The organism is Enterococcus sp. 7E2_DIV0204 (assembly GCF_002140855.1).
Lineage (GTDB): Bacteria > Bacillota > Bacilli > Lactobacillales > Enterococcaceae > Enterococcus_L > Enterococcus_L lemimoniae.
The window spans coordinates 2,696,636-2,754,306 of the sequence record NZ_NGKY01000001.1; the positions used below are offsets into that span (position 1 = coordinate 2,696,636).

45 protein-coding genes, 2 pseudogenes and 3 riboswitches (1 of these 50 cut by a window edge) are annotated in these 57,671 nt (G+C 35.4%); of the genes and pseudogenes, 39 read left to right on the forward strand and 8 right to left on the reverse strand.

The genetic code is table 11. The features are described 5' to 3' along the window. Window positions 1-249 precede the first annotated feature (249 nt). Window positions 250-627 carry a hypothetical protein gene (locus A5819_RS12570; RefSeq protein WP_139843547.1) on the forward strand — a complete coding sequence of 126 codons (378 nt, stop codon included), beginning with the start codon at window positions 250-252 and terminating at the stop codon, window positions 625-627. Between the two features lie 292 nt (window positions 628-919). Further along, complete coding sequence (locus A5819_RS12575; protein WP_086353060.1) at window positions 920-1,414, forward strand: hypothetical protein; 495 nt, start codon at window positions 920-922, stop codon at window positions 1,412-1,414. Window positions 1,415-2,007: 593 nt separating this feature from the next. Here the strand turns inward: A5819_RS12575 and A5819_RS12580 are convergent. Continuing rightward, on the reverse strand, window positions 2,008-2,319 hold the full coding sequence (locus A5819_RS12580) for a hypothetical protein (RefSeq protein ID WP_086353061.1): 312 nt from the start codon (window positions 2,317-2,319) through the stop codon (window positions 2,008-2,010). Window positions 2,320-2,426: 107 nt separating this feature from the next. Between A5819_RS12580 and A5819_RS12585 the strand changes: the two genes are divergently transcribed. The 6 genes from A5819_RS12585 (at window position 2,427) to A5819_RS12610 (ending at window position 13,572) form a co-directional block, all read left to right on the forward strand. After that, window positions 2,427-2,645, forward strand: a complete 219-nt coding sequence (locus A5819_RS12585) for a helix-turn-helix domain-containing protein (protein ID WP_025868579.1) — start codon at window positions 2,427-2,429, stop codon at window positions 2,643-2,645. A gap of 200 nt (window positions 2,646-2,845) precedes the next feature. Next, window positions 2,846-4,696 (forward strand): DUF262 domain-containing protein, encoded by a 1,851-nt coding sequence (locus A5819_RS12590; protein ID WP_086279115.1) that lies wholly within the window; start codon window positions 2,846-2,848, stop codon window positions 4,694-4,696. A gap of 164 nt (window positions 4,697-4,860) precedes the next feature. Further along, entirely contained in the window at window positions 4,861-6,456 is a 1,596-nt protein-coding gene (locus tag A5819_RS12595; protein WP_086279116.1) for a type I restriction-modification system subunit M, read from the forward strand. After that, window positions 6,446-7,639 carry a restriction endonuclease subunit S gene (locus A5819_RS12600; RefSeq protein WP_086279117.1) on the forward strand — a complete coding sequence of 398 codons (1,194 nt, stop codon included), beginning with the start codon at window positions 6,446-6,448 and terminating at the stop codon, window positions 7,637-7,639. The genes A5819_RS12595 and A5819_RS12600 overlap by 11 nt, the downstream gene beginning before the upstream one ends. An 11-nt stretch (window positions 7,640-7,650) precedes the next feature. Then, entirely contained in the window at window positions 7,651-10,818 is a 3,168-nt protein-coding gene (locus A5819_RS12605) for a type I restriction endonuclease subunit R (protein ID WP_086279118.1), read from the forward strand. A gap of 12 nt (window positions 10,819-10,830) precedes the next feature. Next, window positions 10,831-13,572 carry an AbiH family protein gene (locus tag A5819_RS12610; protein ID WP_086279119.1) on the forward strand — a complete coding sequence of 914 codons (2,742 nt, stop codon included), beginning with the start codon at window positions 10,831-10,833 and terminating at the stop codon, window positions 13,570-13,572. A gap of 226 nt (window positions 13,573-13,798) precedes the next feature. On the opposite strand, the gene A5819_RS12615 is transcribed toward A5819_RS12610, so the two are convergent. Continuing rightward, window positions 13,799-14,065 carry a hypothetical protein gene (locus tag A5819_RS12615; protein ID WP_086279120.1) on the reverse strand — a complete coding sequence of 89 codons (267 nt, stop codon included), beginning with the start codon at window positions 14,063-14,065 and terminating at the stop codon, window positions 13,799-13,801. 833 nt (window positions 14,066-14,898) lie between these two features. On the opposite strand from A5819_RS12615, the gene A5819_RS12620 reads away from it, so the two are divergent. The 8 genes from A5819_RS12620 (at window position 14,899) to A5819_RS12650 (ending at window position 24,215) form a co-directional block, all read left to right on the forward strand. Further along, entirely contained in the window at window positions 14,899-15,087 is a 189-nt protein-coding gene (locus tag A5819_RS12620) for a hypothetical protein (protein ID WP_086279121.1), read from the forward strand. 402 nt (window positions 15,088-15,489) lie between these two features. Then, window positions 15,490-16,965, forward strand: a complete 1,476-nt coding sequence (locus A5819_RS12625; protein WP_086279689.1) for a TIGR02677 family protein — start codon at window positions 15,490-15,492, stop codon at window positions 16,963-16,965. Then, window positions 16,962-18,086, forward strand: a complete 1,125-nt coding sequence (locus A5819_RS12630) for a TIGR02678 family protein (protein ID WP_086279122.1) — start codon at window positions 16,962-16,964, stop codon at window positions 18,084-18,086. The genes A5819_RS12625 and A5819_RS12630 overlap by 4 nt, the downstream gene beginning before the upstream one ends. Continuing rightward, the gene (locus A5819_RS19870) at window positions 18,076-19,116 is read left to right on the forward strand and encodes a hypothetical protein (RefSeq protein ID WP_254907269.1); all 1,041 of its coding nucleotides are present in this window, start codon (window positions 18,076-18,078) and stop codon (window positions 19,114-19,116) included. The genes A5819_RS12630 and A5819_RS19870 overlap by 11 nt, the downstream gene beginning before the upstream one ends. Before the next feature lie 45 nt (window positions 19,117-19,161). Then, window positions 19,162-22,152 (forward strand): SbcC/MukB-like Walker B domain-containing protein, encoded by a 2,991-nt coding sequence (locus A5819_RS12635; protein ID WP_254907270.1) that lies wholly within the window; start codon window positions 19,162-19,164, stop codon window positions 22,150-22,152. Further along, entirely contained in the window at window positions 22,145-23,404 is a 1,260-nt protein-coding gene (locus tag A5819_RS12640) for a DUF2399 domain-containing protein (RefSeq protein ID WP_162288312.1), read from the forward strand. The genes A5819_RS12635 and A5819_RS12640 overlap by 8 nt, the downstream gene beginning before the upstream one ends. 73 nt (window positions 23,405-23,477) lie before the next feature. Further along, window positions 23,478-23,894 carry an ATP-binding cassette domain-containing protein gene (locus A5819_RS12645; RefSeq protein ID WP_086353062.1) on the forward strand — a complete coding sequence of 139 codons (417 nt, stop codon included), beginning with the start codon at window positions 23,478-23,480 and terminating at the stop codon, window positions 23,892-23,894. Window positions 23,895-23,915: 21 nt separating this feature from the next. Next, window positions 23,916-24,215: a hypothetical protein gene (locus A5819_RS12650; protein WP_086279125.1), complete on the forward strand. Its 300-nt coding sequence runs from the start codon at window positions 23,916-23,918 to the stop codon at window positions 24,213-24,215. Here the strand turns inward: A5819_RS12650 and A5819_RS12655 are convergent. Together A5819_RS12655 and A5819_RS12660 are read right to left on the reverse strand one after the other, a co-directional pair. Next, entirely contained in the window at window positions 24,135-24,380 is a 246-nt protein-coding gene (locus A5819_RS12655; RefSeq protein ID WP_086279126.1) for a transposase, read from the reverse strand. The two genes, A5819_RS12650 and A5819_RS12655, sit on opposite strands and share 81 nt — an antisense overlap. Then, window positions 24,377-24,565, reverse strand: a complete 189-nt coding sequence (locus A5819_RS12660) for a transposase (protein ID WP_139843302.1) — start codon at window positions 24,563-24,565, stop codon at window positions 24,377-24,379. Before A5819_RS12660 ends, A5819_RS12655 begins: the two co-directional genes overlap by 4 nt. A gap of 454 nt (window positions 24,566-25,019) precedes the next feature. Beyond that, window positions 25,020-25,189, forward strand: a riboswitch (M-box (ykoK) riboswitch). Window positions 25,190-25,341: 152 nt separating this feature from the next. On the opposite strand from A5819_RS12660, the gene A5819_RS12670 reads away from it, so the two are divergent. The 3 genes from A5819_RS12670 (at window position 25,342) to mgtA (ending at window position 29,349) form a co-directional block, all read left to right on the forward strand. Continuing rightward, window positions 25,342-26,016: an MgtC/SapB family protein gene (locus A5819_RS12670; protein ID WP_086279690.1), complete on the forward strand. Its 675-nt coding sequence runs from the start codon at window positions 25,342-25,344 to the stop codon at window positions 26,014-26,016. Between the two features lie 4 nt (window positions 26,017-26,020). Beyond that, on the forward strand, window positions 26,021-26,494 hold the full coding sequence (locus A5819_RS12675) for a GNAT family N-acetyltransferase (protein WP_086279128.1): 474 nt from the start codon (window positions 26,021-26,023) through the stop codon (window positions 26,492-26,494). A gap of 200 nt (window positions 26,495-26,694) precedes the next feature. Continuing rightward, entirely contained in the window at window positions 26,695-29,349 is a 2,655-nt protein-coding gene (mgtA, locus tag A5819_RS12680; RefSeq protein ID WP_086279129.1) for a magnesium-translocating P-type ATPase, read from the forward strand. 664 nt (window positions 29,350-30,013) lie between these two features. On the opposite strand, the gene A5819_RS12685 is transcribed toward mgtA, so the two are convergent. Next, a complete protein-coding gene (locus A5819_RS12685; RefSeq protein WP_086279130.1) occupies window positions 30,014-30,778 on the reverse strand; it encodes a MurR/RpiR family transcriptional regulator in 765 nt (254 codons plus the stop codon). A gap of 309 nt (window positions 30,779-31,087) precedes the next feature. Here A5819_RS12685 and A5819_RS12690 point away from each other — a divergent pair, with 309 nt between their 5' ends. The 11 genes from A5819_RS12690 to A5819_RS12745 all read left to right on the forward strand — a co-directional run bounded on the left by A5819_RS12690 (window position 31,088) and on the right by A5819_RS12745 (window position 46,361). Further along, on the forward strand, window positions 31,088-32,506 hold the full coding sequence (locus A5819_RS12690; RefSeq protein ID WP_086279131.1) for a PTS transporter subunit EIIC: 1,419 nt from the start codon (window positions 31,088-31,090) through the stop codon (window positions 32,504-32,506). A 14-nt stretch (window positions 32,507-32,520) separates the two neighbouring features. Continuing rightward, on the forward strand, window positions 32,521-34,017 hold the full coding sequence (locus tag A5819_RS12695) for a sulfatase (RefSeq protein WP_086279132.1): 1,497 nt from the start codon (window positions 32,521-32,523) through the stop codon (window positions 34,015-34,017). A 100-nt stretch (window positions 34,018-34,117) separates the two neighbouring features. After that, the gene (locus A5819_RS12700; RefSeq protein ID WP_086279133.1) at window positions 34,118-34,957 is read left to right on the forward strand and encodes a formylglycine-generating enzyme family protein; all 840 of its coding nucleotides are present in this window, start codon (window positions 34,118-34,120) and stop codon (window positions 34,955-34,957) included. Between the two features lie 29 nt (window positions 34,958-34,986). Continuing rightward, window positions 34,987-36,093 carry an SPASM domain-containing protein gene (locus A5819_RS12705; RefSeq protein WP_086279134.1) on the forward strand — a complete coding sequence of 369 codons (1,107 nt, stop codon included), beginning with the start codon at window positions 34,987-34,989 and terminating at the stop codon, window positions 36,091-36,093. A 185-nt stretch (window positions 36,094-36,278) separates the two neighbouring features. Beyond that, on the forward strand, window positions 36,279-37,271 hold the full coding sequence (locus A5819_RS12710; RefSeq protein WP_086279135.1) for an alpha/beta hydrolase: 993 nt from the start codon (window positions 36,279-36,281) through the stop codon (window positions 37,269-37,271). Window positions 37,272-37,701: 430 nt separating this feature from the next. Next, window positions 37,702-38,100, forward strand: coding sequence for an Lrp/AsnC family transcriptional regulator (locus tag A5819_RS12715; protein WP_086279136.1), 399 nt, complete (start codon window positions 37,702-37,704; stop codon window positions 38,098-38,100). Between the two features lie 236 nt (window positions 38,101-38,336). Further along, window positions 38,337-38,783 (forward strand): MarR family winged helix-turn-helix transcriptional regulator, encoded by a 447-nt coding sequence (locus tag A5819_RS12720; RefSeq protein WP_086279137.1) that lies wholly within the window; start codon window positions 38,337-38,339, stop codon window positions 38,781-38,783. Beyond that, window positions 38,783-41,164, forward strand: a complete 2,382-nt coding sequence (locus A5819_RS12725) for an ABC transporter ATP-binding protein (RefSeq protein ID WP_086279138.1) — start codon at window positions 38,783-38,785, stop codon at window positions 41,162-41,164. The genes A5819_RS12720 and A5819_RS12725 overlap by 1 nt, the downstream gene beginning before the upstream one ends. A 15-nt stretch (window positions 41,165-41,179) precedes the next feature. Beyond that, window positions 41,180-43,021 (forward strand): ABC transporter ATP-binding protein, encoded by a 1,842-nt coding sequence (locus tag A5819_RS12730; protein WP_086279139.1) that lies wholly within the window; start codon window positions 41,180-41,182, stop codon window positions 43,019-43,021. A gap of 270 nt (window positions 43,022-43,291) precedes the next feature. Further along, window positions 43,292-43,459, forward strand: a riboswitch (M-box (ykoK) riboswitch). 255 nt (window positions 43,460-43,714) lie between these two features. Next, window positions 43,715-45,295 (forward strand): phosphatase PAP2/LCP family protein, encoded by a 1,581-nt coding sequence (locus tag A5819_RS12740; protein WP_086279140.1) that lies wholly within the window; start codon window positions 43,715-43,717, stop codon window positions 45,293-45,295. A 94-nt stretch (window positions 45,296-45,389) separates the two neighbouring features. Continuing rightward, window positions 45,390-46,361, forward strand: a complete 972-nt coding sequence (locus tag A5819_RS12745) for a diaminopimelate dehydrogenase (protein ID WP_086279141.1) — start codon at window positions 45,390-45,392, stop codon at window positions 46,359-46,361. A gap of 236 nt (window positions 46,362-46,597) precedes the next feature. Here A5819_RS12745 and nrdI read toward each other — a convergent pair whose 3' ends face one another. Beyond that, a complete protein-coding gene (gene nrdI / locus A5819_RS12750) occupies window positions 46,598-47,050 on the reverse strand; it encodes a class Ib ribonucleoside-diphosphate reductase assembly flavoprotein NrdI (RefSeq protein WP_086279142.1) in 453 nt (150 codons plus the stop codon). 220 nt (window positions 47,051-47,270) lie between these two features. Between nrdI and A5819_RS12755 the strand changes: the two are divergent. Then, a pseudogene (locus A5819_RS12755) lies at window positions 47,271-47,730 on the forward strand (phage tail protein). A gap of 252 nt (window positions 47,731-47,982) precedes the next feature. On the opposite strand, the gene A5819_RS12760 reads toward A5819_RS12755, so the two are convergent. Next, entirely contained in the window at window positions 47,983-49,074 is a 1,092-nt protein-coding gene (locus tag A5819_RS12760; RefSeq protein WP_086279143.1) for a hypothetical protein, read from the reverse strand. Between the two features lie 150 nt (window positions 49,075-49,224). Further along, a riboswitch (TPP riboswitch) is annotated at window positions 49,225-49,323 on the forward strand. A gap of 53 nt (window positions 49,324-49,376) precedes the next feature. On the opposite strand from A5819_RS12760, the gene thiT reads away from it, so the two are divergent. From thiT to A5819_RS12790, 7 genes are all read left to right on the forward strand, one after another. Beyond that, window positions 49,377-49,979 carry an energy-coupled thiamine transporter ThiT gene (gene thiT / locus A5819_RS12765; RefSeq protein ID WP_086279144.1) on the forward strand — a complete coding sequence of 201 codons (603 nt, stop codon included), beginning with the start codon at window positions 49,377-49,379 and terminating at the stop codon, window positions 49,977-49,979. Between the two features lie 122 nt (window positions 49,980-50,101). Further along, window positions 50,102-50,641 (forward strand): sigma-70 family RNA polymerase sigma factor, encoded by a 540-nt coding sequence (locus A5819_RS12770; protein ID WP_086279145.1) that lies wholly within the window; start codon window positions 50,102-50,104, stop codon window positions 50,639-50,641. Further along, window positions 50,634-51,560 (forward strand): hypothetical protein, encoded by a 927-nt coding sequence (locus A5819_RS12775; RefSeq protein WP_086279146.1) that lies wholly within the window; start codon window positions 50,634-50,636, stop codon window positions 51,558-51,560. The genes A5819_RS12770 and A5819_RS12775 overlap by 8 nt, the downstream gene beginning before the upstream one ends. 37 nt (window positions 51,561-51,597) lie before the next feature. Further along, on the forward strand, window positions 51,598-52,269 hold the full coding sequence (locus tag A5819_RS12780; protein ID WP_086279147.1) for a hypothetical protein: 672 nt from the start codon (window positions 51,598-51,600) through the stop codon (window positions 52,267-52,269). 247 nt (window positions 52,270-52,516) lie between these two features. Next, window positions 52,517-52,945: an MFS transporter gene (locus A5819_RS20120; RefSeq protein ID WP_369596908.1), complete on the forward strand. Its 429-nt coding sequence runs from the start codon at window positions 52,517-52,519 to the stop codon at window positions 52,943-52,945. Beyond that, entirely contained in the window at window positions 52,843-53,805 is a 963-nt protein-coding gene (locus A5819_RS12785; protein ID WP_369596909.1) for an MFS transporter, read from the forward strand. The genes A5819_RS20120 and A5819_RS12785 overlap by 103 nt, the downstream gene beginning before the upstream one ends. A 99-nt stretch (window positions 53,806-53,904) precedes the next feature. Beyond that, entirely contained in the window at window positions 53,905-55,461 is a 1,557-nt protein-coding gene (locus A5819_RS12790; protein WP_086279148.1) for a hypothetical protein, read from the forward strand. 78 nt (window positions 55,462-55,539) lie between these two features. Here the strand turns inward: A5819_RS12790 and A5819_RS12795 are convergent. Further along, window positions 55,540-55,937: pseudogene (locus A5819_RS12795) on the reverse strand (VOC family protein). A gap of 236 nt (window positions 55,938-56,173) precedes the next feature. Here A5819_RS12795 and A5819_RS12800 point away from each other — a divergent pair. After that, on the forward strand, window positions 56,174-57,671 hold the 5' portion of the coding sequence (locus A5819_RS12800) for a zinc ribbon domain-containing protein (protein ID WP_086279149.1). The gene runs 41 nt beyond the window's last position; 1,498 of the gene's 1,539 nt are visible here — the first part of the coding sequence; its start codon is at window positions 56,174-56,176; the stop codon falls past the right edge of the window.

Here is a 57,671-nt window from a genome sequence, read left to right on the forward strand (position 1 = left end):
ATTTTATATTTAATTTCAGCTTATGTAGAATCTTTAATATTTCAATTTGTAATAGGTAATAATATTTGGAAAATTTCATCTTTCATAAGAAGACTGCTTGTGGTCGTCTTACTATCATTTTTTAGTTTTTTATTTTTGCTTCAACTGATAATACAGATTCTTTAATATGTAATTTTAATTTAACATCTTCACGTAGTATCAGCGGGATTGAAGTAAGAGACCGCTTAGATGAAAAGGAGAATGGTAGGTATGAATAATGTACATGATTATATAATAAAAAGTTATACTGTAAACTTCGAAGAAAAAAAGATAACTTTTGAAGTAAGCAATGATATAAAGGAAAAACAAGTAGTATTTCATAATATTTTTACTTATAAATTTTATGATGAAATGCCATATAGTGTGATTTTAGATTTAGAGGAAAGATCACTTGATGATTTTTTCTCAGAAAATGAAGGGTTATTACAGGAAGGAGAAAAAAAGGCGTGGCTCATAATGTATGATTCCTTCGAAGAACTGGAAAATGAAATCAGAAATACAAATGTAGCTTATCAAGTTTTATATTCTTCATATGGAATGAATGGATGGGTTTTAGCAGAGCGAGTAGAGATTATCAATGTTATGTAACTGTTTAATAACAGGTCTGACACTAAAAATAGAACAGGATTTAAGTGGTAAAAACCAGAAATCTTATATTGGCAAGGATTCTGGTTTTATACTATATTGCTAAGTATTCAAATTTGTATTAGATACGTTAATAAGAGTAGAAAAGTATGACATCAATCAACGGAGGTTTGCGCTTGTTGGTGTTGTGGTATAAGGTGCTTAGATTATTTCTAGTTGATTCGAAATGATAGCAGACGTTTGAAGGTATTTTATTTATTTCTAATTGTTGATATAATTTTTTTGAGGTGATTTAATGGAAGTCGGTACGCTGTTAATTTCTTTAATGACTCTAGGAGTTGCGATATACAACGCTTTGTATTCGGTATATGATAAGAAAAAGCATAGAGGTATTCAAACAAGCTATTCTGAAAATAGAAAACAATTTGAACAACTTATACAGATTGTATCTGATGTTGTGACAATGATTAGGTTGTACCCACGTTCAAATAGTAAGTATGAACAAATTGAGTATGAAGCAAAGTTATTATCTAAAAAGCCGCTTTTCTATTCAAATTTAAATTACAAAAATAAACATGCTGATGCACTAAGAAAACAGTTCAACACAATGATAACAATATTGCTAGATGGAACTATGGTGGATGCGGAAATTGGTTTAAGAGAATTGATGGAAACTAATCCTGACGGGTTTCATGCATTAACAAAACAAGATTCATATATTTTAATCCTATATAAGATTTTAGATGATTACACTGAGGAATACAGAAAGATGAATGAAAAGTTAGTTTGAGTTAAAGAAGCATCTTTTATGTATAGTACCCATGTTAATAAGAATTATTGAATATGAGATTATGTATATTGGCATGGTAGCTCTTGTCAGTGGTTATTTAAATGGAAGTGTCTGTTAGATAATACTTTATATAAGCTAGAAACACTTTTATATTAGTGTTTCTAGCTTTTTCTATTTGCTGAAAAAAACATTTTGATGTACTGGACGAAGAGAATAAGCTAATTCAAGTCAAAATGAAGCAACAGAAAACGAAAAATAGAAGTGCATTTTTAATGGAAAGAAGCATTGACGATTATATTGTTATAATTGATTGACATGTGAAAAAACGCATCTTTTTGATTGATAAAATCAATCCTATTGGAAAAAACTGCTCTAATCAAATCTTTCATAATGAAATTACTGTACTTAAAAAATAAGTTGCAGATTTTTTAGCAATACAAAAATCTATTCTAGAGAAATAGAGGAAATGTTGCATCATATAACATTATAAAAGAAGCCAACAGTCACAATGTTTTCCTAAAGTCACTGTTGACTTCTCTTATTTGGCATGTGCTTTTGTTAGTATACGGAAACTCACAAAATAGCAATTAAAATCATTTCGAGCATTTGACCTTTTCTTTTTTCATTAATTGGTTCAGTTGTGTTTCTAATCGGTCAATACAGGTTGAGAAATCATCCATAAATGAACCAAAAATTTGAGATATGGAGTAGTAATCTCTGGCAATTTTTTTCTTGTCTAGTGGTAGTTTTCGGTTTGCAAAGTGTTTATTGACTATTTCTAATATTTCTGTCCATGATTCAAGCTGTTCGAGGGTGTCTTTCATCGCATACATGTCTTGGTAGGACACTTGTTTGATTGGTTGCTTGTTATTTGTTGTTAAAGCAGTTGCTTTATTCTCTATCATAATTTGTTAATCCTTTCTATAATTGTTTGTATATCAATAATATCTGTATTGCAGATAAATGTCAATATCTTTATTACAGATATTTATAATGGAGTTGGGTGATGAAGATGAAATATGTAAACATTAGATCGATAAGAGAAGATAATGATATAACACAACAAGAAATGGCAAAATTGTTGAATGTGTCACAAAATACTTATTCTCAATATGAAACTGGAAAAATAGAGTGGACAGCTAGTACTCTAATTAAAATAGCCGATTATTTTGATGTGAGTATTGATTATCTGCTTGATAGAACGAAGAATAAAAGCGTGTATAAAAAATAAATTTTCTCTTATAAGCAAAACAGCGGCTCTGGATGACTGTCTTCCTTTTCTTTATTAAACAGGACAAATGGATAAAAATCGTAACACTAGTTTGATAAAATCTATGCACGAAATAAAATGAGCAACGACTTGTTGTGTATGATATACTGGTCATTGAGAAGAGAACAGGATTAAATTTACTATATTGGAGAGAACTGTATATGGCGACAACTATTGAAGTAAACAAACAAAGTGTAAAGCAGTTGCTTGAATCTGGAAAAAAACAAAGATTTGTTATCCCAGAGTATCAAAGATCCTACGCTTGGACAGATGAACAAATTCAAGTACTATTTGACGATTTGGTAGAATTCACAGAAGAAAATTTGGACTATGGGAAAGATGGTACTGGACACACTAAAAGTAAGTATGAAAGTACATACTTTTTAGGAACGATCGTATCTTATGAAAATGATCGAAATGAACAAGAAATCATTGACGGCCAACAACGAATCACGTCGCTGTTTCTTTTGTTACGTGCGCTTTATACTAAATTGAAAAGTATGGCTGAAACACCAGAAGTTAACAATTTTAAGACACAGATTGAAGCTTGCCTTTGGGAGCAGGATGAACTGACTGCAAAAGTGAATTATGAAGAAATATTGATTACTTCAAAAGTAATGGGCGATGCAGGAAATGAGGTTTTTTCATCCATTTTGATGACGGGAAAAACAGAAAAACAGGCAAAAGACAACTATTCGTTAAACTATGAGTTGTTTTTAGAGCTGATTGAAAAGTATGCTACAGCACAGCCTGAGCTGCTGTTTCGATTTATGCATAATACATTAAATAAAGCCATTTTATTACCTATTACGGCGGATTCCCAAGACACAGCCTTAACCATTTTTTCAACCTTAAATGATCGTGGGCTGGCACTTTCGGATGCAGATATTTTTAAAGCAAAAATCTATAATCATCTAGATCAAAACGGTAAAGAAGAATTTATTGAATTTTGGCAGCAGTTAGATGAAGAAGCCAGCCATGCAAACGAGAGCATTCAAAAATTGTTCTATTATTATATGTTTTATCTAAGAGCACTTGATAATGACCGGAACACAACAACGCCGGGAATTCGAAAATACTATTCAAAAAATAATTTCGAGCGTTTATATAAAGAAGATGTCATGAAGAACCTGAACACGATTTTAAATTTATGGCTTGTCATCAATAATCGAATCGAGCTTGAAGATGAAGACTGGTCTAAAAATATCGAGATTAATCAGGTACTAGATGGGTTGACCTCATATCCAAATGAATTTTGGAAATATCCTGTTGTGATTTATTATTTGCGTTATCATGACAAGGAAAATTTTGAATTCGCGTTTTTACAATTTTTGAAACGTTTATTTGCTGTTCTTTCGGCACGCTATATTATTACGCCAACAATTAATGCAGTGAAACGAAGTATTCTAAATTTAAATGCTGAAATTATCCAATCAGCAACCCCTAAATTTGACTTTAATGAAATCGATGAAAAGGAATTGAAGGATAAAATCAAAACGGCTCATCGCAATACTGTCCGAATGATGTTGAAAATACTTGCCTATCAACACCAAAAGACGCTGCTTCCGGAAAAATGGGAAATTGAGCATATTTTACCTCAAAAATGGCAGTCAAGTTATTTTCCGCCAAATTCCGATACAGAAGTCAAAGAGCTTGTGGAACACTTGGGCAATAAAATTCCCTTTGAAAAAAAATTAAATGTGATTGCAAGTAATGGCTACTTTATGAAAAAGAAGGAGAGCTACCAGAAATCGGATGTTCAAATTGTCCTTGATCTTTCAACAGAACATATAGACTGGGGCTTAGACGAAATTCGTGAACGAGACATTCGAATTTCTGATGAGTTATTTGAGTTGTTAAATGATTGGGGCTTGAATCAAGTCGATGAGTGTGAAACGCAGGTTCAGCTAATGGAGCTTCCGGTTGAGCGGTTAGCAGATTATCAGCAATTTATTCAACTATTTAAGCGAGAAGATAACAACGAAACACGTCAAATGTTTTTAGAAATTTAGTCTGACAAGATTGTCTGAAAAATCAATTTATTTTCTAGTGAGGACTATTTAATAAATTGATTTTTTTCGCAGTTAGCAGAAACAGCCATGGCAATCTGTCCCACTTTTTTAATAGAAAAATGGTACAATAAATAAGGTGAAAAGAAAAGTAGGAGCGTGTAATCATGGGAGTAGAATTAAATCAGCGTTTATTTAGTGCAGCGGATAGTCTTCGCAGTAAAATGGATGCCTCAGAATATAAAAATTATTTGTTAGGCCTAATCTTTTACAAATATCTATCAGATAACTTACTGGATAAGCTTGTTGATTTGTCTGGTGAAGCGAGGACAGAATACGATACAATCGAAAAACAAACCGCTCTTTATAGGGAACTGTTATCAGATGAGGAGACAAAAGACGATTTAATTGCAACGTTAGTAGACACTTTAGGCTATGATATAGAGCCAGACTATTTATTCAACATTTTAGCTAAGCAAGCCAAACAGAACACTTTCCAATTAAAGGATTTGCGAGATGGCTTCCTTCAGTTATCAACGAAGTACGATCAATTTAATGGGTTATTTGATGATGTAGATTTAGAATCCAAAAAATTAGGTTCAGATGATCAGCAGCGAAATATTACGATCACCGAAGTCTTAAAAAAGCTGAATGATATTGATGTTCTTGGCCATGAAGGGGATGTTATTGGAGATGCCTATGAATTCCTAATCGGTGAATTTGCCTCAGAAGCAGGCAAAAAAGCAGGTGAATTCTATACTCCGCATATGGTTTCTGATATGATGGCGCAAATTGTGGCGCTGGGACAGGAAGAGAAAAATTTATTTAGCGTATTTGACCCGACCATGGGCTCAGGCTCGTTAATGTTAAATGTACGCCACTATTTAAACAACCCAGAAACAGTTAAATATCATGGACAAGAGTTGAATACCACCACCTATAATTTAGCAAAAATGAACTTAATTTTACATGGTGTGGATAAAGAAGATATGCGTTTGCGTAATGGTGATACACTAAATAAAGATTGGCCATCAGATGAGCCCTATACCTTTGATTCTGTGGTGATGAATCCACCTTATTCAGCCAAATGGTCAGCAGATGATACTTTTTTAGACGATTCTCGTTTTAACCGTTATGGCAAATTAGCACCAAAATCAAAAGCAGATTTTGCATTTCTGTTACACGGCTACTATCATTTGAAAGACACCGGGACGATGGCGATTGTTTTGCCTCATGGTGTCTTATTCCGTGGTGCAGCGGAAGGCGTTATTCGTAAAAAGTTGCTAGAAGATGGTAGTATTTATGCAGTCATTGGCATGCCGGCGAATCTTTTCTTTGGCACATCGATTCCAACAACCGTGATTGTTTTGAAAAAAAATCGAAAAACTAGAGATGTGTTGTTTATTGATGCTAGTAACAATTTCATCAATGGAAAAAATCAAAACAAACTCTCAAAAGAAAATATAGACTGCATTATCGCTGCGTATAAAGAGCGTAAAACAATCAAGAAATATGCGTATTTAGCAAGCTTTGAAGATATTGAAAATAGCGAGTATAACTTAAATATTCCAAAATATGTGAATACGCTTGAAGAGGAAGAGCCTGTTGACATGGTAAGCGTGGGACAGGAAATGAAAAAAATTCGCGAAGAAAAACAACAGCTTGAAACAAGCCTATTTGAAATAATTTCCTCTTTACAAGTGAAACCAGAAGACCAAGACTGGCTCAAAGGTGCGTTAGAGGTGTTTAAACATGAAGAATAAAAAACAACCGGAGATTCGCCTTCAGGGATTTGAGGGAGATTGGGATCAGCTAGAATTGGGAGAAATTTCAGATAAGGTAACTGAAAAGAATAAAAATAATGAATTTACTGAAACGTTTACTAATTCTGCGAAATTTGGAATTATGAGTCAAAGGGATTATTTTGATAAGGATATATCTAATGAAAAAAATTTAAATGGATATTATGTTGTTAGAGAAGATGATTTTGTATACAATCCAAGAATCTCAAACTTTGCACCTGTTGGACCAATAAATCGGAATAAATTAGGAAGAACAGGAGTGATGTCACCACTTTACTATGTTTTTAGAATTCATAGTATTGATAAAATTTATTTGGAATATTTTTTTTATACTACTGCATGGCATAATTTTATGAAATTGAATGGCGATTCTGGTGCAAGATCAGATCGTTTTGCTATTAAAGACTCGGTTTTTAAATCAATGCCTATTCCTTATCCTAGTAAATTAGAGCAACAGAAAATCGGATCTTTCTTCAAACAATTAGACGATGCAATTACTCTTCATCAGCAAAAACTTATGAATCTCAAACAAACCAAACAAGGCTTTTTACAAAAAATGTTTCCAAAAGAGGGCGAAAAAGTACCAGAAATTCGCTTTCCAGGATTTACTGAAGCTTGGGAACCGTGTGAATTAGGAAAAATTGTTAAAATTACTATGGGACAATCACCAAACGGTAAAAACTATACTCAAAATTCAGATGATTATGTTCTTGTTCAAGGTAATGCGGACATGAAAAATGGTCGAGTTGTTCCACGAGTTTGGACAACTCAAGTGACAAAACAAGCGGAAAAAGGTGATTTGATTCTGAGTGTGCGAGCTCCTGTTGGAGATATTGGAAAAACTGATTATGATGTGGTTTTAGGTCGTGGAGTAGCTGGAATAAAAGGAAATGAATTCATTTTTCAATTACTTGTGAAGATGAAACAAAATGGATACTGGAGTAAATTAAGTACAGGATCGACATTTGAAAGTATTAACTCGAATGACATTAAGGAAGCAAGCATTTTAGCTCCAAAGGAAAAGGAACAAAAAAAAATTGGAGACTTTTTCAGGTCTCTCGACGAAACTATCACCCTTCATCAACGTGAATTAGACTTACTACAAGAAACTAAAAAAGCTTTTCTTCAAAAAATGTTTATCTAGGAGGTGACAAGTTGGCTAACATCAATCATCGTGAAGAAGCTGAAATCGAAAGCCATTTGATTAAAGTCTTAGGTGAGGGATATAATCAATGGACGTATCGCCCTGAATTAAAATCAGAAGCGGATCTTTGGCAGAATCTTCGAGATAAAATCACACAGAATAATCTTGCTGAAATCGGGGAACATCCGTTAACAGATAAGGAATTCGATGCAATCAAAACAGCATTATTACAAAAAACAAAAACGCCATTTGAGGCTGCTAAATGGTTGAAAGGCGAAAATGGTATTGCACGACTCACCATTGATCGTGAAGAGATTTCCCTTGGCTCTATGTCTCTCATCCTCTACTCAAATCAAGATGTTGGAGGCGGTATTTCAACGTATGAAGTGGTGCATCAAATTGCCAAGCAGCGTAGTAGTGCAGAAGAAAGAGACCGTCGATTCGATGTCACCTTGTTAATTTGCGGCTTGCCAATTGTTCAAATTGAATTAAAACAGGTTACGGCGAAAGATGGCGTTTATCAAGCGTTTCATCAAATTAAAAAATACGCAGAAGAAGGCGTGTTTCGCCAGAACATTTTTTCAACGCTCCAATTATTTGTCGTCTCCAATGAACAGACAACGCGTTATTTTGCCAATGCCCTGCCGAAAGAGCTGCACCGTAAATTTCTGTTCAGTTGGCGTACGAAGGACAATAAAAAAGTAGAGAATCTCTATGAGTTTTGTAAACAAGTTTTAAATATTCCAGATGCCCATCGCCTGATTGCCAACTATACGATTGTTAGTGAAGATCAAGATGATAAAACCTTGATGGTGTTACATCCGTACCAAATTCATGCAATTGAATCGCTCTTTGTAGCAGCCAACAAGCATCAATCTGGGTATGTTTGGCATGCGACAGGTTCAGGGAAAACCTTAACAAGCTTTGTTTCTACTAAATTACTAGCTCGAAAATCAGGCATTGATCGTACGATTATGCTCGTCGACAGAAAGGATTTGGATAGTCAAACAACAAGTGAATTCACGAAGTTTGCGTCTGAATTTAACACAGGGATATCCTCTGGAGAGGCGAAAGCCAATAGTTTGATTGTTGGAACAGATAATCATAAGGATTTAAGTAATACCTTGCTTGCAGATGCAAACTCGAATGTCATCATTGTTACAACGCGTCAAAAATTAGATGCTGCTTTGAAGTATGCGAAGAAGCAGGAAGCCAAAAAAGGAACAAACCGTTTTGAAAAACTCATGGGCCAACACATTGTTTTTATTGTAGATGAATGCCACCGAGCATTAAGTGCGGAAAATATGGAAAAAATTAAAGAATTTTTCCCTAATTCTACTTGGTTTGGCTTTACTGGAACCCCTATTTTTGAAGTGAATAAAAAGCAAGTAAAAGGGCAACTTGCACGAACAACCTACGATCAATACGGAGAAAACCTACACACATACACAATTAAAAATGCACTAGAAGACGGGTCGGTATTAGGCTTTCAAGTGGAGCATGAGAATACGATTGAACCAGTGTCGCTGGACAATCAAATTTATCGACAATTACAAGCCGTGGAAAAATATGCAGACTATAGTTCTGAACAAATCAATCAACTAATCGATCAAATGGATGGACTAACAAAAGAACAGTATATTGAAAATACGACCTATGAAGACGATGCCCATATTGATAAAGTGATCCGGAAAATATTTCGCCCGGATAATGCCTATACGAAGTTTGATTTTAAGGGTGGTCGTCCAAGTAAGTCCGCTATTTTAACCACAAGCTCAATTGAAATGGCCAAACGTTATTACAAAGCTATAAAAAAATTGACCCAAGACACAAATTGGCTGAAAACAGAATTTCCAAATCACCCAATTCGTGAAGGTCGAACCATGGAAGATCCTGATTTTCCTCGAATTGCCATTACGTATTCATTAGATGAAAACGATGATAATGCAAAGCAAAAACAAGATGAGATGAAAGAGATGATTCAAGAGTATAATCGTTATTACCGCACAGCATGGTCAATTTCGGATATTGAACGCTATAATGGTGATATTAATAATCGATTAGCCCGTAAAAAAGCAGAATTCAAACAATTTGGCCATCAGATTGATTTGGTCATTGTGGTTGACCGCTTATTGACTGGGTTTGATGCACCGACGATTCAAACGTTGTTTGTTGATCGTCATTTAGAATATGCTGGATTAATTCAAGCCTTTTCTCGGACCAATCGCACCTATCCAGAGAAATCCAAAGGGTTGGTTGTGACATTCCGTAAACCTTATACAATGGAACAAAATGTTAAAGCAGCGACGAAACTATATTCTGAAGCAAAAGAAGAATCAGGCTTGATTTATCCAACCTATAAAGAATCAAAAAAACGGTTCAAAAAAGCCTATCAACACATGGAAGAATTTACCCGTCTACATGGTGAGATAGATGAACATGACACAATCGAAACACGAATAGAGTATGTTCAAGCATTTCAAGCGTTAAATCATGCGTATGATGCATTGGTTACTTATGATGAGTATAACAATGATATGGAGAAATCATCCGTATTGCCAAACCAAGTGAGCCTTCTTGAAGAACAAATTGGGCTTTACCAAACGATAAAGGGTTCTTTGATGGAAACTGAACCCAATGAAAAAGGAATAGATGATAAAGCTGATTTTTCAGGGATTGCGTTTTATAGTGATAATGCGATTAAGTTGTATGATATTGACTCTACGTATATCGATCAGCTGTTGGGAACATATGCAGCGAATAATCCAGATATACGAGAAGAAATTGAAAAAGCCTTACAAAAGTTAAATAAAACAGAGCCTGTAAAAGAAGTCTATCGTGGGATTTTGAATGGGATTGATACTGGAGAAGTGAATCAAGAGGAAGACATTTTTGCCATTAAACGTGCGTTCTTTACGAAAGTTAGAGATCAAGCTATTGCCAACTTCTCGAAAGAATGGTTTGTTTCTGAAGCTGAACTCCATTCATCAGCGATTCAATATGTTTTTGGAGAAGAACCAATCCCTAATATGCGTGGAATTATTGAAAGTAAAGAATATGATGCATACAAAGTAATTCATCCAGAAGTCAAACCGTTTCAATACCCGCAAGCCATGAAACGTGCATGGCGATTTATGTTAGATGAACAAATTGTACCGCTGGATGATGAGTTGAGGTAGGTGGAAAATAAGATGGAAGAGTTGGGTATAGAGGAAACCATTCCAAAAAAAGAACATAAAATTGTTGTGGTTGGCAATGGTTTGGATATAAATTTAGGGCTAAAGACTTCCTATCAACATTTTATTGACTATATCAAAGATCGACATCATTTCTCAGAGGATTTAGAACTTTATGAGTATAATCGGTTATTTTTGAGAAAGTATGAAGATTTTAATTTGAATTGGTCTGATTTTGAAAGCTTGTATGAAGAAACGGTCAGGAAGGTAAATAATCGTGCACAGCATGAAGACTTACAGGATTCTTTTGAAATTACGGGGATCAATGACGCAATTACAGCACTGGAAAAAGACTTCTATGACTATGTTTCTGATGAATATCAAAAATGGCTGCAACAAAATACTGTACCGCAATATGGTTCAGAATTTAAAAAGTTTTCCAAAAAAGTTAATCCTTTTATTCAAAAACTAATGAAAGATGAGGATGCCTTTTTCATTAATTTTAACTACACAGATACCTTAGAGGATTTGTGTGAAGATATTATTTACGATGGCAGTGAAGACAAAATACAGCAGTCAACGAAGCAAGTCAGACAGGCAAAAGAGAGAATTGCACACATTCATGGAAGTATTGAAGATGAAAATATTCTTTTTGGCGGTGGCTTTGCAGATAGAGAAGATACAAGAAGAATTCATTATTCCAAATCACTATTGAATGATAAATTATTTAGAATTAAAGAAAATGATAAGCTAAATACAACGCGTAAAAATATTATGGATGAATTAGAAAAAAAGAAAGAAAACTTTGATCTTTATATTATTGGACATTCATTACAAGGAAGCGATTTTCCCTTCTTGAGTAAAATGTTACTTGACGCAAAAAGAGTGTTTATTTTTTATTATGAAGCAGATTATTCGACGAAAATGGAAGAACTGATTAGGGAATTAGGTTCTTCTATTGTTGAAAAAATTGTTTTGGTTCCGTTTTTAGAAATTTTATTAGAAAATCAATTAGTTATTGATAGTTATGTTGCTTATGAGACAATCGAACCTTTTTTAAAGAATAAATTTCCTAAGCAAGAAATACTAGAAGATTTGTCCTTAACAGCACGTCATTTTATATTTAAACATATTACGGAGTTAACTATTACATCTGAAAATGTAGAGACTGTCCTTAACTTGATAGAAAAACTTCAAGAAAACAGAATCCCTATTCGGATTAAAAAAGTGTGTTTTTCAGGTACATTAAAGGAAGAGTATCTAAATAGGATAAAAAATTCTAAAGCATTTATGAATTTACTGTCCTTTATTGAGAAAGCATATTTCAAAAATACTGGTATTGATATAGAATTTTTAGAGAATCTGTTCCAAGATGCGGATAATATGACTTATATGAGCATAGATCATTGTACATTGTTGAATAATGGGCTGACAGAGTTAGATATTTCAGTATGTGAGTCATTAGTAAGATTGGAGATTATTGATTCTACGTTTAATCCTGAAAACAAAAATGAAAACTTTATTTTTAACTCTGCCAAATTAGTGAATAATATTGAAAAGCTTGTGATTGAAAAAAATACGAATATTTTTATAGAAAATTCTATTTTGGAAAATGCTAAAAATCTACTTGAAGTTTCCATTGTTTTTTCAGATACAGATACTTATAATATCGAAGCTCATTTAGAAAATGTAGAAATTTTACGAATTGACTGTTCTACGACAAATTTTCCAACAGTCACTGTTGGAAATCATATTAAGGAAATTACGATTACGGGTTATCCAGATGATCGTTTACAGTTTTCTTCATTAATGAAAAGCGACGAAAACTCACTAGGATTTCCTCAGTTCCAATTGTTGCAACTCAATAGCCCAGATAACATTCGATCATTTGCCGAATTAGAAATTGATGTTCTATTGGATGTATTTTCGACAAATATAAAGCTGATTATTGATGAAGAAAGCATTTCAATTATGGAGTATTATAAAAAGTATAAAAGTGTTGCGGTTGATCCATTTTTAATCACAACGAAAGAAATTATGGAAAAAACTTTTACCAGCATTCTTAAGCCGGAAGAAACGTTGTCCCAAGAAATCGTTACTGACTTTGAAGAATGGTATGATGAACTATCAACGAAGTTAAATCATGCTCAAGAGGGTAAAGAACCCATTTTAACACTGATTCGAGAGAAATTGAGTCATTCAAAATCTCCAAATAAAGAGATTCAAAAGACGACTAATGAAGATGCACCTAAAAGTGATTTTGATTCATTAGAAAATAATGAACAACCTATTGACTATACAAAAACAGAAAAACTACTATTTGACTATGCAGAAGCTAAAATTAATTCTGAAGCGTTTACGATTTTCTTGCGAGACGAAAATAAGAGTCAGGTGGTCATCGATATTTACAAACAAATTCTTGATTTAATTGAACATCAGGAATTGACAGAAGCTGAAATTTTCCAACTAAAAGAGCAGCAATTTAAACGTATAAGAGCAGAAATATTTAATCAATTTTCTGAAAAATGGTTTGTTTCAAATGAAGATTTAATGCTTTCAGCAGTACAATATAAAAAGGGAATGGAGCCTATACCTGCCATTGGTTCTATTATTGATAGTCGAGATTTTAATAAGTATAAAAAAATACATCCTGATGCGAAGAAATTTAAGTATCCACAACAAATGAAACAAGCTTGGCAGAAAGTATTAGAGGAACAAATAGTACCGTTAAATGAAGAGCTTACCTATTTGATGTAGGTATCTTATTGTTATTATTAGTGGGAAGAATACTTTTTTTGTTTCAGATTTAAAAGAACTTTTTTAAAATTATACTATAAAATTATGTATAATTAGATAGCTTGTCTTTAAATTATTTCTAGTCTATAAAAATGAACAGATGAAAACAAGTCCTTAATTGAAGTTTAAAAACTAAAACAGGGCTTGTTTTCTTTTTGATAGAGATGTTCATAAAAAGTGCGTATATTTATACTTTCCCTCTCTGCATCATCCTCGCTACAATCTCCTCACTATCCTTCAAAACCCCCTCAAAATCCCCAGAAAAAACCTGATACAGCTGCTGACAAGCATAATACCGCATCCGCATATCCTTCTTATTCCTCGTAACTTTCCCATCAAAAAACTCATCCAAATAAACCAACGACTTCTGCCAAGACCGAAGCTTGATCAACTCACTCCGCACATCCAAAATATCCTGATAAGGGACCGCCTTCAAATTTTGTTCTTTACTCATCACTACACATCCATTCCTATTTTTTTGAAAAACAAACAGGAAAATAAAAAACGATCAGACCTATCTGTGCCTCATCGTGTGCAATAGTTCGTCAAAGAACGCATGAAATCGCCAGAAAAATGAAAGAATCCGCTAATACCCCTAGTCAAATCAATCAAAATTAAGTACAATAAAACATGCGAGTACTTAGGTACGCGCTATCGGCAACTCGGATAAGCAGTCGTTGCTGTTTATTCGGGGCCTTGCAACGTGATGCCAGTCAGGTTGTAAGGTGCCGTTTTTTATTTTTCTATTTTTAACTTCGTACATTGTTACTTTAGAAAAAATCAACCATAGAATAGAAACAAAAAAGGCATTGGCGCAATGTCCAATACCTGAATAAGTCAATAGTACCTTGAAGAAACCTAGCAGTCTTTTCAAGTTGCCGCTCAAAAATAGACACAACAAAAAAGCTAGTGTTTCATTTACTATTGGCATACTTGTGCGGACAGTCGTTGCTGTTTTCAAGACCATTTCCGTTCGGTGCCAGCCAAACAAAAAGGTGCCAAAGATTAAATTGTCATAAAGTTGAGTGATGTTCTGAATCAGGACTTACTCAGCTTTTTCATTTCCATTCTATACACTAAGTATAAATAAATCGACAGAGAGAATCAAGACGAACAGAGAAAAAAAACAACCGAAAATTCGGTTTTGTTATAGGATACAATTAATCTTTAAATAATCCTGAAGCTTGAAAAACTAGGTTAGTGTGAAATAATAGGAATCATTTCCTTAAAGTTCACTCAAAATCTAGTATAATAGTAGTTAACTACGAATCAAAGGATGTGCTTGCTATGTCATTAAATATAGATAAATCAAAATTAACAATCATGGGTGTACAATTTAATTCCCAAAAAGACTTTAAAAGCGTCTGGTACGTTTTGAGCACAAATATGATAGAAGGCTGGGAGCCTGAAAAGCACGATGTAGAAGAGATGAAACAATACATTATCAGAAAAAAAGAGCAACTTCATGGAGGTTAGAATCGCTTAAATCATGGCGCTTCTGCCTTTTTGTTTTGATATCAAACAAAAAAGATATTGCTATATAAAGGAAAAATCGTCCACATTCCTCTTACTATTCTATCAATTAATCCAAAACAAATGGTACGATTTAAGTTTTTTTAACAAAACTAAACGGAATTTATTTTTTATATTGTCTGAAAATAAAGACAAAATGGTGTTATAATCAACTTGAGGTTGATAATGGATTGAATAAATAGTAGTTTACTGTAGCAATAGATATTGAGAAGTAGAGCAAGTCACTTTCAAGTAATTTAAACCGAAAGAAGAGACGAAGATATTTTTATTGTTACCAATCAGGTGTCTGATTATTCTAAATCAAATGGTTGCTTAATTAATATGTTTTTAGGAGGTTTTTAAGTGATGAAGAAAATAATGCCAGCCAATTATTTGACAGTAGAAAATTTTGAGCGTTATAGACGAATTATGGGGCGTTTTTATCAACGTCATCGGCAAATGCAAGGCTCCTTATATCGACCAGAAGTGATAGAAATGATGCAGCAGGACTATTCAGAAGATTATGGCGAATTAGAAGTTGATCAGGATTTGGAAAATTTAGTTTCGTGGGGAAATTTAGAGAAGCAGCAAGAGATGATCCAACCTCGATCTATTGAAGAGTGGCGTAACAAAAATTTCCGTTATCAAATCACTGAAGCGGGTGTACTAGTGGAAGAAATGGTCTATCAAATAACACATTCTAAGCAAGTTTCAAAAGGGGCGCTAGATGAAGGGGACTTCCGTAGATTATTACAATTACTAACGGATTTAATTAATCATGCTGGAGATCCAGTAGAATTATGGTTGGACATTCGTGCCGAGTTTGGGCAGATTCGTAAAAAAACAGCAAATTACATCCGCTATATTACAAGTCCGGAAGTGGATAGTCGAATGAAAACAGAAGCTTTTCTCATTTATAAAGATAATTTCATGAACTATTTACGGGAGTTTATTGTTAGTGTGCAAAATCTTTATTTTCGGTTTCAAGAAGTGATTCAAAAATTTTCAACGATTAACCAGCAGGAGTTAATTGCAGGTTTATATTTAAAAGAACAAGAAGTTCCTATTTTTGATGGCATTACTGAATCTGAGGTAGCTGATCAGGTAGTTGGGGAAATGAATGCACTTCATGATTGGTTTATAGGTGGTGGGCAACGACCTAGTGAATATGATAACTTGATGGAGCAAACCAATCAAATGATCGCCAAGATCACAAACTTGATTTATTATTTTGGACAGGAAATTAGACAATATCAAAGTCGGAAAAAGGATTATCTCCATCTAGCAAGTTGGTTTTCCAAAGTAGAGGAGTTGTCAGAAGCACAGAAAATGTATGCTGGAATTTTTGGTTTAGAGCATTCTCGTCATTTTTATGTGACTGAAGGTACCGATGCAACAAGCAATCGGGAAAATAGTTGGACATTAACGCCAGGAACTCTTTTTCTTAATAAAAGAGGACATGGAGCGCGTCAGGAACGGAAGGCTTCCAGTTTCAAAATGAATGTGACCGCTCAGTTTGAAGCACAAGAGCAGTATCGTCAGAAGGTTTTAGCGCAGCGTGAACGGATTGATAGCTATTTCAAGGAGGGCTTACTTGATTTTTCAACGCTTGATCGATTAGATGCTGGAGCTCGTCAGATGTTTTTAAAATGGATCAGTAGTGCAATTTCAATGCAAGTACCTAATCATCAGCAGATAGAAAAAATAGTACAGCAGACAATCGTGACTGAATTAGACTTTGAAGTTACGATTAATATCGATTTAAGTCAAAGTATTGAAGTAGCATGTGTTGATGGTCAGCTAACTATGCCTTATGTCGTGATGGAAAGGGTGGTAGGATGAAACCAGAAGAGTTTGGACTGGCAGTAAAATTGTTAGTTGAAAATTTTTGGATTATTCGAGAAGATCAACCTGAAAACTACAACTTTTTACGTCGTCATCAGCAGTATATTCAACGAGAATTTCGGCAACGTTTTGGGTTAAATGTTACGATACGTCCTCAATATATACAGGTGCTAAAACGTCCATTTCAATTAGAAGCATGGATGGGCAATCATGAATTCATCATGCCTATGGATTTTTCTTTATTTTGTTGTGGTATGGCTTATGTAGAGGAACTGGAAACAGATGCGCCTTTTATGATGCATGAGCTTGTACAGGGAATTCAACTCATGATTCCTGAAGCCTTGATGATAGATTGGACAAATTATAATCATCGTAAAAGTTTAGTGCGAGCTGTAAAAAAAATGGAGCAATTACGGTTAATTAAGAGAATTGAAGGAGAAGTGTCAGATTTTGAGCAAAGGGAAGACAATACAGAGATTTTATTTATGACGACACCAATGGCTCGTGCTTTCCTAGCAAGAGCACCACAGTCTTATACACAGTATGAGTCCTTTAATGAATTTAAAGCAGACTTAGAGGATAGTCGCCGCAGTCTCGAACGGAATCAAGTGATTTATCAACGATTGTTAATGACACCTCAAATTAAGCGAACGGCCCAAAATGAGGACATTTTTGCTTTAATGAGAAATTATTACCGCTATACGCAGGAATATGTTGAGAGTAATACGCCTTTTCATTTTGAACTGTATCGAGATTATGCAGCTTTTACATTGGAACAGCGAGATAATTGGCAGGAATTGTTCCCTAGTCGACAAGTAGTGGATGAGGTTTTAATACAATTAGCCACGATATTACGGCAAGAGGAATTCATTCCAACAGCTTACGGTGAAATCTACCTAACTGAGGAACAATGGAGTGGGCTTTTGAAGGAGCTGCAAGAAAATTATTGCAGCTTTTGGTCAAAGGAGTTCAAAGAGAAGTCTTTAAGTCAGCTATCTGACACTCTATTTCATCGAGGCATTTCATGGGGGATGTTTGAGTGCATAGAGGATAAGATAATTATCCAACCGGCTTTCGGTCGTTTGGTGGCGGAAATGAGGAAAGAAAATGACGAATAGATGGGTAATGAATCGAGTTGGCTTGTTAAATTTTTGGTATTATACAAAAGAAACGTTTGAATTAGCAGAAGGTCGAATGCTTCTTAGAGGGACAAATGGATCGGGAAAGTCATTGACGATGCAAAGCTTATTTCCAGTGCTATTTGATGGAGACACCAGTGCCTATCGCTTGGATTCCTTTGGTTCCAGAGATCGAAAAATGGAAGATTATTTGTTAGGTGAAAAAGGTGTGTCTCAACGAGATGAAGGGATAGGCTATCTATTTTTAGAAGTAAAACGGGAAGCTCGAGAGGAATATTTGACCGTTGGAATTGGGATGCATGCGAATCGAGGCGGAACGCTCAAAAAATGGTTTTTTGCTATTGAAAATAATCAGCGAGTAGGCAAAGATTTTGAGCTTTATGAAGAACTTCATCGAGAGGAATTGACCCCTTTAACCAAAGCGAAATTAAAGAATCGTTTAGCAGGAAAAGGGCGTATTTTTGATACACAAAGAGAGTATAGATCATTTGTCAATCAGCGGATTTTTGGGTTCGATCACTTAGATCAGTTTGACGAATTGATTACATTGCTATTACAGCTGCGTTCTCCAAAGCTATCTAAGGATTTTCGTCCATCTGTGATTTATGGCATTTTGCGTAATTCCTTACCGAAAATGAAAGAAGACGAATTATTGACATTGTCGAAAACGATTGAACAACTCGATCTTCATCGAGAACGTTTGAAGGATTTAACTCGTGAAATGAAAGAATTGAATTCTTTTGCTAAAAATTATCACAATTGGCATGATGAGTTAGTCTCTCAAATTGCTGGAAAGTGGTACCAGCTTTTTTATGATATGAAACAATTAGAGAAACAAGTTGCTGAACTTAAACAACAATTGGAAAATCATAACATAGATTTATTGGAAAACAGGAAGAATTTTGAGAGAAATGAGCAGGAAGTAGAGGCCCTGACAGCCACTATCTCACAATTAAGTCAGCACGAAGGAATGAATTTAGTCCATCAGGGGTTAGAACTCAACAAGTGACTTACTCAAACATCAAAGGATTTAGCTGATACAAAAGAGCAATTAGTGAAAAAGCAGCAGATAGTGAAAGAGCAACAAATGGAATTGGAAAATCGAAAATATTTACAGGAGGAGCTTTGCAATGATTTAGAAGAACTCATTCAAGATAACCAGCAATATCTTTCTTATTTGCGTTTCGAGGAGTTAGATAGTTCCTATTCAGAAAAGTTACGTACAACTATTACAACCTTTGAACGAAAATATTGGTTAGAACAAGTTCGTCAAAAACAAAGTCATTTCCGTGAACTATTGCAGATGTTATCGAAATTGGTACATTTGGAGAATCAGAAGGTGGATCTGGAACGCTTGGTTGGGAATGTGCAGCAAGAACTGGATGAGTTGCAACGAGATCTTCGGCATTGGCAACAAACACGACTCGCTGAGCTAGAAAAGTGGAAATTAGCGATTGATGCCTGGTTGACTAGGTCTTCCTTTCAATTATCAAAGAATCAATACCATAAGTTGCTTTATTGCATTGATAATCTGTTGGAAACAGAAGAACGTGAGGAAGTTGTTCTATCTCCTTTGACAGTTTCTTATCAGGAGACCTTGAAAAAGGAGCAATTAGCATTAGTACCTTTGGAGGCTCGTTTAGAAGAAAATCAAACTAAAATTGCGGATATTCAACTGGAAATTGAAGAATGGCAGGGACAGAAAGCGCCTAAACCATATCAGCATGAAGGGAGGAAAAGCAATCGAAAGAGCTGGAGTGATAAAGCTAAGTATGTTTTGTTTTATGAAGGAGTAGACTTTCAAGCAAATGTGACAGAAGAAGAACGAAATCGCATCGAAGGAGCTTTATTCACGTCTGGTATTTTGGATAGTGTCATTAGTGAGGAAATGTTGCAATTGGCAGATGATTGGATGATTAAATCCAACCCGCAGTTAATGTCTTCTACTTTAGCGAGCGTTTTAACTGTAAATTCAGATTTGCCTCTTGAGTTGCAGAGTCAGGTTGCAAATGTGCTAGATAGTATCTTTTACAATGAGATGAACCCAATGATAGACTTACCAATAATACATCAAGATGGCCGTTTTCAGATTGCCAACCTTAGTGGTGAAATGCCTGTTGATTATCAGGCTTCCTTTATAGGTGTTGCCAGTCAGGAACGCTATCGTCAGGAGCAAATCAAGAGACTGAAAACAGACATTCTGCAATTAGAAGAAGCAAATCAGGAGCTTTCTACTCAAATTAGAGAACAAAAGCAGAAGCTTCAATCAATTGAAGAAGCTTATCAAGAGCGTCCAAGAGGAACAGAAGTGTATCAAACATATATGGAAACAAAAATTTTGGCGCTAGCATTAACAGCTAAGGAAAAGGAATTAACAATTAAAAATGCTGAATTAAGTACCTTGCAGCAGCAACTTTTAATGATAAAGACGCACATAACGGAGAAAGCAGCTGGAGATCAACTAAATCAAAAAGAGGAAACGTATGAAGAGGCGTTACAATATGCACTAAACTATGAACAGAACCTTCATGAGGCGTTCAGTAAATCATCAGAACTCGATCGGCAACAGGAAATGCTAGAGACCATTGCTTCCCATGTTAGTAACTATCAAGAAGAAGAGCTTAGTTTGTTGGATAAAGTGAGTGTGTTAATAGGTGAAATAACTAAATTGGAACGACTGCTTAAAGAGAATGAAGCACAGCAGCAAATCATTAATGTTGCAGAACCCACTGCTAAATTGATGGCAGCAACAGAGGAACAACGGCAGTGCCAACAAGAAATCAAACAGTTGAATCAAGAACAAATTAAGTTAGAAAAGGCCAGAACAAAAATTACAGGAGATATAGAGCATGAGGACCTTCAATTGGTTCTATTAATCAAGTTAGAAAGTAATTGGCGAGCGTTATTTGAAAAAGAGCTGCAAAGATTCAACCTACCAAGCACTGATTTGTTAATGATTGCTAAGGAGCAGGGGAAAGAGTTAAATGTTAAAGAATTGAAAAGGCTAGAAGATCGTTTTTCTAATCAGTTTGGTTTTATCGCAGATCAATTACAGAGTTATCGACCTGAATTGGTGAATGTTAGTGGTGTGGATTTGTCAGCGGAAGAAGAACAAGGGCTGGGTGAATTTGCTTCCTTTAATCATAACAAGGAACCAAGATTTTTAGAAGATGGACAATTGACTACAACTAGTGAGTTATTGGAGCGATTGAAAGATCAGCGTTTAACATTACAAGAGTTATTGAAGAAGGATGATGAGCAACTCTTCAAAAAGGTTATTTTGGAATCTGTGGGGAAAGTCCTTCGGATCCGTATTCAGCAAGCCCAGCAATGGGTAGCGCAAATGAACGAGTTGCTACAAGAACAAAAAAACTCTTCAGGATTGTCTTTAAGTATTAGCTGGAAAGGAGTCTCTGCTAATTCTGAGCATGATCTTAGTACCAATCAACTTGTTCGCCTATTAGAAAAACCAACGGAACTCTTGTCAGACGATGATCGAGAGGTAGTTTCTCGCCATTTTCAGGAAAAAGTTCGTTTAGCTCAAGAACAATTACACAATGAACCAGATGATCGAAGTACTTTATTCCAAGCAATTGCAAGTGTGTTAGATTATCGAGATTGGTTTGAATTTGAGCTGAAATATAAGCGGGCAAATGAAGGCTATCAGCCTCAACCATTAACGGATCGTCGTTTTAATCAATTCTCTGGAGGAGAAAAAGCGATAGCAATGTATTTACCGTTATTTGCTGCAACTTATTCTCGTTATGAAGATGCCGGAGAGCAATGTCCGCGAGTCATTACATTGGATGAAGCTTTTGCTGGAATTGATGATCAAAATATTGCAGAGCTGTTTAAAGCCTGTGAGCAGCTTAATTTTAACTATGTGATGAATTCACAGGCACTTTTTGGGGATTACCCTACTGTTTCTAAATTAGCGATTTATGAATTGTTACGACCACAGAATGTCAATTTTGTTACAACAATCCGCTATTATTGGGATGGGCAAAAGAAGCATTTGCTAACAGGAGGTGAGGAACTTGTCTGATCCTAAAGAATACTTTAAACAGCCTGTTTTTCATGTGTTAGGTAAGGAATTATGGCGTCGGTACTGGTTGAATGGAGCATTTGGAAATAGTGTTGGCTTGTCTCTTTTTAGCAAAGTTGACACGGATCCATTGCGATCTTTTCTTGGCATGACAGTCCTTTCTTGGGATCAAAAGAAACGAATTCGGATTGTAGATTTAGAGCAAGCTTTTGTAGAAAGTATCTTAGAATGGACATTATCAGATTTTGTTGTTTTTATTATGAAGAAACCATTAGCTTTAAAAGCAACGTTCGAACAGTCAGAAGCACTTGCTTTTGAACATTTTAAAGCGGCTGTAAAAGCTATTGATGCTAGCTTTACCTCATTACTAACAGAGCGTCAACTGAAAGAGTGGTGGAAGAAGAAACTGCCGAATTTGCTTATCTTTAATCAAGTATCAAACGCTATAAAAAGCTTGCCTAAAAATGATTTTTTACGCTTGCCAGTATTTGCTTATAAAGTTACAGGGTTGCCACATGCATTTGATGAAAATAATGATGGCGGAGTGTTATTTTTACAAATGCTGACAGCAATGTCAACTCAACTGCCAGAGAATCAAATTGAGCTGGAAAAAGCGGAGCAACGTCATGGTTTACTAAATGAATTTTACTTATTGAAGGATGACATTATGAACTATGCAGCTATCCGAGGATTGACTGCACAAGATGCAAAAAATAAAGAAAATCAAATGTGGCGACAGGCTTGTATTGAAGGAATTAGTTGGAATGTTCCTTTAAAAGAAATTTTACGAATGACGACGATTTATCCTTATATTGGGGAGAAGGTTTTGGTAGTAGAGAACTCTGGTATTTACTCGATTTTAGTGGAATTACTACCAGAGGTGCCAATTCTTTGCTCTAGTGGTCAATTCACCTTTGCTATTTGGCAGCTATTGCGTAAATTAGCAGCTACTGGAACTGTTATCTATTATAGCGGTGATATTGATCCTGAAGGTTTAGGAATGGCTCAAAAATTGAAAAACACTTTTGGTTCTCAATTAAAATTTTTAGGAATGAACCAACAAAATTTTACATTAGCAAAATCTGACTTGACTCTGAGTAACAGCCGGTTAAAGAAACTAGATAGTCTTAAGGAACATCAATTAACAATGTTAGGAAAGTTGATTCATGAAGAACAAAAAGTTGCCTATCAAGAGGGCTTCTTACAAGAATTGATAAAAGAAATTATTTGTGAATTTAAGGATGTGGCATAGTGGTGGCTAGGGTCAAGGATATAAAATATTTTAATCATTTTTCTTTACATCTTTCTTTTACTTATGGAATGTAATGATATATTTCATCGGTTTGAATAAAGTTGAAAAAAGATCTTTAAGAGAACAATTATCTGTTGCAACACAAACCTCATATATTTTTCAAAATTCACTTGAAGAAAATGTCTTTTTAAGTGATGGAAATAATAATATATATATGAAAATGAAGCAAATTTTAAGTATTGATGATAAGTTAACTCAAAAAAATATTAGAGTTTTATCTGGAGGTGAAAGACAAAAAATAAATTTAATGAGAGCTTTTGTTAGAGATAAGAAAATAATGATTCTAGATGAACCATTCTCAGGATTGGATCAACAGTCAACTGAAAACTTACTTGAATATTTAGCTGCTACAAAAAACAATAAAATTTATTTTGTCGTGACTCATGATAATTATTTTGATCAATTGGCAAATAAAATAATTCAACTTTAGAGATCGAAGGAGGTGGTAGAGTTGTTCATGTTAGTTGTTATTGGACTTTTATTAATAATCGTTGGTATTCAACTTAGAAGAGGCAAATGGTATGGAATAGTTGCTGCGAATACTTTTAAAGATAAGCCGATTGAAGTCCAAAAAAAAGGTGCAATAGGAGCTTCATCTATTGCTTTTCTTGTAGGTAGCTTTTTAATAATCGTTTATATTTTAATGTTTTTTGGTATTCAAACGAGATTTTTAATCATTCCAGTAGTTGTAATAGTGATAGTATATTCTATGTTTGCAATATACAAATATCTTAAACACTTCATTCAATAAAAATCGCCAGTTACTTTTTAATTTATTAGCTAAATCGTGCTTATTTTCCTGTCTTAATCGTGTAACCTTTTTGATGCGAAAGGTATTAAAGGCTCGATTCAGGTGTTGAATAAAATGAAATCGATCAATGACAAGCTTGGCCTGAGGAAAGACGCGTGGAATCAATTAGTGTTCATATCCGTCACTAGACATTGTACGTTATCTCGATTTGGACATTTCTGAAAGTAATGAACCAAGTGATTCAATTTTCTGGAGGGAAGAATATCAAGCAACTGTCCTGTTTTCCCGTTGGCACAAATGAAACTCATCTTGTCTTCAAGTGATATATGGGAGCGAAATTCATCCACCATCAGCACAAAAGGCAAATAGGGTTGTTTTCTTGTAGGTAGATAAACTTCTGTACTTTTAAGGACACGAATGACCGTCGTAATAGAGATATGACACAGAGAAGCAATTAGCTTAAGTGAAATTTTTAGATTTTGTGTGGTAACTTAATCCTATCAGAGAACGATATGCTTTTTTAGATAAAAATGAACATGAGACTGAGAAAAGTATTTCTACTTTCATCAGTCCCATTTATTATAGAGCCAAAGTTTGAGTGACGTTCTGAATCAGGACTTTCTCAGCTTTTTTATTTGATAACCTAAATATAAAAAATGATAAAGTAATACTGATTAATTCTTCCCTAACTTTTACCGATATCAAAAGACATATTGAGACCTAAATAAACAACAATTTCCCACCCACCACCAAAATCCTACTTGACAATAATTTCTTCTTCTGTTAACTTGTTAATGAATATAAAATATGATTTGTTAGGTGAGGCTCCTATACAAACATAGGCTACTGCCCAAAAATGTCGAGAGACGCCAATGGGTAGAACAGGAATTGTCGAATACAAGGCTTTTCATAAGGTAGCTAAGATGTTTGTCTTTACGTTGTATAGTGCCAAAACTCAACGACTAGATCAATGTCTTAATTTGTCATGCTTTTTTTTGGTGAATGTAGAGTGACTTTTCGCGGAGTTTTTGTGCGAAAAGTCACTTTTTTTGCGTCTAAGAAAATCGGATTTTATGTTCAATAATCGTCAAGGGGGAATGTATATGAATTTTTATTGATGTTATCAATGAGCTTGTTAGCAGGTAGTTTAATTGGTATTGAACGGCAATGGCGAAAAAAATTAGCCGGCGTACGTACAATGAGCTTGGTTTCACTTGGCGCTATGCTTTTTGTGTCCATATCTACCATGATCACAACGGATACAAGTCCAACAAGGATTGCTGCTCAAGTTGTTAGTGGCATTGGCTTTTTGGCAGGAGGAATTATTTTACGAGATGGGTTTAGTGTGACCGGGCTAAATACGGCTGCGACTCTCTGGTGTACGGCAGCAGTGGGTGCAATGATCGGCGCCGGTTTTATTAAAGAAGGTTTTTTAGCTGCCATCGTTATCATGCTGGTGAATAGTGTGATTCGTTTTGCTTCGCAACGATTTGATCAAATGACGGAGAGTTATCGACCAGAAGAGCAAGTGAAAATGAAAAATTCATTTTTGATTGTCACTGGAAAATCAACTGCGGAACTCGCATTACGAACAGAAATGATGACACAGCTAGACCGCTACTATTTATCCTTTTGTCATTTTTTGTGTCTGGATCTTGCAGGAAATAATGTCCAGTTACAGGTAGAAATCGAACCAAATTCGAATCGTGAATTGGCCATGAAAGAGATCATTACACAGTTATCAAAAAACAAAGAGGTATTGGAAGTGTATCAATTATCAAAGGAGGAAGAATCATGGTAAAACAGTGTTCACTTTAATCAGATGGGATAGTCCTATTTATCGGGAAACATTAGCCTTACGCAATCAAGTATTAAAAGCAAGCGCAGGCAAACCCTTTCTAACGAAATCTGTTGTAGAAGAAAAACACGATATTCACTTAGTCATCAAAAAAGAGGATCGTGTGGTTGGCACTCTTCTTTTGCATCCTTGTGATTCAAACTGTATCCAAATAAAACAAGTTGCACTAAGTCCAGATTTTCAAGGTCAAGGGTTGGGAAAGAAATTAATCGTTTATGCTGAGCAAGTTGCTCGAAATTTAAACTATGCCACTATTTTTTTGACGGGTCGAAAGCAGGCCTGGGGATTTTATGAAAAACTAGGCTATGTTAGTTTGATGGAAGCCTATCAAGAAGACGAGTTACTTTTAAAAGTATTTAAAAAAAGTATGGTAGACATAAGACATTTTACAAATCAGAGGGAGTTGAAAACAAATGGATGACAGTAGTTCGAGGCAACAGGGGTTACAGGAAAGAGTTGTACTAAAAAGGAGTCGATTATTATTATCTATTTGTTTTTAGTGCCCTTTTTTCTCCAAGCCCCTGCAAATAGGGAGCAATGTAAAAACACTAGGAAAAATGGTTATGCGTTTAGGTATTGGCGCAGGATCATGGTGGATTTTTTGGGAGAGAAGGAAACAAAATGGAAAGAAAAAAAAGAGCAATTCAAGAGATAGATTATGGCTTAATGGCTAGAAAAACAGTTGAAAGTATTTTTGAAACATTTCAAACATCAAAAAAAGGACTATCTGAAGTTCAAGCAGTTATGGCTCGAGATGAATATGGAGACAATACTATTTCCTACGGGAAAAAAACACCTTTATTCATAGAAATCTTAAAAGCGTATATTACACCGTTTACCCTTGTTTTAATTGGTTTAGGAATTATGTCTTTTATTACAGATGTGGTTATCGCTGCACCGGAAGATCGTGACTATTTTGGTAGTGGTATTATCTTCACTATGGTCTTGATCAGTGGGACGATGACTCTCATTCAATCTGTGCGCTCAAATCAAGCGGCAGAAAAATTGAAATCACTGGTTAAAGTCACTGCAGCGGTAAAACGGAAAAATAAATATGATGAAATTCCTATGGAAGATATTGTGTGTGGAGATATTGTCAGATTGTCAGCAGGAGATATGATTCCAGCGGATATTCGTTTGATTGCAACTAAAGATTTATTTATTTCTCAGTCTGCACTGACGGGGGAAAGTTATCCTGTTGAAAAACGGGCAGAGGCAATCATTACTAAAGATAGCAATCAAACGAGTTATGAGAATCTTGTGTTTATGGGCAGCAACGTTATAAGCGGAAGTGCTGAAGGCGTGGTCATTGCCACTGGAAATCATACACTGTTTGGAGATGTGGCCAAATCATTATCTACTAAACCGGTACAAACAAGTTTTGAATTAGGCATTCGCAAAACGTCATTTTTATTTATCAAATTTATGGCATTGATGGCGCCAACGGTTATTGTAATCAATGGTTTTACAAAAGGGGATTGGATGGAAGCCTTCTTGTTCGGCTTATCCGTGGCCGTTGGGTTGACACCAGAAATGTTACCGATGATCGTTACGACCAACTTAGTCAAAGGTGCAACAGGTATGGCTAAAAAAGGAACGGTGATTAAAAACTTAAATGCGATTCAAAATTTTGGTGCGATCGACGTCCTATGCACGGATAAAACAGGCACGCTAACACAAGATAAAATTATACTGGAATATCATTTGGATCTGGCTGGTGAAGAAGATGACCGTGTCTTACGTCATGCCTATTTAAACAGTTACTATCAAACTGGATTAAAAAATTTATTAGATGTCGCAATTATTGATGCTGCCAAAACGGAATTGAATACAACAGGAATTACGTATAAAAAGGTGGATGAAATTCCCTTTGATTTTGATCGTAGACGAATGAGCGTTGTCGTAGAAGATCCTAGCGGAAAAACGCAAATGATCACTAAGGGTGCCATTGAAGAAATGCTGAGTATTTCGAGTTTTGTTGATTTCAAAGGCAAGGTTACTGTGTTAACGGATGAGGTTAAACAAGAAGTATTGCAAAAAGTGAATGAGTTAAACGAGGATGGTTTACGCGTGATCGGCGTTGCCCAAAAAACAAATCCAAGTGTTGTCGGTGAATTCTCAGTAGCGGATGAATCTGAGATGGTACTGATTGGCTACTTAGCCTTCTTGGATCCGCCAAAAGAAACGACAAAACAAGCACTAGAAACGTTAAAAGCACATGGCGTTGAAGTGAAAGTCCTAACAGGAGATAACGCTTTGGTAACGCGATCCGTATGTAAACAAGTTGGTTTGGGTGCTGAAAAATTGATCAATGGCGAAGATATTATGAATATATCCAATGATAAATTAAGTCAATTAGTTGAAAAGCACAATGTATTTGTAAAATTAAACCCACAACAAAAACAACAAATTACGAGCATTTTGAGAGAAAATGGACATACTGTTGGTTTCCTTGGGGATGGGATCAATGATGCACCAGCAATGAAAGCAGCAGATGTTGGTATTTCAGTTGATACAGCGGTGGACATTGCCAAAGAATCCGCTGATGTCATTTTATTAGAAAAAGATTTGATGGTTTTAGAAAGAGGGATTATTTCAGGTAGAGAGACATTTGGAAATATCATGAAATATATAAAAGCAACAGCAAGTTCAAATTTTGGGAATATGTTTTCAGTACTAGTTGCCAGTACCTTTTTACCATTTCTGCCAATGTTACCCTTGCAAATTTTATTCTTAAACTTGATTTACGACATTTCGTGCGTATCTATTCCTTGGGATCATATGGACAAAGAATATTTGGAAAAACCTAAGCGTTGGCAAGCATCCAGCATCGGAAAATTTATGGTTTGGTTAGGACCTACAAGTTCGGTATTTGATATTACCACCTATTTATTGATGTACTTTATTATTTGCCCAGCAGTTGTAGGAGGAGATTTCCATACACTGAATGCTTCTCAGCAAGTTGCCTTTATTGCCGTGTTCCATGCAGGTTGGTTTGTGGAATCGTTATGGTCACAAACGTTGGTTTTACACGCCTTACGTACGCCTAAAATTCCATTTATTCAAAGTAGTGGCTCATTCATTATGACGACCATTACGTCGCTAGGGATTTTGATAGGAACAGTATTGCCTTTTACAGCCTTTGGCCAAAGTTTAGGAATGGCTGTTCTACCATCTAATTATTGGTTATGGTTAGTCGGTACAATTGTGGCATATTTAACATTAGTAACAGTTGCAAAACGATTCTATATTCAACGGTACAAAGAATTATTATAGAGAGAAGGAAACTAATGTTTTAACGGTAAGATAAATGAAAAATGTTAAAAGTTAAATTACACTAAAAAAGCATCCTTCATAATCTAAGTTTGTTTGTATTACCATTGATAAACCCTAAATAGTACTTAGCAATTGTAGTTTTTAAATAATTGGAAAAAAGTAGCAGTATAATTGATACAAAAAAGAAAGCGGGTATAGTGGAAAATAAAGGTGCTATACTCTTGCTCAAAGTGGCTAATTAATCTTTTGAATGGCTATGATTTGGCTATTTACATTAAAAAAGGTAAAAAAGTAATTATTATATAGCTCCCCAGATATTAATTAAAAGGATTAGTATCTAGGGGAGCTATATATTTTAGAACTGCCCATATCGTAATCTCCAGGTACATTCATTTATTCTCACTTGCAATTCAAAAAAAGTATGACGATTGATGAATTGAACCTGCTTGATGTATTCTTCTTTCCTTATTTTATCAGCCATACCATTACATTACGATGGCAGCATTAAATGCAAAATAACTATCAAAAATTCAATACTGTTTATAACTATCATTTTGTAATTTTAGTCTAAAAAAATCTGGTAGCGTTGAAACGAACGTTACTGGATTTTTTTGGTTTCAAAATGTTCTAATTTAAAAAGAAAAGCTCTATTACGATTGGTTAACTATTGTTCAATTAATAAATCTTCGATATAAAGTCTGAAACGAATCGCCAAAAAATCGATCAACAAATGACAAAATCCGGAAGAAAAGCCCATCATTAGTTCAGCATCTTTTTTTAAAATCGAAAAATTTGGATCAGAATGTTCCTGTAACCAATTCTTTTGTGTCACAGTGATCGACACAATAGGTGTTTTTTTCAAAAGTGGTATTGAGAGCAATTCATTGATTTGTACATTATTTCCTGAACCAGAAAAAACAATAATAAGATCATTTTTATTGATATTATCCAAAACAATACTAGCAAGTTCTATATTACTATTTCCAGGAATCAAGGTGCAGACAATATTCATCTTTAAAAAAGCACGAGCAAAATTTTGAGCTTGAATTTGTTGATCTGTTCCAGTCGCTAAAAGATAGATTCTAGGAGTATTTCTTAATAACTCAAAAAAATTGCTTAAACTCTGTTCTTCAATAGTAGAAAAGACACTGTTTAAATGTTCTGACACATCCTCAATTGAAAGGGGCTTTTTTAAATTATCTTGCACACCATACCAATCAATCAAATATTTAAACTCACTAAACCCTTTAAACCCTAATTTTTGCACAAATCTTAAGACGGAGGATTTAGATGTATAACTGGCTTCAGCTAATCTTGTAATACTGATTTCAGGAATCAGCTCTTGGTGGTTGTATACATAAGCGCAAATCGTCTTATCCGTCTCGCTAAAATGGTTGATTTTATTTTGTAAAAGCTGCTGGAATCTCATATTTTATCCTTTCCCAATAACTTGGGAACCTTCCCCAAGGTTGTATGAAGTATTTCTTTTTTATCTTACCATAGTTATGATAAATACGGGAAGCGCTTTCCAATGGAGGGGTTTAAATTTTATGAGCATTTAGAGTTGTCTAGCTTCAAGAGCTAGTCTTTCGGGAAAAAGATAAAAAATAAGTGAGGTAAAGAGCACCTCAAAAATTTTTCCTATTTTCCTGTCAAGACTAAACGAGCTCTTTTAGCATTTAGAATTGTCTAGCTTCAAGAGCTAGTCTTTTAGCTTTTAGATTGGGAGGGAATCAAAATGAGTTATGAACCATTAGCTAAAACGATTGTTGAACTTATTGGTCAAAAGGAAAATGTTAAAAGTGTCACGCATTGTGCAACTCGGTTGCGTTTTAAATTGAAAGATGAAGAGAAAGCTGATACTGAAGCGATTAATCAGTTGGATGGTGTGGTGACGGTCATGCAAAGTGGGGGACAGTATCAGGTTGTTATTGGTACTCATGTCAGTCAGGTTTATGAGTATGTTTTATCAGAGTTAGCTCTAATGCAAGCGGATCCGCACTTGGTTACAGAAACAGAAGCGGATGATCAAGGGCAGGAAAGTTTATTTAATCGGTTGATTGATATTATTTCTAGTGTATTTACTCCTATTTTGGGAATTTTAGCAGCTTCTGGAATGATCAAAGGACTTGTTGCCATTTTACTCGTAACAGGTGTTGTTACACCAGACTCAGGGACTTATCAAATATTATGGGCCGTAGGCGATGCATTATTTTATTTTTTTCCAGTAGCTTTAGGTTATACGTCTGCAAAAAAATTCAATTTGAACCCACTTATAGGGATTGTGATTGGCTCTGCTTTATTGTATCCAAATTTAGCCAATTTGATTGGAACTCCAGCACCTTCTGTTATGTTTCAAGGAACACTATTTGAAGCGCCAGTCTATTTTAAGTTTCTAGGTATCCCAGTACTTATGATGAGTTATGGCCAATCAGTCATTCCAATCATTTTGGCGACATTTTGTGCGGCGAAGTTAGAAAGATGGCTACAAAAAGTGTGTCCCGATGTGGTTAAAATGTTTTTTGTGCCATTTTTCACGTTGATCATTGTGATTCCGTTGACCTTTATCATGATTGGACCAATTGCAACTTGGGCTAGTTCGTTACTGAGTTCAGCAGTTCTTTGGATCTATAATGTAAGTCCACCTTTAGCAGGTGCGGTCATTGGTGGTTTGTGGCAAGTTTTAGTAATGTTTGGCTTGCATTGGGGTTTTATTCCAATCGGGTTATTGAACATTCAATCGTTTGGTTATGATCCTGTTATGGCGTTAATGTTTGCTGTACCATTCGCCACGATGGGAGCAGTATTGGGAGTTATGCTAAAAACCAAGGATAAGAAGGTAAAGTCATTGTGTGCTCCGTGTTTTATTACGGGTATTTTCGGTATCTCAGAACCCGCGATCTACGGTATTACGCTACCTAGAAAAATACCATTTTATTGTACTTTGATTGCTGGAGCAGTGGGGGGGACGATCATGGGATTTGCTGGATCTAAAACCTATACTCAAGGTGGAATGGGGATTTTTGCTTTGCCAAATCGTATTTCAGAAAATGGTTTAGATATGGGCTTTTATGGGAGTCTGATTGGGATTATTGCAGCCTTCATCGTAGCATTTATTTTAACTTTTGTTTTTTGGAAAGAACGTCAGACTAACTAAAGGAGTTGATAGAAATGAAAGCTATTATGCTTATGTTTGATACATTATCTAAAGCCTATTTACCAAACTATGGAAATAATTGGGTTCAGGCGCCTAATTTCGATCGACTTAGAGAAAAATGTATAACGTTTGACAATTTTTATGGCGGAAGTATGCCCTGTATGCCAGCAAGAAGGGAATTGCATACAGGAAAGTATAATTTTTTACATCGCTGTTGGGGACCATTAGAAGCGTTTGATTATTCTGTTTTTGAAAAATTAAATCAGGAAAATATCTATACCCATCTAATTACAGATCATTCTCATTATTTCGAAGATGGCGGCGCTACGTATCATAATCGTTATTCATCTTGGGAAGGATTTCGAGGTCAAGAAGGAGATCGTTGGATTCCCAGATTGGGTGATTGGGCAGATCATAATACCCAACCATTGAATAAACCAGCAGATTCTATTTCAAGAATTCAACATCTTGCCAATCGTAGCCAAATAAAGCAGGAATCTGATATGTCTAGCGTTCAAGTGATCGATCGAGGGTTAGATTTTTTACAGAAAAATCACGAGAAGGATGACTGGTTTTTACAACTAGAGTGTTTTGATCCTCATGAACCATTTTTCGTGCCAGAAAAATATCGAGATCTTTATCGCCTGACAGAAACACAAGATATTCTGTATTGGCCAGTCTACCAGCATTTATCAGCTGAAGATAAGGCTCAATATCAAGGGGATATTGCTGAAATGCAGAAAGAATATGCCGCGTTAATCAGTATGTGTGATTATCATTTAGGGCGTGTTTTAGATTTTATGGATGAGCAAGAAATGTGGGAGGATACGTTACTGATCGTTAACACAGATCATGGTTTCTTATTAGGGGAGCATAACTGGTTAGGTAAAAATGTTGCACCTATGTATGAAGAAATTGTTCACATCCCATTTTTTATGCATGTACCTCATCATGAATTAAATGGTCAAAGAGTTGATGGATTATGTCAAACGATTGATTTACCGCCCACCTTAGCAGAATATTTTGGAATTGAAGCCTTTGAAAATATGGATGGTCGCTCATTATTCGGTCTCATCAATCAGCAAAAGATTCCCCATCAAAGTATTTTATTCGGCACAAATGGTGGACATGTTAATTTGTTTGATGGACGATATACCTATATGAAAGCCTCCGCAAATAAAGAAAACCAGCCTTTAGTCAATTATACATTGATGCCAACAGTGATTAGAGGTTTTTATCCAGAAAATTCATTAAAAAATCTAGCGTTGTATGAAGGGGATTCGTTCACTAATGGTTTCCCCTGCTTAAAAGTTCCCTTGAACACTTCGTTTAGCAATTCTTACGAAATCGGCTCATTGATTTTTGATCATCAAACAGATCCAGAGCAAGATTCGCCGATAAAAGATCAAGAACTGCAAAAACAATTAGATCAAAAATTAGTTCAAAAAATGAAAGATGTCGATGCACCGCTAGAAGAATTTATTAGATTAGGCTACGAGGACACTATTTAAAAAAAGAATTTGGGACAAAAGTCGGTTCTCTTTTTATTAAACACGCTGATCCCGAATGAACGCTTCTGTCCCAAGCTCTTAGAATTTGGAGGAAATAAGAATGAAACGGATTCCAAGCGGTAGCTTTATCATGGGCAATACGAGCTTAGAAAATGGTTTTTTTGAAGATGCTGAAACGCCGGTACAGCTAATGACAGTCGCTTGTTTCGATATGGATGAAACAAGTGTGACAAATAAATGCTTTCAAACTTTTATTAACGAAACGGGATATCAGACTGATGCCGAACGATTTGGAAACTCAAGTGTTTTTCATCTACTGATTCCAGAGGTAAACAGAAAAGATTACCAAAGCGTCGGAAAAATGTTTTGGTGGTTGACCGTACCTGGAGCGTCTTGGAAGCATCCAGAAGGACCGACAAGTGATATTAAAGAAAGAATGGATCATCCTGTTGTTCATGTCTCTTATGATGATGCTAGTGCATATTGTAAGTGGGCAAATAAACGATTACCAACAGAAGTCGAATGGGAATATGTTGCTAGAAATAAACAAGATGCGCTGTATCCGTGGGGAGAGGAGCTGCTAAAAGGAAATCAACATCATTGCAATATTTGGCAAGGAAATTTTCCGTTTGAAAATACGCAAGAAGATGGTTTTCTTGGGACGGCACCTGTCAAATCTTTTGAAGTAAATCAATACGGAATATATCAAATGATCGGCAATATCTGGGAATGGTGTGCGAATCCAAGTAAAATTCCATTGTCAGAATTAGCAACTAAGCAGTCTAAAACTGGACCAATCAAAGATGAGTTCGCCATTCGAGGAGGCTCATTTTTATGTCACCAAAGTTATTGTAAACGATATCGAGTGTTTTCCAGAAATGGATCTTATCGAGAAAATACAACAAGCAATATGGGATTTCGCTGTGCCAAAGATTGCTGAGATAAAGCCGACTGAAAGGAGCAAAGACAATGCGAAAAATAGCTGTTATGATCAAACCTGCTTCTGCCTTGTGTAATATTCGCTGTAAGTACTGTTTCTATGCAGATGTAGCCGACAGTCGAGCGGTTAACTCTTATGGGAAGATGACGCCTGAAATCATGAGAAAAATGATTGATCATTTACTATTGGATTTAACTAATCAAGACCAATTAACAATTACGTTTCAAGGCGGAGAACCAACTCTGGCTGGTTTCACCTATTTTCAGTCTTTTGTTACTTATATTACGGAAAAAAATACGAAAAAAGTAACGATTCAATATGCGATTCAAACCAATGGTCTTTTAATCAATGAAAAGTGGTGTCGTTTTTTTTATGAGCATCATTTCTTAGTTGGACTGTCTATCGACGGCTATCAGTCGATTCATGATCGAAATCGTATTGATCCTAAAAGTAAAGGAACCTTTCACCGGGTGATCAAAACAAAGCAGCTATTTGAAAAATATCAGGTTCAGTATAATGTATTATGTGTATTGACAAATGAGCTGGCTCGTCATCCACAAAAAATGTATCAATTTATGAAACAAGAAAAAATTCAATATATCCAATTCATTCCTTGTTTAGGCGATTTAAACGGTGCAAAGTCCGTTTATGCGTTAACCCCACAACGCTTTTATCACTTCTACCACGTACTCTGGGATTTATGGATAAAAGAATATGCAACGGGTAATTATCGTAGCATTAAGTTACTTGATGATTTAGTCCATTTATTTAAAGCACAACGAGTGACAGCTTGTGGCTTGATCGGACAATGTCAGCCACAATACGTGATAGAGTCTAATGGAAATGTCTATCCCTGTGATTTTTACGTTTTAGATCAATACTTGATGGGCAATATCACGGAATACTCGTTGATAGAATTGTATAAAAGTTACGTAATGAAGCATTTTTTATTTGAACCAAAACAGTTTCCGCAAAAGTGCCAAGACTGTCCTTTTCGCTCAATGTGTATGGGTGGATGTAAACGAATGAAACATTCAATGTATCTTGATAAAAAAGAGACTTATTGTGGCTTCCAAACTTTTTTGAGTCAACATGGTCAAGAACTTATTCATTTTTGTCATAATCATCCTGTTTAAGTATGGCGAGTTTGTATCGGTTCGTTTATTTTTAGAAGACATTCATACTTAAATGATTATTTAGAAAGTCTTTTTAATTAAAATAGTTTCGGAGCAAAAAAATGTTCATTAAAACAACAGGCCAATGATTGTTGTGATGCTAATTAACAGGTATAATTTAGCTATGATTATTATGGAGGTTAGAAATGAAAAAGTTTGTATTAGTAATACTCGGTAGTATCTTCGCTATTATTATTATTTGCCTAGGTACTTTATATTTTACTCCTAAGCCATTATTTAAGTTGATCCAAGGCTTGCCAATCGAAGCTAAGCTTACCAAACCGAATGATTATCAACAAATTGAAGATCGTGTAAAAACGATTAATGACCTTTCATACTCAAAGGAATATCCTGAAAGTACTTTAGATCTCTATCTTCCTAAAAAAATGAACTCAAAAATACCAGTGATCGTTTTTGTTCATGGGGGTGGCTTTTTTAAAGGAGATAAAAAGATGGCTAAGTACTTCGGACCAACTGTAACTAATGGTAACTATGCTTTTATCAGCATTAACTATCATCTAGTGCCTAATGCAACTATTTTTGATCAAGTAAGGCAAGTCAATCAAGCCCTAACATTTGTAACCAAAAATGCTGAAAAGTATCAGTTTGATCCAACACAAATCAACCTATCTGGATCATCAGCAGGTGGATTCTTAGCATTACAATTATTGTCAGCCTATCATAATAAAGAGTATGCTAAACAAATCGCAATTCAACCTGTAGAAAACCTTAAAATCAATAGTTTATTACTATATAGTGCAGTATTCGATCTATCCGAATTTCAAACATACCAAGGGAATCTAGCAACGAATTATCTACTAAGTAAAATGGGTTGGGGACTGACAGGAGAAAAGAATTGGAAAGAGGATCACAGATTAGGTCAGTTACTTGATCTTAGAAAGCTGATCAGTAAAGATTTCCCACCCATATTCATTACGGATAGGAATACTAAAACATTTACAAAACAAGCCAAGCAATATGTTGGTGAGTTGAAAAAAGCAGAGGTACCAGTTGCTTCGTTATTTTTTGATGGTCAAGAAACAGTTGGACATGGCTATCAATTAAACATGGAAACAAAGGCTTCAAGTCAAGCTGTCGAAAAAACAATTTGGTTTTTAGAGAATTATCATTCTAAATAGCAGTAGCGTTGAGCTAAAAAACTATTGCAAAGAAGAAGGCATATAGGTCAAATCAGTTTAAAAAGATTTTTAAATAAACGTGATTCTTCCCATGACAAAAGTATGTTATAAGTAATCAGACAACCAGTAATTTCAAGTACCATTCGGTTTAGAAGCTGAGGTTCGACTGGGGTAGACAAAAGTTTCGCTTGAAACCGAGTAAGTATGTCCCGCAAAGATCGTTTATTGTCATCAATTAATTAGTCTAAAAGATGCTGAATGATAAATGCTACTTGTTTATGTTGTTCAGGAGTGTTCTGGTAATTAGTCTTCATTTTTTAGCACCTCGTTTTTATTTGCTAAATTTATTGTAATCAGTCTAAGAACTTAGTGACATAACCTGGTGAAAGAATACGTGCAAAATTATTTTCAAGTTGAAAGGAAAAATTAGATGGATGAATTAGATCAACAGATTTTATATTTACTAAATGAAAATTCAAAACTATCAAATAAAAAAATTGGAGAAAAAATTCATTTAACAGGACAAGCAGTAGGACAACGAATCGCCTATTTGAAAGACCAAGGCATTATCGAGAACTATACGATTACAATCAAACAGGATGAGAAACAATTTATCCGTATCTTTATGGAGACGAATCAATTTGCTACTATTGAGAGAGTCATCAATGAATTTAAAGAGATTGATGAGTTTTACAAAGTGAGTGGTCACGCTTGTTATCTAGTAGTAGCGTATTTTAACCAACCTCGATTAAAAGTATTTATTGAAAAAATATCCAAATGGGCTCGTTGTAGCGTAGATTCAGTCGTGGGAAGTCGCAAAAAAATATAGTTTAGTAATGTTACTCTTTGACATTACTAAACTATATTTTTTTGCGAAAACTTAAGTCGTGGTTTCATTTTCAGAACACTTTTTTAAGATTTAGCAATAAAACCGTATTCATTATTTTTTTTGAACCAAGACTATTGACATCGAAAGCTATTTGCGTTAATATCAAACAGCATTAGTTACTAACGCTGTTAGCTATTAATGGTAGAAGTAATTATTTTGAAAAAAGGAGGAGTCACATGTCATACGCAGAAGAAGCGGAACAAGAGCTGATGCGTCTAATGGTTCAAAATCGACATAGCGCATTTAGCAGACTAGAAAAGAGTAATCAAGGTGAAAGTATTGTCATCAAATTTCTCGCACGTTACGGCGAACCAACTAGTCCCAAACATCTAGCTGAGTCATTGAACTTGTCCAGCGCTCGGATTGCTGTTGTTTTAGGGAGTTTAGAAAAAAAGGGACAAATCGAACGTAAGATGGATCCAGACGACCGTCGACGCATTCATGTTACCTTGACCGAGTGCGGCAAGAAAGTTGCTAAGCTGCAAAAGAAAGAAATGCGTGATAAAATCGTGCAGATTTTTAAACTAATGGGAGAAGCTGATACAAAAGTCTTTATCGAGCTAACTGCGAAATTCGTGGACTACTCTCAACAAATTTCCCAGAAAGAGGAAGGTGACCAATAGTGAAGATTTTTAAATATCTTGGCAAATACTGGTATGCGGTCATCGCAGTTCTTGTGCTTTTAGTTGTACAGGCAAATAGTGATTTAAGCTTACCAAAATTAACATCGGGTATCGTCGATGTCGGTATTCAACAAGGAGGGCTTGAATACTCCACACCTGAAAAAATCAGGAAAACAACTCTTCAGGGAATCGAAATGTTCATGACAGATGATGAGAAAAAAACAATTGAAGACAACTATAAACTAACAACTGAAAAAATCGATGGTAAAGAAGTTGAAGTGTATAAGTTAAATCTTCAAGACGGGATGACAGAAGCAAAACTAGCAGATATTTTTAATCTGCCAATGATGATGCTAGCGTCTTCTCAATCAAAAGATTCATCAAGTGGAAGTGAAGCCAAAGCAATTATCGAAGACTATAAAAAAGTTGGAGAAGATGCTACAAAAGCCAAACAACTTGGAGAAGAGGCTACGACTTTAGGGGAGCAAGCCCAAGCGGCTGGAAGTGCAGCTGCCTCTGCAACAGATGCGGCGACAGCAATGGAACAAGGGCAAAAAGCGCAGGATCTGGCTGCTCAAGCACAAGCCAAAGGTGCTGAAGCCAAAGCCTTAGCTGCCTCAATTCAAACAACGACTGACGCTATGCCGGAAAGAGTCGAATCAGCTCGTAAAGAGACGAAGAAAAGCTTAGGGGATCTTGGCGAAGATTCAATGAAAACGGTAGGGATTCAATTAACACTGGCTGAATATAAAGCACTGGACATGAATACCCAGCAAATTCAAACAGATTATATGGTTAAAACAGGAACCAAAATGGTTCTGTTAACACTTGTTTCAGCCGTAGCTGCAATCATTGTCGGATTGATTGCTTCATTAGTAGCAGCATCGGTTGGTCGAAATCTACGCGTTGGACAGTATGAACGTACGTTACAATTTTCAAATACCGAAATGGAAAAATTCTCACCTGCTTCGTTGATCACACGTAATACTAATGATATCCAACAAATGCAAATGGGGATCGTTATGATCATGCGTATTGTGTTATATGCGCCGATCTTAGGTATTGGCGGGATCTATAATGTTTACCAAACAGGAACAGGTATGGGCTGGATCGTAGGCGTTGCTGTAGCGGCTGTTTTGGTTTTAGTCTTAAGCCTACTATTAACAACGATGCCTAAGTTTAAAGCTTTACAAAACCTAGTGGATAGAGTGAACTTGGTTTCTCGTGAAATCATCACAGGTTTGCCAGTTATTCGAGCTTTTTCTCGTGAAAAATTTGAAGAAAAACGCTTTGATCGTGCCAATACTGATTTAATGAAAACACAATTATTTGTTAACCGAGCAATGTCGATTATGATGCCAGTAATGATGTTATTGATGAATGGTATTTCTGTTTTGATCGTTTGGGTCGGTGGACATAATATGAACAACGGGCAATTGCAAGTCGGTGATATGATGGCCTTCATCACATACACAATGCAAATTGTAATGGCCTTTATGATGTTATCAATGGTTTCAATTATTTTACCTCGTGCCAATGTCGCAGCAGGTCGAGTTGAAGAAGTGCTTGAAACAGAACCAACGATCAAAGACCCAGAACATCCAAAAGATGATCATGACTTTAAAGGTGAAGTGAAATTTGAAGCAGTTGAATTCCGTTATGGGGATGCTGATGAAGATGTCTTACACCATATCAATTTCACAGCCAAACCAGGTCAAACGACCGCTTTGATCGGCTCAACCGGTTCAGGTAAATCAACAATCGTTAACTTGATTCCTCGACTGTTTGATGTAACAGGTGGTAGAATCACGATCGATGGGATCGATGTACGTGAAATGAGCTTACACAAATTACATGAAATCATTGGATTTGTCCCGCAAAAAGGTGTTCTATTCTCAGGGGATATTGCCTCAAATATTAAATTTGGCGATGCAGATATAACTGATGAACGTATGAGAAAAGCAGCTGAAATTGCCCAAGCAGAAGAATTTATCGATTCTAATGAAAAGGGGTATGAACGAGAAATTTCTCAAGGTGGAACCAATGTTTCCGGCGGACAAAAACAACGTTTGTCCATTGCTCGTGCCTTAGCGAAAAATCCTAAAATCTTGATCTTCGATGATTCATTTTCAGCACTGGATAATAAGACTGATGTGGCATTACGTAAAGCTTTATCTGAAAATATCAAAGGTGCAACTCAAATCATCGTCGCTCAAAAAATCTCAACGATCCTTCATGCGGATAACATCATTGTATTAAATGAAGGACGTGTAGTCGATCATGGAACGCACGACGAGTTAATGAAATCATCCACTGTCTATCAAGAAATTGCTCAGTCACAATTGAGCAATGCTGAATTAGGCATAGAAGAAGCTGAGTAGGGAGGAGCGAAAATAATGGCAGAACAAACACAAAATCGCCCTCGTGGCGGACGCGGACCTGGGCAAGGCGCTCCAGTAGAGAAAGCCAAAGATTTTAAAGGAACACTAAAAAAATTAATCTCCTATATTGGTGCTTATAAAATACCTGTTTTCTTTGTAATGATCTTTGCGATTGCTTCAACCGTCTTCAACATTTGGGGACCAAAAATCTTATCTAGTGCTATTACAGAATTATTTGATGGCTTGATCAAAAAATATCAAGGAACTGGTGGGATCGATTTTAATAAAATCGGCGGGATTTTACTATTCATGCTAGGACTGTACTTGGTGGCATCTGCTTTTGGGATCATCCAAGGCTGGATCATGTCAACGATTTCGCAAAAAATCACGTATCGGATGCGGAAAGAAATTTCAGAAAAAATCAATCGCATGCCAATGAATTATTTTGAAAGTCGGACAACCGGTGAAGTATTGTCACGAATCACCAATGACGTAGATACCTTAGGCCAATCACTAAACCAATCGATCACACAACTGATCACTTCCGTATTCACGATCATTGGGGTTATTGTCATGATGTTATCGATCTCGGTACAAATGACAGGTATCGCTATTTTGATCGTACCTATTTCAATGATTTTGATTATGATCGTTGTAAAAAATTCACAAAAATATTTTAAAACACAACAAGAATACCTTGGTGTAATTAACGGTAAAGTGGAAGAAACAATTGGTGGTTACAATATCGTTCGTCTATTCAATGATGAAGAAAATTCTTTAAAAGAATTTAAAACGCAAAATGATGTTTTATTCAAATCAGCTTGGAAGTCTCAATTTCTTTCTGGTTTGATGCAGCCAATCATGAACTTTGTTGGAAATCTAGGCTATGTTGCTGTTGCGATTTTCGGTGGGATTTTAGCCTACAATGGTACGATCACAGTAGGGGATATTCAAGCCTTTATCCAATATGTACGTAACTTGACACAACCAATTGCACAATTAGCACAAGTATCTAACTTGCTGCAATCAATGGCTGCGGCTGCAGAACGCGTCTTTGAATTTCTTGAAGAAGATGAAGAAGCACAAACTGTACCAAATCCAGTTAAAATCGATAAAGCCAAAGGTATGGTTGATTTTGAACACGTACGTTTTGGTTACACACCAGATAAAATCATTATCAATGATTTCAGTTCACATGTTGATCCAGGCCAAACGGTGGCGATTGTTGGACCAACGGGAGCCGGTAAAACGACGATGGTCAAACTATTGATGCGTTTTTATGATGTAACGTCCGGCGCGATTAAAATCGACGGACACAATATCAAAGACTTTAATCGTGCAGATTTACGTAAAAATATCGGAATGGTTTTACAGGATACATGGTTATTTAAAGGAACCATTATGGAAAACCTTCGTTATGGTCGTTTAGATGCAACAGACGAAGAAGTTTACGAAGCAGCAAAAGCGGCTCACGTACATCACTTTATTCAAACCTTGCCTGGCGGCTACAACATGGAATTAAATGAAGAATCTTCCAATATTTCGCAAGGTCAAAAACAACTATTAACAATTGCTCGTGCAATTTTAGCAGATAAACCAATTTTGATCCTTGATGAAGCAACCTCATCTGTTGATACAAGAACGGAAGGATTGATCCAAGGAGCAATGAATAACTTAATGGCAGGTCGTACGTCATTCGTTATCGCTCACCGTTTATCAACCATCAAAGATGCAGATAAGATTCTTTACATGCAAGATGGAGATATTAAAGAACAAGGAACACATGAAGAATTACTCGCTGAAGGTGGCTATTATGCCTCACTTTACAACTCACAATTTGAAGAGTTGGATGAGTAAGCAACGCAGTTTAGTCATTTAAGTTAAGCGAAATTCGATTATCTTATAAAAAAGTTAGAAAAGGCGTAGTTAGTCTTTTCTAGCTTTTTTTCGTTGCTGGAAGTGTTTAAATAGTTAAAGTCTAACGATAGTTATCTCTTGTAGTTGAAGAAAGATGATAACTGTTTGTCAGTTTAAAATAATTGACTTTAAATTAAGAAAAGTTAAAGAGTCATAAAACAACTTGAAAAAGATTTATGCTAGCGTTATTATTTAGAAAAATAAATAGAAAAATAACCTTGTTAGGTGAGGCTCCTATACAAACACAGGCTATTGCGCAGAAACGTCGAAAGACGCCAATGTGTAAAACAGGAATTGTCGAATTAAGGCTTTTCATAAAATAGCTAAGAGATCTTCTTTACGTTGTATAGTGCTAAAACTCAGACGATGAGATTGATTAAAAGTCAAACGTCTAGGAAAAAAATGTTTGGCTTTTTTTAGTTGAGTAGATGGCTTGCCTGTTTACTTCATTTTTACCGTCGTAGTACCTGCCTGTGTATTTTAGGAGTGTAGTTTGACGGAAATGACCGCTAGATGTTTCGCTGCTATTTTACTTAGGAGCGTGAGTTTAGTGGTTTTTTCTTTGCTCTAAGAATCAAAGGAAAACTGTGAGCCAACGACCAGCTTGAATATGAAAATGAAGGGATTTATTACATGAATACGTTGAAAGAAAAGAAATTTACTCCAGCTGTTTTAAGTATCATACTGTTTACAGCGCTAACTTTTTTAATTGTCAGTAATGTTCAGTGGTTTAGCGATTTAGATTCAGCAATCTACCGATTTGATTGGAAGCCTAATGGTTTTATCACGAATAATGTGGCGTTGATTGCCAGAACTGCTACGATCATTCCAGTTTTTATTATAAGTTTACTGGTTTCATTTGGGTTGTGGCGAAATAAGCATAAATTGTTGGCAGTCTGGATGAGTAGTAATGTTTTAGTCGTTAGTGTATTAGGGTTTGTGCTGAAACATTTAGTTGCACGGACGAGACCTGATGTTGCACAATTAGTGGAAAAAACGTCCTATAGCTTTCCTAGTGGACATTCACTTTTAGCAATGTGTTTGGCTTGTTCGCTTATTTTGAGTGTCAAAACCATTTACTCTGAGCAAACCCTAAATTATAACAGATTAAAAAAAATCCTAATTATCTATGTTCTTTTGATTGGTTTAGGACGGATCTACCTAAGAGTGCATTATCCAAGTGATGTGATTGGTGGTTTTCTTTTGAGCTTTGCTTGGGTAAATCTTTCGTATGTTTGTCTTCAACGATTTTTTCTGAATAGAACATTTGCAACGCCGGACTCCAAAAAACGCTTTATCCAAAAAACAGTTTTAAGTTCTTTAACATTACTTTTACTTGTTGTTGCAGGTGCTTCGGTTTATGGTGCTACGGTTTTTAATAATGTTCAAAAAACAGCTGATAAGATCTATCAACCATTAAATCGAGAAAATAAATCTGTAGAGTTGGACAAGAGTGAGCCAGTGAGCTTTTTACTTTTAGGAATAGCGAATGATTCAAAGCGTAAAACTGATTTTCGGGCAAATACGATAATGGTTGTCACGGTTAATAATCAATTGAAGAAAACAACCATTACGAGTATTCCCAGAGATGCTTATGTAGAAATAATTGGAAAAGAGGGTGTGTATGACAAAATCAATCATGCTCATTCATTTGGCGGGGATGAAATGATGATCGAGACTGTTGAGCATTACTTAGATATCCCAATCAATCATTATTTTGTGATCAATATGGATGGTTTAGCTGCGTTGAGTGATGCTGTTGGCGGTGTTACGGTCAATAATGATTTTGAGTTTGATGCAGAAGGAATTCATTATCCAAAAGGGGAGCAGCATTTAGGCGGTTGGGAAACATTACAATACGCAAGAATGCGCTATGAAGATCCGTTAGGTGATTACGGCAGACAAAAAAGACAGCGAGAGGTCACGATTCAGCTGACGAAAGAATTAACTTCAATGAAGAGTGTTCTTCGATACCAAGAATTATTAGATGTCATTGGCGAAAACGGACAAACGGATATGACACTCGATCAAATGATTTTATTGATGAAAAATTATCAGAAAGCCTTAAACAACATTGAAAGTTATCAGATGCAGGGCGAAGGTTTTACTGGAGATGGTTATACAGGTGAAGAAGGTATCTCTTATCAAAGTATTTCAGATGAAGAAAAAGAGAAAGTGACAACAGAATTAAAACAACAATTGAATTTACCATAAAGATAGTAGGTTAAATTCTATTTCTAAACTTCCGATTGTCAGACTATTTTCTCCTTTGGTATAATCTGATTTATAGAAGTGGAGGAATGTAAGTATGATCAAAGTAGCGATTATCGGGTACGGGAACCTGGGACGTGGGGTTGAACGATCACTAAAACAACAGAAAGATATGGAACTAGTAGGTGTTTATACAAGAAGAGCGCCAGAGACGGTTCAAACAGAAGGTGCACAAGCCTTCACTATGGATCAACTCAAGGAGAAAAAAGAGGAGATCGATGTTTGTATTCTATGTGGTGGTTCAGCAACTGATTTACCAGTACAAACACCAGAATGGACGCATTTATTTAATACGATCGATAGTTTTGACACGCACGCGAAGATTCCAGAACACTTTGCTAAAGTAGATCGCGTAGCAAAAGAAAATCAGACGACGTCAATTATTTCAACGGGGTGGGATCCAGGCTTATTTAGTTTAAATCGGTTATACGCACAAAGTATTTTACCAGTGGGAGAGACGAATACTTTTTGGGGAAAAGGCGTTAGCCAAGGGCATTCTGATGCATTAAGACGGATTGAAGGCGTAACAGACGCCGTGCAATATACAATTCCCAATAGTGAAGTGATCGAGAAACTTAAAGCGGGGGAACAATTAACTTTAACCACTCGGGATAAACACTTCAGAGAATGTTTCGTGGTATTAGCGGATGAGATTGATCCAGAAAAAATTCGAGAAGAAATTGTTTCAATGCCGAATTACTTTGTTGAGTATGACACAGAAGTTCATTTTGTTACCCAAGCAGAATTGGACCAAAATCATAAGGCAATGCCTCATGGAGGGACTGTTTTGCATACTGGAACGACTCATAAGAATACGAAGCAAGTCATTGAATATAACTTACAACTGGAAAGCAATCCAGAATTTACAGCAAGTGTCTTAGTTGCATATGCTAGAGCTTGTGTTCGGTTAGCAAAAGAAAAACAATTTGGGGCCTATACTGTTTTAGATATTGCCCCTAAATATTTGTCTGATCGAACAGATGAAGAATTAAGAAAAGAGTTATTGTAATTTTTTACAGTGAATTTAAAGAGAATGTTGATCAGAACATTCTCTTTTTTGCACTTGCTTAACGTGAAGATTGGATGGGGAAACCTAAATCAAAGTAAAAGATCGATTACAAACATAACAACGACAATGCTGCTCTTTTTTGTGGTGGCATTTTAGATTATATCGATCTTGGTGAAGTAAGTGGTTAAAATCAAATAAAATGGCAGTTTCAATAATAAATAAAAAATCCGCCAATCTTATAAATCAGAGACTGGTGGATTTTTAATGGTTTCGGCCATTACAGTATAAACACGCTCTAAATCTTCTTGCGTTCCACGTAATTCATAGTCTGCTAAAAAAGGAAAACCGAATTTTTGAGCGTATTGTTTTGCTGTCAAACAGTATTGATGATTAAAATTTTTATTTCCACTACCAACAACACCAAGGCAATACCGATAGTTACCATGATACTCTAAATACTCCCGCATTGTTTCAGTCAGTATTTCTGTGTCACCATTATCGACCCCGTTACCGCCGTCTAAATAAGTTGGGACAAAAGTGAAAAAAGGAGCATGTTCGTCTTTAAAAACTGAATTTTCATGGATTTCTTTGATGTTGATCTGTGTATTATATTTATCAGCAGCATAGATCGCTAAACGCTGGACAAATGAACGAGTGTTACCCGAAATTGAAATATAAAAAATGTTCATTTTTAAACCTCCTTAAAATAAGAACCGTATTAGATTATCTAGAGTTATAGTAGATGAATTGTATTTATTAAGGTCTTGGTTATCATTTTACACCCTAATCATAGTGAATGGAAAGTAAATTTCCACATTTTTGTGAAGAATATCATTTAATCTTTATTGTTTGTCACTAATTCCTTCATCCCCTATAGTAGGACTATACAAAAAGAAAAGAGGAGCCCAAATGACTTATAAAGTAAATTTTAAAGAGGTATCAACCGTTGGTCTTGAAATATCCAGTGGCCGTTGCACTGGCCGGATTACGTGCGAATGAAGCTCGCTATTATTGGAATAAATACAAACATGAATTTGTAACTGTCTCCGCAAGTGATGATCCTAAAACCTTAGCTTGGGTCGAGAGGATTTTATCAGAACGTGAGATGAAATTTCCGTATAAACCATTAGAGGTTTCTAGCTTTGAAGTGGACGGCATCAAGATGGCTTATGTTTTTTATGAAAATGGCTTAGCAGTCAACGTGATGTATACCCTTGAAAATGGTGGGAAACGTGCAGTTGGCTTTAAATTATCGGATGGTATGAACATTCCAGCTGAGTTTGAAGGGAAATTCAAATTTGCTCGTCAAAAATCAAAATTAGCTGGTACGATTCGTGGCTCATTCTTTGTAATCAAAGGAGAATATTAATCGTTCTTTGGCATCTAAATAAAGGGCAAGTTTGGATGTGCTCTTAATAAAAAAAGTGATTAGAGGTTGGGGCAGAAGCGTTTAATCCCGAGAAATAAGAAGGAATTCACGAAAATTGCTCTTCAAATTTTTGTGAATTTCGGCTTATTTCCGAAGGGATTGCTTCTGCTCCACCGTTTATTCGGGATCAGTGTGTTTAACAAAAAGAGAATCGACTCCTGTCCTAGCCTCTAATCACTTTTTTTGATCAAATTATTTATTATTATTAGCTAAAATTTCCGTGTAAAGCCAATCATTTAACGTCAGCTCGGCTTTGGCATCCCCAAGATTTGGTGCTTTATTAACGAAAGATTTCCCTTTTTTTAAGCAATCTAAAGCTGTTTTAACATCATTTTCTACAAAATAGTAATAGGTAGCTTCGATACGCTTATTCCCCATCAAAGGTTGTTTCAAGCTTAGTTGGACTTTTTTATCAGACCATAATTGAGGAAGGCGTTGATCTTCTGGATTATTAATCGCCAATGAAAAGATTATTTCTTTTTTCGCTTCAATTTGATAGATAGAAATTAACTCATCTAGTCGAAGCCATAAAGATTCCATCTCTTTATTTAAGCTTTTCCAATCCAGTTCTTCTGAAAATCGAGCAATTTTTAAAAATTGTTGGTAGTCATTAGAATACGTTTGCTTCGGGATAGCTGGAACTAATTCAAAATAGGCCTTTGGTAGTTCAATGTAACTAAAGCCTTGATTTAAAAGAGAATTCACTTCAAATTGCAAGTATAATAAATATTGCTGTTCTTCACTAGAGGTAGCTGTTTTTAAGCTCATACCATCATTAAATCCCATTGGAACAGCATTTGTAAGAGCTGTTAACAGCCCAGTAACGATAAATGCCACAGCAATCAGCGAGTGAAATCCAAATAAAATCCAAACGATACCAGAAGCGATCACGTTTGCTAAAACACCACCTAATAAATATAGGTGAAAAGGAAACTTCTCCTTTTCATAGGTTGGAGGTGCCATCAAGCATTGTCCAAGGGTACCGGGAACGTTGAAGCGTCTAAACGCAACTCCACCATTCGTTTGCCAAACCCACATAAAAGAGAAAATTCGGTAACTCACCATTTTATAACCAGTTAATTTCCCAAAAATGCCATGACCTGCTTCGTGGATAATGATATGAAGGATATAAGAAAGAATCAGCGCAAAGAGAAAAATAAGTATGTCTAAAACAGATAAATCAAGATTATTTTTTGCAATTAGATATCCCCCAAAATAGCCACCTATGCCTCCTAACCCTAATGAAATCAAAATAGAACCAACTTTTTTTACCTTTTTTTTCATACGAGACCTCCTTAGTTTAATTCTATTTTACCGTATTGATATAGAGAAAGCTCACCCTTTTTTATTAAAGTTGCTTCTTTACTTTTTTTGAACAACATGTTACTCTTTTAGTGTTGTCAGAAAATGATGACCACTAAAAATTAAATAGAACCCATCACAAAGGGGAGCCATGGCTGAGAATGAGTAATAACTCTAAACCCTTCGAACCTGTTCGTTAGTACGAGCGTAGGAATTGTGATGGAGTAAATAGCAACTTTTACTCCTCCTTTGTGAATCGGTCGTTCTAGAGGGAGGATTTTTTTATGCAAAGAACATCAGAGTTACGAGTTTGGATCGAAGGAACGATCGTGGCAGCTATTGCAATGGTGTTGTCCTTTATTCCAACGAATATTGGTAGTAGTTTTTCAATATCATTAGGGATGATCCCTATCACGCTTTATGCTTTACGGAGAGGAACCAAAGCTGGCTTCTTTTCAGCATTTATTTGGGGATTGTTACACTTTCCTTTAGCACAAGTCTATTATTTAATGCCAGCCCAAGTGATTATTGAGTATATTTTAGCTTTTGGTTTTGCAGGGTTCGCAGGCGTTTATAGTGATAAACTGCAACAAGCAATTCGAAATGAAGAATATAAGAAGAGTAGCCGCATCATTATCTATGCTTCATTTTTTGGCACACTTATGCGTTATATTTGGCACTTTATTGCAGGCGTGATTTTCTGGGGGAGCTTTGCACTCTGGGGAATGAATCCATGGTTGTTTTCGTTTGTAATGAATGGGTTAAGTGGGGTAGCAACTGCAATTGTAACATCAGTTGTGCTGCTATTGCTCTTAAGAATCAATCCCAAGCTATTTACCCCTACAATGATAACAGGGATCCGTCATCATCATAAAGAAATTGAATAAATGGGTATCATTTAATGTAATTCTAGTATCTGGGCTAAAACTTAGAAAGTTTTAGCTCTTTTTTATTTTTATTGAAACCTAAATACAATTTTTTTACACTATTAGGGTGAAGAGGTGAGGAAATGGGGAAGTTTAGTTATTCAGAACGTTTATTGGTCAAAAAAGCGATCAAAGGAGATATCCAAGCATTAGGCAAATTATTACAGAAGCACTATGACTATTTATACAAAATGGCGTACATCTATATTGGTAACAAAGAAGATGCATTAGATATTATGCAAGAAGCAACGATTCAGTCGATAAAATCGATTCATACTTTAAAAGAACCTAGCTATTTTCTAACTTGGTTTTGTACGATTATGGCAAGACTGGCAAGTAAAGTGATTGATCAAAAGGTTAAAATCCGAGAATTACAGAACAATCCTGCGTATACGGAGCCAAAAAATCCATCGTTCAATAAGAACCAAAGTATTGATATATTAGAGGCGGTAATTAGCTTAGATGATAAATATCGATTGGTTTTGCAGTTATTTTACTATCAGGATTTGTCAGTCAAAGAAATCAGCGAAGTTTTAGCGATGCCGCAAGGTTCAGTCAAAACAAATTTAAAACGAGGACGTGAAGCACTTAGACAAACACTAGGGGAGGATTATTATGTCTGATAACGAGAAGAAAATTTTAGAAAAAGCGATGAAGCAAATAAAAGTACCATATGAAGACGCACTCACGGTTTTAGAGACACATTCAAACCAAAGGAAAACGAAGTTCAGTAAACTGAAATATAAATGGGGGGAGCTGATTCTATCAGGTATCATCATTGTCTGTTTAGTTTTTGTAGGAGCATTAATGTGGCCAAAGAATAATGAAATAACTAAACCAAGTGCTTCCATTTCTACTTCTTCTACATCGGAAAATACAAATGAAATACCAGCGACTATTTTACAATCCGTAAAATATTGGAAAATCAAGAACGAAGAGAAGTATTACAGTTTTAGTGAAAGTAAGATTCGGATGATTGTCCAGTATTTCACGCGAATGGAGCCTGAATATACATTTAAGGAAGATCAGTTAATTATATTTGACAAAGTCATCAATGATCAGGGGGAGATCGTTGCTGATACCTATTCATATCAAGTGAAAAGAGATGGTGCAAATTTAGTATTAGAACCAAATTCAGCTGAAATAGAACGTCTCATTTTAGAGCCACATAACGAAGAAATTTTTCCCTATACTGAAGAAAGTATCAAAAAACTTCAGCCAGCTGTTGAACCAGATTTCACTAAATATGCTTCATGGACATCAATTATAAAAGGAAATCATGGCTTAAATAGTACGGTTACGTTTGACGGATTTCTTAGAAAAGAAAAAATTGATGGTGAAGAAAGATGGATGACAACTACTTATGAAGTAAAGGATAATCAAATACTGGTGAACTATGGTGGTTATACAATTGGCAGTGATATGTATTGGGATGGAGAGAATATTGTTTTATGGCCAGCCTCAAGTACACTTCCAAAATCAGAAGACAGAGAAGAATACAATGAGGAAATCGTTACGCTCCTTAAGCCAAATAAAGAATAGGATTTATTTTAGATCATATAGTTGAAAGGATGAAAAAATGAAAAATGAAAGAGTTATTCGTTGGGGAAATGCACTTGCAGTCTTGATTGGTTGTACAGCAATAGGTTTTCTCGCATGTGAAATGGTCAAACTAACGCAAGAAGTTCAAGCGGATGAGTCATACGGAGCAAAAATGACTAAAACATCCGATAAACCAAATGAATTACCCAAAGAAGCGAAACAAACGATACAAGTCCATAACGTTAAAGAAAATAGCATCGTTAGACCGATTAAGGTAGAACATGGTGAGGAAGTAACAAAAGAAGAATTGATGAAATATAGTTGGGTTGTCTTAGATCAGGGAATGGATGAAGAATTCTTTCAAAATAAAGAATTTGAATCAGTGCATATTTTTACAGAACAAAAACGGAAAATCATCACCTTCGATAAAAAGTCAGGTAAGGCATTAAACAGTTTAGATAAGGAAACTGGGAAAGAATTACCACCAGGCGAAGATCTAAGCATTATTGGTTACACAATGACGGGTAATGAATTTCGAGAAGAGGTCAAAATGCATGGTAAAACGCTAAGCTCAACGTGTAAAGTGTATTGGGTTGACGATAAAATCGTCTTTACGCCATTTGATGAATACGATCATAAGAAAGAACAGCAAACTATTTATCAACCAGTGGAATTTATTGAAAAAAATGAATTTGTGGAAAAGAAGTAGCTTAACAATTAGTTAAGAAATTCTGTATTTGGCTGCCGTATATTTGTATTCTAAGTGTCTTGGATATGACTCGCAGAGTTATGTCCAAGACACTTTTATATCCTTTTTAGCTGGATTAATTAGTTGTAGGAAAAGAATCCCTAAAGTAGAATCAATGTAGATGAAGTTGTAAATCAAGGAACCCATTAAATGATGTACATAAAAAAGAGAATACCAGAAAATAAATCATCATTCGAGGAGTGAACATATGTCTGAGCATTCTACTACATCTGACATGATTCATTGGAAAAAGAACTTCTATTTATTCCTAACAGGGCAATTTTTATCAGGAATTACAAGTATGACCGTCCAATACTCAATAATTTGGTATTTGACTAAAACAACGGGTTCAGCAACCGTCTTAAGTTTTGCTTTGCTGCTGGGCATGTTGCCAATGGTTCTATTAAGTCCATTTGCCGGACCATTGATTGATCGTTGGAATAAAAAAGTGTTGTTGATGGTGACAGATATTATTGTCGCAATCTTTGCTTTGATTTTATCGATCGTTGGAACGATTTCAGCAGATTTTCCTTTATGGTTAGTGTTCGTCTCATTATTGGTTCGTTCTGTTGCACAAACTTTTCAAATGCCAACGATTCAATCCATATACCAACAATGGTACCTGAAGATGAGCTAACAAAAGTCAATGGACAATTTAGCATGGTTCAATCAGCAAATTTTATTATTGCTCCAGCATTAGGTGCAGTGCTGTATTCTATTGTTCCAATGAATTTTTTGATTTTATTAGATGTACTTGGAGCTGTCTTTGGTGTAGGTTTATTGATTTTTTTTACCATTCCCAAAGTTACCTTGAAAGGGGAGGCCATCCATCTTTTGGCAGATACTAAGTTTGGCTTTAAAAAATTATTTGAAAATAAAGGCTTATGGTATATTATGATCGTTGGATCGATTTTCATGTTACTATTCATGCCAGCTGCAAGCTTATATCCATTGATGACGATGAATTATTTTAATGAATCGGTTGGGCAAGCTGGATTGGTCGAAGTGGTTTATTTTGTAGGAATGCTGATTGGTGGGGCTGAGATCGGAATCCTTGGGAAATGGAAAAATCGAATGACGCTGATATTTTGGGCTTATGCAGTGATTGGTGCTTCAATTGGATTAAGTGGATTGTTACCTGCTACAAGTAAGGGATTTATCTATTTTGTTTTGTTAAATTCGATTGCAGGCTTTGCAACGCCATATTTCATTACTTTATTGATGGCGATGAGTCAACAAAGTTATGATCCAAATGTGTTAGGAGTGCTAAATTCCTTGATGAGCATCACAGGACCAGTTGGGCTAATTTTTGTAGGACTATTAGCAGATAGAATTGGGGTAGAGAAAATGTTTGTGATCGCAGGTATCGGTACGTTGGTGTGTGGTGTGATCAATTTTATGATACCAGTATCACGTAATTATGATAAAGAATTACAGAAACGATTAGCGAAAGCGAAAGTAGAAGAGGATAAAGAAGTGAGGCATGTAGAAGGTTAGCAAAATAGCTGGAGAGACAGACGAATGAATTGTTTGTCTTTCTTTATTTTTAGTTCAAATAGACTGTGGTACAATTATTAGAAAAAGGAAAAAGTTAAAATGAAAAAAATGGGGTATTCGTTGTTTTTAATTTGTTTTGCAGGTATATTTTTTTCACAAAGTAGCTACGCACAGCCATATATTGAAGACCAAACGGGAAAAGTCAATCAAGAAACCAAGGATTATGTTTCTACGTTGAATAAAGAAAAGTTTTCAATTTTAGAGGAAGAGCCTGAGTATGGTGTGGCGATCACACAAGATGTGGAACCAAAGGGCAATCGGATAGATTTGCATATAGAAAATAAATTTAGAAATTTTGATTTTAAGACTAGAGAAGGACCAGTGAACATAGTTGTCGTCTTTGTTTTGGCGCAAAATGAAATAAGGTTTGCGCATGGAGAAAAGCTCACATCTATATTTGATCCGTTAAATAAAAACCTTGAATTAAAAGCACGATTGCTAAACCTAGTTAAGTCTGATAACTATAATGAAGCAATCATAGAAGTATCTGATATTGTTTATCAAGAGGTCGAACAGGCATATTTTGGAAAAGGTCTAGCAACTATTGCTAAAGAAAGTGATAAATTAAGAGAAGAATATGTTAAACAACAAGAGTATAGCAAGATACGTTATTTATTATTGTTTACATCTATTCTTGTTATCGTCTTCCTTGTTTATACTTTTTATTACCGCTACCAGAATAGTCGTGTTAAACAGGACTTTTACACGCATAATATTCTTCCAGATAAGATACTAAAAGATGGGCTATTCGATCAAAAGGATTTAGATCATTGGTTACAAAATAATCGGAAATTTTACCACGATTACACTAACAGAAACGAAGCAATTAGAGCGTTAAAATATTATTGCCTTTATCATTATTTGCCTAAAAAGATCAATCAATATAGAGCAATAACCGATCACCAAAAAAGTCTATTGAAAAAATCATTGATGAATCGAAAAATTGGGGATTATTTTTTTACTAACTATTTCTCAGATGAAGAATATACATTTCTGATGTTTAACACAATGATGATAGATGCTCAAAAAGTGTCAGCAGCATATGCTGAAAATCTTCTTAGTAGTTTAAGTAAGGCTATTTCTGAGAAGTCCATTGAGGATGAGATTCTGGAATCAAAATGGCCATTATTACCACAATACAAAATGAGTATGTATGAAGAAGCCAAATCAGTGATAGAAGCTAAACACGAAAACGGAGACTACTTGGCTGAAAATATGATTGCAAACCTTAGTTATGAGCAGTTACTTGATGATTTGTCTGATGAACTTGAAAACGTTTGTTTAAATTCCTTTAAAACAGCTATTTTCAAAGTAGATTTAGAAGAAGTTTATAAATTAAAACCAATTTATAAAGACATTATTGAAAATGATTTCTCAGATGAAGATTTGTCAGAAGTTATGTCTAGTATAAGAATCGGTTATAGAGCGGATCTTACCTCCATAGCTAAGTTGAAAGAAGTAGTGAGAGCGGCCATTATTAACATCCAAGAGACTATTAGAGATAGAAAGAAGCGTCAGACAACTGTAGTTCGTTTCGATTTTGTTGAAAGAGAAGTTAAAACAATTTTACGGCCGAAAAGTAAAAATAAATTTTGAATCAGTAAAAAACAAGCGGGTAATTGCCCGCTTGTTTTTTTAACCTATTTCTCTTTTCTTTAGGCTCTTTCTCTATTCCTACATTTTCATCCAAGTTGGTTCCAAAGAGTTTCCATCTGGATCTTGTACTTCTAACCCAAACATCATATCTTCCGGAATCCCCATATCTACTTTATAAAAATCGCCACCATTAGCTTTAGCAGTTTCAGCAAATTTTTTGACAGCATCTGCACTTTCCATACTGAAAGCGACTAAAACACCACTTTCTGTTTTTGCGTCTGCAATTTTTTTGCCTTTCATAAATTGACTATAAAACGAATGATCCAATAACATGATCCAAAAGTTATCATCCAAAACCATGGAGCTTGTTTGTTCATTTGAAAATTCTTGATTCTTTTTAAACCCTAATTTTTCATAAATTCTGTAGAACATACCACATCAGTGACTGGAAAATTTACAAATACCATTGTTGCCATAAAAATCCAACCTTCTCTCTTTTTGTTGTTTAATACGAGTAAAGCATCTCATGTGGCTATTTTTTTGTCAAAATAAAGAATCAAATTGAAAATGTTATTTAAATTGCAAATCATTCTTCCTATTTACGTGTAAATGCTAAAATATATTTCGTTTTAATCTAAAAATAGTTGACTTTTTGTGCATAAAATAGAATGATAAGAGAGGGGATAAAAATGAATAAAAATAGGAGAGAAAAATGAAACTTTGTCGATCATGTCATCATGAAAATCAAGAAGAGGCAGTATTTTGTGAAAATTGCGGAGAAAAATTTGAGCAAGAGTCAATTCAATCAGAAACACTTGGAGAAGCAAAAGGAGCTAAAACAACCTGTTCCTGTGGTGCACAATTAGAAGCAGATGATAAATTCTGTCCTGCTTGTGGAAAAGCGGTTGCTAACGAGAGTAGTGACCAAGCGCAGACTGTTGCAAAAACACCAATGAGTAAAAAGCAAAAGCTCATACTTGGTCTAGTTGCTGTCCTTTTGTGCATCGCTTTCGGTAGTTATTTTGCTACGAAGAATTATTATAGTCAGGAAAATCAGCTCAAAAGAATGGTAGAGACAGTTCAAAACAAAGATGTAAATCAAATGGAAAAATTGACGTTTTCAGCCGATCCAAACTATACTGTAACCAAGAAAGAATTAAAAAAGTATTTTGACTATTATAGTCAGAACGAACACAAAGCAGCCTTTTCCCAGCTAATCACTCAATTGAAAACGAAAGACAATCAAAACAGCGAGTTAGTATTCGTAAAAAAAGGAAAAAAACTTTTGTTATTCGATGATTTTCGCTGGGAACTAAAGCCTAGATATATCACCATTACAGCAAATCAAAAAGATATGAAGCTATTTTTGGATGATCAAGAAAAAGAGACAACTGACAAAAATCAGTTTCAAACTGTGTGGGGCCCCTTAACACCGGCTGAGTATTGGATCAAAGGGGAGTTAGCAGGAGAAAAAAGCGAAACAACAATTGATTTAGTTCAATCTTCTGATTCAGATCTGCAACAGATGAGTCAAGTTAGCTTAGATTTTAGGAAAATCTCATTTAAGTTGAAGTCGAATATCTCAGATGCAGAAGTATTTCTTGACGATCAAAAAGTCGGCCAACTTGCATCAGAAGAATATGAAGTGAAAAATCAGATATGGCATCAAGGAATGACTGTTCAATTGAAAAAAACGTTGGATGATAAAAGTATCATTGAAACAAAGCAGCAAGTAATCACAGATTCTTCCTTTGCGGCTGATAATTATGATCCAGAATCGTATTCTTCGATGATTGAATTAAATTTCGCAGATATTCAAGGGAAATCAGAAGTTGACTATTTTTTAAATGGATTTTACGCAGCAGTTTCAAGCTATACAGGAACATACACAACTTATGATGCAATCAATAAGCAAAAATTTTCTACTTATTTTACGGATGGAGAAAATAATGCTGAGTATCAGGATTTTAATACATTTATTCAATCTATCCGAGATAGTAAGGTTAAAAGCGCAGTCAATGGCTCGCCAACCGTGGAAACTGTTAAAATGAATGGGAAGAATAGCTATGTGGTTCGCTATTTAATCAAATATGAGACCAGTTATCAAGATTACAAAACTAAGGATATAACTCAAATTTTCCGCTATCAAAAAGCAACACTTATCTATGACGAAGAAGCAAAGAAATTTACTATTCAAAGTCTAGGTGGTA

Bases quoted from the DNA above. Each gene is read 5' to 3' on its own strand.
- A5819_RS12570 (WP_139843547.1), top strand. From the start codon at position 250: ATGAATAATGTACATGATTATATAATAAAAAGTTATACTGTAAACTTC.
- A5819_RS12575 (WP_086353060.1), top strand. From the start codon at position 920: ATGGAAGTCGGTACGCTGTTAATTTCTTTAATGACTCTAGGAGTTGCG.
- A5819_RS12580 (WP_086353061.1), bottom strand. From the start codon at position 2,319: ATGATAGAGAATAAAGCAACTGCTTTAACAACAAATAACAAGCAACCA.
- A5819_RS12585 (WP_025868579.1), top strand. From the start codon at position 2,427: ATGAAATATGTAAACATTAGATCGATAAGAGAAGATAATGATATAACA.
- A5819_RS12590 (WP_086279115.1), top strand. From the start codon at position 2,846: ATGGCGACAACTATTGAAGTAAACAAACAAAGTGTAAAGCAGTTGCTT.
- A5819_RS12595 (WP_086279116.1), top strand. From the start codon at position 4,861: ATGGGAGTAGAATTAAATCAGCGTTTATTTAGTGCAGCGGATAGTCTT.
- A5819_RS12600 (WP_086279117.1), top strand. From the start codon at position 6,446: ATGAAGAATAAAAAACAACCGGAGATTCGCCTTCAGGGATTTGAGGGA.
- A5819_RS12610 (WP_086279119.1), top strand. From the start codon at position 10,831: ATGGAAGAGTTGGGTATAGAGGAAACCATTCCAAAAAAAGAACATAAA.
- A5819_RS12615 (WP_086279120.1), bottom strand. From the start codon at position 14,065: ATGAGTAAAGAACAAAATTTGAAGGCGGTCCCTTATCAGGATATTTTG.
- A5819_RS12620 (WP_086279121.1), top strand. From the start codon at position 14,899: ATGTCATTAAATATAGATAAATCAAAATTAACAATCATGGGTGTACAA.
- A5819_RS12625 (WP_086279689.1), top strand. From the start codon at position 15,490: ATGAAGAAAATAATGCCAGCCAATTATTTGACAGTAGAAAATTTTGAG.
- A5819_RS12630 (WP_086279122.1), top strand. From the start codon at position 16,962: ATGAAACCAGAAGAGTTTGGACTGGCAGTAAAATTGTTAGTTGAAAAT.
- A5819_RS19870 (WP_254907269.1), top strand. From the start codon at position 18,076: ATGACGAATAGATGGGTAATGAATCGAGTTGGCTTGTTAAATTTTTGG.
- A5819_RS12645 (WP_086353062.1), top strand. From the start codon at position 23,478: ATGATATATTTCATCGGTTTGAATAAAGTTGAAAAAAGATCTTTAAGA.
- A5819_RS12660 (WP_139843302.1), bottom strand. From the start codon at position 24,565: ATGGTGGATGAATTTCGCTCCCATATATCACTTGAAGACAAGATGAGT.
- A5819_RS12670 (WP_086279690.1), top strand. From the start codon at position 25,342: ATGAGCTTGTTAGCAGGTAGTTTAATTGGTATTGAACGGCAATGGCGA.
- mgtA (WP_086279129.1), top strand. From the start codon at position 26,695: ATGGAAAGAAAAAAAAGAGCAATTCAAGAGATAGATTATGGCTTAATG.
- A5819_RS12685 (WP_086279130.1), bottom strand. From the start codon at position 30,778: ATGAGATTCCAGCAGCTTTTACAAAATAAAATCAACCATTTTAGCGAG.
- A5819_RS12690 (WP_086279131.1), top strand. From the start codon at position 31,088: ATGAGTTATGAACCATTAGCTAAAACGATTGTTGAACTTATTGGTCAA.
- A5819_RS12695 (WP_086279132.1), top strand. From the start codon at position 32,521: ATGAAAGCTATTATGCTTATGTTTGATACATTATCTAAAGCCTATTTA.
- A5819_RS12700 (WP_086279133.1), top strand. From the start codon at position 34,118: ATGAAACGGATTCCAAGCGGTAGCTTTATCATGGGCAATACGAGCTTA.
- A5819_RS12705 (WP_086279134.1), top strand. From the start codon at position 34,987: ATGCGAAAAATAGCTGTTATGATCAAACCTGCTTCTGCCTTGTGTAAT.
- A5819_RS12710 (WP_086279135.1), top strand. From the start codon at position 36,279: ATGAAAAAGTTTGTATTAGTAATACTCGGTAGTATCTTCGCTATTATT.
- A5819_RS12715 (WP_086279136.1), top strand. From the start codon at position 37,702: ATGGATGAATTAGATCAACAGATTTTATATTTACTAAATGAAAATTCA.
- A5819_RS12720 (WP_086279137.1), top strand. From the start codon at position 38,337: ATGTCATACGCAGAAGAAGCGGAACAAGAGCTGATGCGTCTAATGGTT.
- A5819_RS12730 (WP_086279139.1), top strand. From the start codon at position 41,180: ATGGCAGAACAAACACAAAATCGCCCTCGTGGCGGACGCGGACCTGGG.
- A5819_RS12740 (WP_086279140.1), top strand. From the start codon at position 43,715: ATGAATACGTTGAAAGAAAAGAAATTTACTCCAGCTGTTTTAAGTATC.
- A5819_RS12745 (WP_086279141.1), top strand. From the start codon at position 45,390: ATGATCAAAGTAGCGATTATCGGGTACGGGAACCTGGGACGTGGGGTT.
- nrdI (WP_086279142.1), bottom strand. From the start codon at position 47,050: ATGAACATTTTTTATATTTCAATTTCGGGTAACACTCGTTCATTTGTC.
- A5819_RS12760 (WP_086279143.1), bottom strand. From the start codon at position 49,074: ATGAAAAAAAAGGTAAAAAAAGTTGGTTCTATTTTGATTTCATTAGGG.
- thiT (WP_086279144.1), top strand. From the start codon at position 49,377: ATGCAAAGAACATCAGAGTTACGAGTTTGGATCGAAGGAACGATCGTG.
- A5819_RS12770 (WP_086279145.1), top strand. From the start codon at position 50,102: ATGGGGAAGTTTAGTTATTCAGAACGTTTATTGGTCAAAAAAGCGATC.
- A5819_RS12775 (WP_086279146.1), top strand. From the start codon at position 50,634: ATGTCTGATAACGAGAAGAAAATTTTAGAAAAAGCGATGAAGCAAATA.
- A5819_RS12780 (WP_086279147.1), top strand. From the start codon at position 51,598: ATGAAAAATGAAAGAGTTATTCGTTGGGGAAATGCACTTGCAGTCTTG.
- A5819_RS20120 (WP_369596908.1), top strand. From the start codon at position 52,517: ATGTCTGAGCATTCTACTACATCTGACATGATTCATTGGAAAAAGAAC.
- A5819_RS12785 (WP_369596909.1), top strand. From the start codon at position 52,843: ATGGTTAGTGTTCGTCTCATTATTGGTTCGTTCTGTTGCACAAACTTT.
- A5819_RS12790 (WP_086279148.1), top strand. From the start codon at position 53,905: ATGAAAAAAATGGGGTATTCGTTGTTTTTAATTTGTTTTGCAGGTATA.